Origin of the sequence: Streptomyces sp. 3MP-14, from assembly GCF_006334905.2 — a bacterium.
Taxonomy (GTDB): Bacteria; Actinomycetota; Actinomycetes; order Streptomycetales; family Streptomycetaceae; genus Streptomyces; species Streptomyces triticirhizae.
The window spans coordinates 57672-115342 of record NZ_VDLZ02000008.1 but is presented as its reverse complement, the minus strand read 5'-3'; the positions used below and the strand labels follow the sequence as shown (position 1 = coordinate 115342).

The window sequence follows — 57671 nt, the reverse complement described above, 5'->3', positions numbered from 1 at the left end:
CGCCTTCTGCCGCTCCAACCGGACGTCGAACCTGGTCTGCTCCTCCGGCCCGAGCGGCTTGGGCGAGCCACCGCCGATGATGGCCCGGGCGTACTCCTTGGTCTGGAAGAGGCTGTCGATCACGCCCGGCTGGAAGCCTCGCGAGTAGGAGGTGTCCTCCTCCAGGCCGACGAAGTCGAGGAAGTCCTGGGGCAGCTGGTCCTCCAGGACGCGCCACCAGCGCTGCTTGCGACTCTCGCGGGCCAGGAACAGCCAACCCTCGCGCATCGCAGGGTCCTTGACCTGGTACAGGTCGAGCAGCGCCTTGAGGTCCAGCGGCCGGATCGGGCTTCGGCCCGACTCGATGCGCGAGACCTTCGAGATGTTGCAGCTCAACTGCTCGGCGGCGTGCTCCAGAAGCAGTCCGTGGCGCTCGCGCAGTCGGCGCAGGTTGGTGCCCAGCACACGGCGGCGGACGGTCGGGTTCGGGTTGTCCGGCATCTGACGGTCCTTTCGGTAGCTGGCCGACAGCGTAGCGTGCCGTGCGGAATCTCGCGATCGAACAAATGAATTTCAACAGCCGACTTGCACCACGGAAGCCAGCGGGTCCATGCTGAGTGTGTGAACACCGCGACACGGACCGTGTTGGTGGTCAACTGGCCTGCTCAGACGCGCTCTTGAGGGGTCGACAAGCATCGCTTCGGGGAGGTGCCCCATGCCCGTCACCATCGCCAGGATCGCTGAGGACGACGCAACCTACGCCTGGGATCTGGTCGCTTGCACATCGGAACTCGAACACTGGCGTGCGATTGCGGCAGGGGCCGTTGGCCGGCTGGGCGGTGACCGGGATGCCGTCGCGCTCACGCGTCTCGGCGTCACGGAGCTGATCAGCAATGTGATCAAGCATGTGGCGCACGACCCGCGTTGTCGACTGGTTGTCACCTGTGAGAGTGACAGGGACGTCCGAATCTCGGTCTGCGACCGATCGTTGCGGGTCCCCAAGCTGACCGTTCCCGACTGGAGTTCGGAGAGCGGGCGTGGTCTGTGGCTGCTGTGCGAGATGGCGCCGGCCTGGGGGTGCACCCGCCTCGACGGGGGCAAGTCCGTGTGGTTCCGGTTCCCGCTCGCCTGCGGAGACGGCGAGACGGCCCGGCGGTGAACGCGCGCCCCACCCGCAGGAGAGAGAGGAAGGACCGGAGGCGTGACCGAGGAAGCCTCGATCGTGAAGGGCGCCGACTGGGTGTTGTGCGAGGAGCGCGGGCCGGGGGTGCCCGAGGGGATCTACGGCGTGGCCTGCATGACCTGCGAGGCCCGTTCCCCGCTCTTCGACGACGACCAACTCCCGGTTGCCGTCTGGGCCATCCAGCACGTGCAACAGGAGCCGGCGCACCGGCAGTTCATCGCCACCACCGAGCGGCACTGGCGCGTCCACCCCCGGTCGGGGCCCACCCCGCCGGCGCCGGACTCGTTCCTCCAACGGGCGGCGGGGCCGGCGTTCGTCGGGTTGATGTGCCTGCTCACCGCCCTGGCCGGGCTCCTGCCGGCCGCCCTCAACTGACGTCGACCGCGACAGTCACCCGAGAAGAACCAGCGAAGAACCCGAGAAGAAAGCGAACCCGGAAACTCCATGCACACCACCATCGTTGATTCCCCGATCCCGCTCACCTTCCACATCCTCGCCACCACCCACAGCAACCACGTGCTGATGGTGCGCGGGAACAGGGAGGACGGCGACCAGGGCTGGGTCCTGCCGCACGGGCAGGTGCCCAACGGGCGGTGCGTCATCCTCACCGCCCGCGAACACCTCATCGCCACCACCGGCTACGACCGCACCCTCGCCGAGATCTACGCCTCATCGCCGCGCACCGATGAACAGGGCACGCTCATCGGGCTGGACCTCGTGCTCGACGGCGGGCACCTGCCGGAGCTGCCGTCCAACGACCCGAAGGGCGGCGCCAGTTGGGTGCCCATGCGGGAGCTGCACGAGCCGCCCGGGCTCTACCAGTACGCGATCATCGCCGCCGGGCAGCGCCGCAGGCTGCCGCTTCTGGTCAACGGCGACCGGCCCGAAGCCGCGTTCGCCTGAGCATGGCCGAGGACGGCGGGTGCGCCTGGGAGTTCCTTCCGCCCGCGCCCGGGCGGGAGGGCGACCAGGGGTGGGTCATTGGTCCCTGCTGGTTCTTCTGCGACCACCAGGTCACCCCCGTCACCTGGATCGGCGCCATCAGCGCGGCCGGCGCGCACGCGCCGCTGTTCGCCTGCCGGCCCTGCCTCACCCAGCTCCACGCCATGACCTGGGACTACACGGAGGCAACGCGGTCCGCGCCGATCGACGCCGACGGCCGCCCCGTTCCCCTGTACGGCGATCCGGCGCGCGACTCCCCCACGTTGCCGGTCCGTTGGCTGGCCAGGGCGCGGCATCCGGCGCGCACCGCGTTCGGCCGGCGCCTCCGGCGGCTGCTCGGGAGCGTGGCACAGGGGTGAGCGGGCGGGGGTCGCCCATCGGGTAGGCGCGAGGAAAGTGCGATGAAAGCGGCGTCCCCATGATGGGAAGGGAAAGGCACGCCGGACGCATCGCGTCCGTGGGTACCTATCGGGGGAGACGGGCCGGCAGCGTCAACCGCTGTCGGCCCGTCGAAGTTTCTGAAGCGAGCAGGGGCGACATGCCAACGGGGCAGCGGCGGCGGTCCGCCGGGGCGCGCCACCGGATGACGGGACGCCGGTCCACATCGGCGACGTCGGCTCGCTGAACCCGGGGGGTTCGTGCGCTGTGGCGCGGTCGCAGGTTGGTGAAGGGGAATCACTCATGTCAGGTGGAATGCAGGGCGGCGTGCCCGGGGAGTACCAGCAGCCGGGGCCGCAGGGGTACGGCGGCCCGCCGGCCCCGCCACCACCCGGCCAGCCGTCGCACCAGCAGCAACCACCCCAACCGTTCGGCGCGCCGGGGCAGTTCGGGCCGCCGGCGCAGGGGCAGATGCCGGCGGGCCCGTACGGCTATCCGGGGCAGCCGGGGCAGCAGCCGGGGCAGCCCGCGCAGCATCCCGGACAGCCGCAGGCGTGGGGCGGGCCGCCGCCGGGAGGGATGCCCGGCGGGATGCCGCCCGCTCCGCCGCCGGGGCACCGGCATCGGAAGAAGTCCCCGTGGGTGCCGATCCTCGTCGTGGTGTTGGTGCTGGCGCTGGGCGGCGGCGGGTGGTTCCTGTTCGGGCCAGGATCGGACGACAGCAACACGCGGCCGCCGATGGGCGCGACGCCCGAGACGCCCGGCGGCGTGGTCTGGTCGCTGAACGAGGATGTCGCCGAGAACGCCAGGATCGAAGGCGTCTGGGTGGTCGGCGAGGACACCCTGGTCAAGGCGGTCGACAACGTCTTCACCGCCTATGCGCTGGCCGACGGCTCCGTGCTGTGGACCCAGGAGCTTGAGGGCGACGCGATCTGCGCGCCGCCCACCACCACCGAGGACGGGCTGATCGTCGTCGGTCACGGGTCGGCCAACTGCGGTCAGAACATCACGCAGATGGATCTGACGACGGGCGAGACCGGCTGGAGTCGGCCGTTGGAGCCCGAGGAGGACCCGGGCGGCTTCGCGATCGCGATTGCCGGCTCCTCCTACGCCATCCACAGCTACGGCGGCTGGAACCTGCACCGCATCGCGGACGGCGAGGTCATCTCGGCGAGCGCCGCCGTCTACAGCTCGCTGCACCAGGACGTCAACCGGACCGACTTCGCGGACGCGAACCCGCCGGCCAACGGCCAGGAGATCTGCGCCGTCGACGCGGTGGCGGGCGGCGAGCGGCTGATCCGCCGGCGCACCTGCGCCACGGTGACGGACGCGGCGAACGGCACGACGAGCGCGCCGTTCTTCAAGCTGGAGCAGATCGACCCGGAGACCGGCGACACGATGTGGAGCCTGGACGTGCCGGAGGGCCGCTGGGTGAGCAAGTTCCACAGCACGACGCCGCTGGTGGTCTCGCTGCGCTCGGAGGAGTTCGGGCCGGACACCGAGCTGCTGTTCGTCGACGAGGCCGGCCAGATCACCGGCCAGGTGCCCGTCGCGACCACCGGCGTGGCCGAGAACGACGTGCATCTGCTGCTGGAGGAGTGGTGCCGGGACGACATCGTGGTCTACAACCAGGTGGACGAGTGCGGCGGCACGGCGGTCGCCGGCGACACGTTCTATGCCTCGCCCTCGGGCATGGCCGGCGGCAACCCGGTCACCGCGATGGACGTGACCACGGGCGCGGTCAAGTGGGCGTATGAAACGGACCAGTTCTACAAGCAGACGGTGTTGGCGGCGGACGAGGAGGGCGTCATCATCCACCAGGCCAGCCACCTCGGCTCCTCGGGGCAGGTCGCCCGGATCTCGGCGGACGGGCAGACGGTCGAGCCGCTGTTCCGCACGGACGAGGCGTGGATACAGCCGAGCTTCTACATCGCGTGGGTGAACGGTCAACTCGCCTACAGCGTCACGGACTTCTCGCTGGAGCAGGACCTCTCCGTCTATGGCCCGGAGGGGGAGGCCGTTCCGCTGACGGAGGAGAGCGAGGGGCGCGGGGAGGCCGAGGACGGCACGGAGGGCGCCGGGGCTGACGGTGGCGCCGCCGAGGGCGGGGGCGAGGATGCCGGTGCCGCCGAGGGAGGGGGCGCGGACGCGGAGGCGCCCTGACGGGAACCCTGCGGCCGCCGAATGGCCCGACCCGACCGATGAGTTCCGCGCGGTGTGCCGGTCTCCATGCCGACATACCGACGACTCATGGGAGCTGACGCCATGCGCAGACTGACCTTCGCCATGAACACGAGCCTGGACGGCTATGTCGCCGCGCCCGGCGACGAACTCGGCTGGAGCGTGCCGAGCGACGAGCTGTTCCAGTGGTGGTCCGACCGGGTGGGCGCGACGCATCTGGCGCTGTACGGGCGCAGGTTGTGGGAGAACATGAGTTCCCACTGGCCGACCGCCGACCAGCAGCCGGGGGCCACGCCGGCGGCGATCGAGTTCGCCGACCGCTGGCGGGACATGCCGAAGGTGGTCTTCTCCGCCACGTCCACGGACGTCCCGGTCGACTGGAACGCCCGCCTGTTCACCGGCGACGCGGTCGCCGAGATCACCAGGCTCAGGGCCGAGGACGGTGGCCCCATGGACATCACCGGTGCCACGCTCGCCGGGGCGGCGATGCGGGCCGGGCTGATCGACGAGTATGTGCTGGTCACCCATCCGGTCCTGGTGGGCGGCGGCATCCCGTTCTTCACGGCCCTGGACAGCTGGGTGAACCTGAACCTGGTGGAGACCCGGACGTTCCCCGACGGCGTCGTTCTGAGCAGGTACGAGACCAGGCGCTGACCGCCCGACGGCGGATCAGCGCGCGTCCGTGGTGAGGGTGCGGCGGCCGTCGGGGTGGCGGCGGGTGAGGCGGGCCGCGTCGAGGGCCTCCAGGAGGGGGATCGCGACGCGACGGCTGGTGGCCCAGGCGCGGGCCGCCTCGCTCACCGTGAACGGCTGTTCCAGTACGGCGAGTTGGGCGGCGGCGCGGGTGGTGGCGCCCGGGGCGAGGCGGAGCGGGCCGACGCGTTCCAGCCGGCCGCGCCGGACGAGGAGCGCCAACGCCTCGTCGGACAGGCCGAGTTCGGCGAGGCGGCGGCGGGTCGGGGCCCGGAACGGGGCCGCGTCCAGCTCGGCGAGCAGCGCGGCGAGGGCGGCGGCGACGCGCGGGGGAAGGCGTTCGGCGTCGGCCGTGCGGTAGAACCGGCCCTCGCGCAACGGGAGTTCGGGGCCGGCGAGCGCGGCCAGCGCCTCGTCCGGCAGGTCCTCGGGGAGGGCGCCCGGGAGACGGTGGCGGGCTTCCGCGACGGGAAGGCCGGGGTCGGCGGGGTGGGCGGCGGCGTGGTCGGCGACCGCCTCGGCGAGGGCGGCGCGCAGCCGGGCGGCGTGCTCGGGGTCGAGCAGCCAGCCGGGGCCTTCGGGGTCAACGACATAGCCCTGGGCGGCGAGTTGGGCGCGTTCGGCCAAGCCGGTGGCGGCCAGCCGGGTTCGGGGGTCGGCGGGGTCGTCGACGGCGGCGAGGTGGCGGGCGCGGCTGGCGGCGGCGCCCCGGCGGGTCAGCGGGGGCGGGTCGGGGTCCAGCACCGTGGCGCCGACCAGCAGCCGGGAGCCGGGGTCGCGCAGCAGCAGCCGGTCGCCGACGTGCAGGGGCAGCGGGGTGCGGAGGGCCAGGCGGGCGGCGTCGGGGCCGAGGGGCCGCAGCCGGGCGCTGGTCGCGGCGGTGCCGCAGTGGACCAGGGGTTCGGCGGGCAGCCTGCGTCGATCAACGGTGCGCGCGGGGGCGGGCGTTGGGTGGAGGCGGACATCCACGGCCCGGGTCGGCCACCAGGCGCCGGGGGTGAGGAGGGCGTGGCCCCGGGCGACGCGTTCGGCGGGAACGCGGCGGAGGTTGACGGCGACCCGGGCCGGGCCGGTGGCCGAGGTGACGCGGCGGCCGTGGCTCTGAAGGTCGCGGACCTGGACGGGGGCGCCGGCCGGGGCGAGTTCGAGTTCCTGGCCCACGGCGAGGGTGCCGGCGGCGAGCGTTCCGGTGACGACGGTGCCGGCGCCGGCGACGCTGAACGCCCGGTCCAGCCAGAGGCGAACGGGCGCTTGAGCGTCGGGTGTTGGCTGTTCGGCGGCCAACGCGTCGAGAGCGTCGATGAGTTGGTCGAGGCCGGCGCCGGTGCGGGCGCTGACGGCGAGGGCGGGCGCGTGGGCGAGGCCGGTGCCGGCGGTGCGTTCCGCCGCCTGGGCGAGGGCGGGCGCGGGGTCGGCGAGGTCGGCGCGGGTGACGACGAGGAGGCCGGTGCGGACGCCGAACGCGTCGAGGGCGGCGAGGTGTTCGTCGGTCTGCTGGCGCCAGCCCTCGTCGGCGGCGACGGCCAGCAGCGCGGCGGGCGCGGTGGCGATCCCGGCGAAGGTGGTGGCGAGATAGCGGTGGTGGCCGGGCACGTCCACGAAGGCGAGGGTGCGGCCGCTGGGCGCGGCGGTCCAGACGAAGCCGAGGTCGAGGGTGAGGCCCCGCCGGCGTTCCTCGGCGAGCCGGTCGGGGTCGGTGCCGGTGAGGGCGCGCAGCAGCGTGGACTTGCCGTGGTCGACATGGCCTGCGGTGGCGACCACCCATGAACCGGGCCCGTTCATGCCCGTTCGCCCGGCGCGACGGCGAGGACGGCGCCGAGCAGCGTCGCGTCGTCCTCCTCGGGGACGGTGCGCAGGTCCAGCAGCAGCCGGTCGCCGTGGACGCGGCCGACGACGGCGGGACGGCCGGCGCGCAGCGGCGCGGCCAGGCCGGCGGGCAGGGCGACGGCGGCGCTGGGCAGGGCGACGCCGGGGGCTCCGCCGCCGCCGACGCGGGCCTCGCTGGGCACGGGCTCGGCGGCGACGCCCCGGGCGGTCAGCTCCTTCGCGAGGGCATCGGCGCGGGCGGCCAGCTTGGCGGGCCCGGCCAACAGGCCCTGTTGAACGGGTGGTTGGGGGCCGAGGAGGGTGGCCTCCAGGGCGGCGAGGGTGAGCTTGTCGACGCGCAGCGCGCGGGCCAGCGGGTGGGTGCGGAGCCGTTCCACGAGGTCGCGGCGGCCGAGCAGCAGGCCGGCCTGCGGGCCGCCGAGCAGCTTGTCGGCGCTGGCGGTCACCAGGTCGGCGCCGGCGGTCAGGGAGGTCGCGGCGTCGGGCTCGTCGGGCAGCGCGGGGTGCGGGCGGAGCAGCCCGGAGCCGATGTCGTGCACCAACGGGACGCCGAGCGTGGCGAGTTGGGCGACGGGAACGGAGGAGACAAAGCCGGTGAGGGCGAAGTTCGACGGGTGCACCTTGAGCAGGCAGCCGGTGTCGGGGCCGATGACCCGGGCGTAGTCGTCGAGGTGGGTGCGGTTGGTCGTGCCGACCTCGACCAGCCGCGCGCCGGTGCTGGCCAGCAGCTCGGGCAGCCGGAACCCGTCGCCGATCTCGACGAGTTCGCCCCGGCTGATGACGATCTCCCGGCCCTGGGCGAGCGCGGTGGCGGCCAGCACCAGGGCGGCGGCGTTGTTGTTGACCACATGCACGGCCTCGGCGGCCGGCACGGCCTCGGCCAGGGCGGCGAGCGTGCCCCGGCCCCGCCGGGCGCGGCGCCCGCTGCCGGCCAGGTCGAACTCCACGTCCGTCGGCCCGGAAGCGGCCCGCACCGCCTCGACGGCGGCCGGGGAGAGCGGGGCGCGGCCCAGGTTGGTGTGGACGAGAACGCCGGTGGCGTTGACCACGGGCCGCAGGCTGGTGGCGGCCTCGGGGAGCGCAGCGAGCGCCGCTTCGGCGGCCCGTTCCGGCGCCAACGCGCCTTCGCGCACGCGCTGTTGGGCGTCCGCGACGGCGCGGCGGACCAGGGTGCGGCCCAACCGGCGGGATGCGTCGGCCAGTCGGGCATCGGCCAGCAGCACGTCGGTGCGCGGCACACGGCGTCGGGCGTCGGGCGTCAACGCCGGCCTCCCGGGGCGGAGTTCAGGCGGTGGGCTGGTGGGGCGGTGGGGCGTTACGGCTGGCGGCCGGCGGTGGCCCTCCGGCGCGGGCTCAACCTATGCCAGGGGGCGCCGCGTTGTCAGCCGGCCGCCCGGGGGCGGTGGCCGGCGGCCGCTCGTTCCGGAAGATCGCCTAGGGTCGAGGCATGTCATCACTGCGTACGCGCCTGCGTGAGGCCCTGCCTGCGGCCATGCGGGCCCGGGATCGGGCGGCGGTCAGTGCCCTGCGGGGCACGCTCGCCGCGTTGGACAACGCCGAGGCGGTGCCGGTGGACGCCGCGCCGAGCGCCGGCGCGATCGAGGCGTCGCCCGTCGGCGTGGGAGCCGCCGAGGCGCCGCGCCGCGCGTTGAGCGAGGCGGATGTCGTGGCGGTGGTGCGGGCCGAGATCGAGGAACGGCAGGCCGCCGCAGCGCAGTTGACGTCCCCGACGCACGCGGAGCGGGCCGCGCGGCTCCACGCCGAGGCGGAGGTGCTGCGCCGCCTCCTCGACGAGTCCGAGGCGACGGCGTAAGGGTCCCGGGATCACCCGCAGCGTTCGAGGGCGGCCCGCACCTGCCGGAGCCCCTCCGTTCTCCCCCGATCCCGGTCGGGCATCTGGTCGTCCCGCCGCCACCGCCAGGCCGAGAACAGCGCCCAGTTCAGGGCTCGACACCGATGAACCAGGCCGGAATCGGCGCCCGGGTAGTGCGGGGCCACCTCCTCGGGCGCGTGCGCGAGGTCGAACTCGACCGGCCCACGGCAGCAGGTGGCGAGGTCAACGAAGAGGGGGCCTCTCGCCGTGTCGAGGAGGTTGCCGGGGTGCGGCTCGCCGTGCAGCAGCTGGTCACGGGCCCGGTCGCCGCCGATCGCGGCGCCGAGCCCGCCGAGCGTGTCGGCCAGGAACGCCCGGTCGACGTCGGCCAGTTCGGGCGACCGGTCCCGGTCGTTGACCACGTTCAGCGCGCTGGCGATCCGGTCGGTGAAGTGCGGCGCGGCGTCAAGGTCGATCGCGCGCAGGGCGGCGTGGTGTCGTAGGAACGCGTCCGCGTACTCGGCCGGCGCGATGGCCGAACCGGTGGGTGCGTAGTAGGTCCAGAACGAGACGGCGAAGCCATCCCGCACCGGGACCCGGGGCTCGACCCTCGGGTCCAGCTCGGCCACGGGCGCCCCGGCCTCGGCGAGCCGGCGCGCGACCGCCACCTCGAACTCGGCCTCGGCCAGGCCCTGCGCGGGCGCGACCCGCAGCAGCGCGTCGCACGGGAGCAGGCGCAGCACCACGCGGTCCGAGTTGTGGACGACGTGGACGTCGTCGACGGGCAGGCCCAGCGCCACGGCCGCCTCCCGCCCCGCCGCGACCGCGCGGCGAAGTTCCCGTGGCTCCATGTTCCGCCTTCCGCGCCGTTGGCCACCCATGCCGGGCGCGCCCCGAGGGCGCCCACCGACGGAGATCCTGCTCCGCCGCGAGGCACCGGGCAACTTCTTTGCCCCGGGGCCGGCGCTCCAGGCCCGGTACGGCACACGGCCCGGCGCAGGCCGGAAAAGACACCACCCGCACCGTCGGACCAGCGGCGGAGGAGGAGGCGCGCAGCGCCTCCACGCCGCCTCCCCGAAGAGCCAGCGCAGCGTCAGGCGTCTGGCGGAGGCGTATGGGGATCGAACCCACCCGGCCGGGGTTCCCGACCGCATCGGTGTTGAAGACCGTGGGGGCCACCAGGCACCCGCCCGCCTCCGGCGAGAAGTCTAGGGCCCGTCCGGCGGATCATGTGACGTCTCACCCTTCGGTCCGTTGGCATGGCCATGGGGCGTGGAGATCTCACGGACGAGGAGTGGGCTCGGCTGAAGCCGTATCTGCCCAAGGCCGGGCAGCGCGATGGTCGTTGGGCCAGTCGCCGCAGGATCGTCAACGGGTGCCTGCACCGGAACCGGACCGGGATGCCGTGGCGGGATCTCCCTGCGCGGTTCGGGAAGGGGAAGACCGTGTATGAGCGGGCACAGACGGTGGTCAGCGGACGGCACGTGGGACAGGCTCTTCGCGGCTGTCCTGGCCGACGCGGACGCCCGGGGCAGCATCGACTGGTCGATGGCGTCGGTGGACTCCACCACCTGCCGTGCCCCCCCAGCACGCGGCCGGAGCACGCGGGAGGTCCCGTACCGCCTCAGCGGCGGAGGCCCCCCGGACCTCACTTCGGCGGTGACAAGGCGTACTCCTCCCACCGCAACCGCCGTTACCTGCGCAGACGGCGGATCAAGCACACCATCCCCGAGCCGAAGAACCAGCGGGCCGACCGCAAACGCCGCAGCGGCAAGGGCGGACGGCCCGCCGGCTTGGACAAGACGATCCACCAGCGCGGGAACGGGGACGAACGGACCATCCTGGCACTCGGGAACTCCCGTGCCGTGGCCACCAGGTTCGACCAACGCGCCTTGGTGTGTTCCACGGCGCCGTCACCCTCGCCTCGATCCGGCTCTGGCTCCGTTCGTGACGTGCGCGACAGCTCTCAGGCGCCGGTCCGCCCATCGACGAGTTCACGCACGACGTCGAGGTGGCCGTTGTGGCGGGACGTCTCCTCGATGAGGTGGAGGATCACCCAGCGGAGATCGACGTGGCGGCCGTCGCTGATGGGACGCTTGGCAGTTGAGTTCAGCTCGTGGTCGGACACCAGGCGACGGTAGCGGGCACTCTGCTCCTCGTACTCGGCGAGAAGCTGGGGCAACGGGATGTCAACCGCCGCCCGCATCTCAGGATCGGGATCATCGTCGGTCGCCTCGGTGAGCGGCCCCGCGAGCTCCTCCCCCAGGAACACCACCTGGAACCAGTAGTACTCGACCCACCGCAGATGACTGATCAGCCCGCACAACGTCATCAGTGGTGAACTCGGAAGTGGGGCCTTGCGAGCATCTTCCGCGGACACGCCCTCACACTTGGCTCGCGCGGTATCACGGGCGTAGTCCAGGAAGGTGGCCAGCTGCGTACGCTCGTCCCAGGTGGGAGGCGTGTCGGTTCGTCGCGTCATCGCGGGGAGCTTCCCACGGCTCGGAACGGGTATCCACCCAATTGATCGGAAGGCACGGTCAGGTGCCACGGCACCGGCTGTGCTCAGGGAGAGGCCGGCAGGATCCGCCGGACAGACGCTGGGGTCTCTCCTGGATCTCCGTGGATCGGCGGCGGGGGGATGCCTGCCGTGTACTTCGGGCGGCAGAGGGGGAGTACTTCGAGGACGTCACTGGGGGGAACGTGTCGAGCATCGATTTTCCGGACGACCTGTCGGACCTGGATGGCCCTGAGGAACGCCGGGTCCAGTACATCCAGGGGCTACTCGATGTCATGGGGGAGGATCTCCGTCACGTCATGCTCTTCGTGACGGTCTCCCTCTCCTTCATCGTGATCGTGCTCACCCAGCTTCCCTTCGATCGGCTCGTCGATCTCCCGCTCGCGGTCCGATTGCTTCTGGTCGTCGGACTCGCCCTCACGGGCGCGGGGGCCCTGCTCTTCTTCCGCTATGTGCGCGTCATACACCTCGCCCGCCTGGGTGTGGCCCGTTGCCTCGCGTCGGCCGACGCCCGCCACGCCCGGCAGTTGTGGGCCGGGGCCGAAGGTGTCTGGGAAACCCGGGGAAGCTTCTACAGGTGGGGCGTGCGGCTGACTGGGCTGGGCGGCAGCGTCGTCGCCCTCAGCGTGAGCTGCCTCCTGCTCGGCGGCTGAACTCCGGGCGGGCATCGGGGGCTCGGCCGCGTCCGAGAGGGGCCATGGAGGCCGCGCGTCGTAGCCCGCGCCACACCCTCAAACCCCCCACCGACACCGCCGCGTCACCAACCCTCCCGAAGAACCCGGCTGGGCCCTCTGTCGCCCCGCCCCCGCGCGGCGGTAGCGTCCGGCGGATGACCGTTCGACTGACCCAGTACGCCGGCGGCGGTGGCTGCGCCTGCAAGATCCCGCCGGGTGAACTCGACGCGCTGGTCGCCACGTTGGCCGGCGACGCGAGCCAACCGAAGGACCCGGCGGCCGAGTTGCTGGTGGGCCTCGACGGCGGCGGGGACGACGCGGCCGTGGTGCGGCTGGACGAGGAGCGGGCGGTGGTCACCACCGCCGACTTCTTCACGCCGGTGGTGGACGACCCGTACGACTGGGGCCGGATCGCGGCCGCCAACGCGCTCTCCGACGTCTACGCGATGGGCGGCACCCCGTGGGCCGCCGTCAATCTGCTGGCCTGGCCACGCGAGACGCTGCCGATGGAGCTGGCGGCCGAGGTGCTGCGCGGCGGCCGGGACGTGGCACACGCGGCCGGCTGTCAGGTGTCGGGCGGGCACAGCGTGACCGATCCGGAGCCCAAGTACGGGATGTCGGTGGTGGGCATGGTGCACCCCGGGCGGATGCTGCGGCTGGACGCGGCGGAGCCGGGGCGGGCGTTGACGTTGACCAAGCCGCTGGGCAGCGGGGTGTTGAACGCGCGGCACAAGGCGACGGGCACGGTGTTCCCTGAGGCGGTGGCCGTGATGGCGGAGCTGAACCGGGACGCCTCGCTGGCGGCCGTGGCGGCGGGGGTGCGGGCGGGGACGGATGTCACCGGGTTCGGGCTGCTGGGCCACGCCTACAAGCTGGCGCGCGCCTCGAACGTGACGGTCGCGATCGACGCGGCGGCCGTGCCGTTCCTGGCGGACGCGCGGGCAGCGGCCGAGGAGGGCTTTGTCAGCGGCGGCACCCGGCGGAACCTGGCCTGGGTGGAACCACAGGTCGCGTTCGGTGAACTACCGGAGCTGGAACGGCTGTTGCTGGCCGACGCGCAGACCTCGGGCGGGCTGCTGCTGGCGGGCGAGGTGCCGGGGCACCCGGTGGTCGGCGAGGTGCTGCCGCGCGGGGCGGCGCCGGTGGTGGTGCGGGGCTGAGCGGGGCGACCGCGCCCGAGAGCTTGTCTGTACACCGTCATTCAACACGGGTAGACTCCCTTCCCGTTCCGCGCACCTGCTTCGGGGACGTGCAGCGCCCCCTTCGGAGCGACCAACGGGAGGAACCACGTGGCGCCATCCGCAGCCGTCGAACACCGCGCGTTGGACGGCATCGCCTACCGCCTCGCCGCCGACCTCGACCTGAGCCGGCCGGCGACCTCCGTGGTCGAGGTGGTCGCCGACGGCCGGCTGTACGAACTCACGGCGGGGCCCGCCGCGTTGGCCGAGGCCGTGGCCGCCTCGCTGGGCGTGACCGCCTTCGACAGCGAACTCGCCTTCCAGGGCGGGACGTTGCGCACCGCGACCACCAGCGAGTACGACGCGCAGGCCCAGCAGGTCGAGAACCCGACGCTCGTCGTCTGGCAGGGCCGGCGGTTCAGCCTGGTCACCCGGCTCTACCGGGCCGCGCTCACCGACGTGTTGCTGCTGCTGCGCACCCTCGGCATCGCCGAGCACGACGACGGGATCACCCTCACCCCCGACGCCTCCGCCGGCACCCGGCTGGCGCGGCCGGCCACGGTGGTGAAGGAGGTGCCGACCCTCGGCCTGGTCGAGATGGGGCGGCCAACGCGCGAGCACACCGTCCAACTCCCGCCCTGGCAGGGCGCTTCGGTGCCCTCGGGCGAGCTGTTCCGCGACACGCTCTCCGACGGGCGCCCGTTCTTCGTGCTCTCCGGCTCGGCGGTGTGGGCGACCATCGTGCCGCTGGCCGACACCACGGCCGACCGCGTTCCGGCGCTGGTCGACGGGCTCGACCTGCGGGCCGTGGGGTGAGCCGCGAGTGACCTCGCTGCTTACCGCCGTCGCCACCGGGGTGACGCTGCTGGCCCTGCTCGCCGGCTGCGCCGGGCACGTGACCCGCCCCCGCCTGCTCCCCGAGGCGCTCGCCGCCCACCGGCTGCTGCCGCCGCGCGCCGTGGCGCCGGCCGCGCACGCCGTCACGGCGGCCGAGGGCCTGCTCGCGCTCGCCCTCGGCGGCGCGCTGCTGGCCGGCCAACGCGCCGCGCTGGCCGGGGCGTTGGGCGTCGCCGCGCTGCTGTTCGCCGGCTACGCCGGCTACACCCGGCGCGCCCTGGCCACGGGGCGCGGCGGCCCCTGCGGCTGCTCGCGCGCCGAGGTGCCGCTGAGCGGCTGGGTCGTCGGGCGGGCGGCCGCGTTCGCCGGCCTCGCGGCCCTGGGCGCCGGGCTGGCCGCCGGGCCCGCAGCGCCGCCCGAGGGCGCGGCCGAGTGGGCGACGGCGGCGCTGGCCGCCGCCTCGCTGGCCCCGCTGCTGTGGTCGCTGCCCGCCGCGCTGGCCCAACCAGCCGCTCCGCAGCGCCCGTTGCCGTCCTTCGCCGTCGTGTCCGTCCCGAACGGAGGCCGCTGACCGTGGACTTCACCACCAGCGCCCTGATCCTCTCCTGGGTCGCCATCGCCCTGCTCGCCCTCGTGGTGTCCGGCCTGGTGCGGCAGGTCCACCAGCTCTCCCGGGGCCAGGTGGTGCGCGAGCAGGGCCGGTTGGGCGTGACGCCCGGCAGCGCGGCGCCCGGCGCTGACGCGCTGCGGGAGGAGAACCTGCTGGCCGACGGCGCCGAGACGCTGCTGCTCTTCCTCAGCGCCGAGTGCCGCACCTGCGCGGAGGTGCTGGCCGAGGCGGCCCGCCTTGAGGCGCCGCCCGCCGTCCGCGCGATCTACGCCGGCGCGGCCCCGCCCGCGACGGCCGACGCCGGGGTGCGCTTCGCCGAGCACCGGCCCGACCTGTTCACCGCCTATGACGCGATCGCCACCCCGTTCGCCGTGCTCGTCGGCCCGACCGGCCGGGTGGTGCGCAGCGAACCGCTCGGCAGCGCGGCCGCGTTGGGCGCCCTGCTCGCCGCCGCACCCCGAGACGAACCCTCCGAACAGCCCTCCGAACAGCCGAGGAGCGCGCGATGACCACCCTGGACGAGGTTCCGCAGCTGCGCCGCGCCGGCGCGGCCGACCGGCCGACCCGCCGCCGCAGCACCGCCTCGCTGCCCCGGCTCGCGCCCCGGCGGCGCACCGTTCTCCAGTCGGCGACGGTCGTCGGCTTCACCGCGCTCGGCGTCTTCGGCCCGGCCCGCGCGGCCTACGCCGACGGCTACGACATCTGGACCGGCGAGTGCCCCTCCTACGCCTCCACCCACGACTGCTCCCCCGGCTGCGGCCCGAGCACCGTGCACGCCGCCGCCTGTGAGACGAGCGGCGAGTACGAGGGCTTCCACCGCAACGACGGCGTGACCTGGACGCTGCGGCCCAACCAGTGCTACTCGGGCTCCTACGACGGCTGGCTGTGGGCGTTCAGCGGCGCGTGCGGGGCGTGCGGCTGCGGCATCGAACGGCGGTGCCACGACGGGTACTTCAACTCGGGATCGGGCTGGGTGCGTTCGATCTGCCGCTGGACGACGGACTGCGGCTGCGAGGGCGCCATCGCCTGGCCGACGGTCCGCGACGGCTCGCGCGGCCCGGACGTGTACGCGGCCCAACACCTGGTGACGTTCCACGGGTTCGCCACCGAGCCGGACGGGATCTACGGGCCCAACACGGCCGCCGCCGTACGGGGCTTTCAGGAGTCGATGGACCTCGCGCCAACCGGCGAGGTCGCCGCGACAACCTGGCCGCACCTCGTGGTGACGGTGCGTCAGGGCGACAGCGGCGAGGCGGTCAGCGCGGCCCAGCGGCAACTCGCCAAACACGGCTACCCGTTGACGGTGGACGGCGCGTTCGGCGCGCTGACCGCCGACGCGGCACGGGCGTTCCAGCGGGCCAACGGGTTGACCGTGGACGGGATCGTCGGGCAGCAGACCTGGCGCACCCTGGTCGGGGCCGCGTGACGGACCGTCACCTCGGCGCACGGCCGGCGTGGCGGCGCTGGTCGACCGACCCGGCGGTGCCGGTGCTGGCGCTCGTCTGCGGTGCGGTGGCGGCCAGTTGGTACGCCCCGCTGCTGACCTGGGCGATCCTCGGCGGCCTGGGCGGCTATGCGCTCTCCGGCTCCGTCTGAACGCGGAACAGCGCGCACGCGCTTGCCTCGCCAGGTTGGCGGGCCGTTCATCGACAGACCACCGTGCTGACGGTCTTCTCCACCGGGCTGCTGCTCGGCGCCCTGCTGTCCGCCTCGGTGCTGTGGCTGGCCTCGGGGCTGGCCGCGCCGCTCCCGGCCGGCTGGCGCGCGGCGGCGACCGTCGCGCTCGCGGCGCTCGCCGTGGCACGTGACGCCGGGCTGGTGCGCCTGCGGCTGCCGCAGAACGCGCGGCAGGTGCCGCAGGACGTGCTGCAACGCGATCTGGTGCGCGGCGCCCTCCAGTTCGGCTTCGAGATGGGCACCGGGGTGCGCACCTATGTGTCGGCGAGCCTGCCCTACGCGCTGGCGGCCGGGGTGCTGCTGGCCAACGACGGGGGCGTGGCGCTGGCGGCGGGGCTCGGCTTCGCGCTGGGCCGGGCGGCGACCCCGACGCTGCGGTTCGCCTCCGGCGCGGGCGAGGAGTGGGACGACCGGCTGATCGCCCGGCTGCCGCTGCTCACCACGGGCGCGGCGGCGGCCGCGACGGCGGCGTTGGCGGTGCTGGCGCTGCGCGGCTGAGCCCCACCGGGCCGGGCCTCCCGGCGCGGCGGCCTCTGGTGCCTGGCCGGGCCTCCCGGGGCGGCGGCCTCTGGTGCCGGGCCGGGCCTCCCGGGGCGGGCTCGCCGCACGCGGCTTGCCGGCGGCCACTCCCGGCGTCGTTCCGGCTCTGGTTCGATGGAGGGAACGGCCGGACGGGTCAACGGCACACGGGCCAACGGTCGGGCGGGCCAACGGTCGGGCGGTCCAACGGCGGAGGGCCGGCGGGCGGACACGAGGGGGCGGGGATGGCCGCGACACGACATCTCGCGTGGGAGGGCGCGTTCAACGCCCGCGACCTGGGCGGACTGCCCACGACGGACGGTTCGACGACCCGCTGGGGCGCGGTGGTGCGCTCCGACGCGCCCGACGACCTGACGGCGGCCGGCTGGGCCGGGCTGTGGGCGCACGGGGTGCGCACGGTGCTCGACCTGCGCGAGCCGGAGGAGATCCCGGCCGAACGCGCGGCGCCGGACTGGGTCACGGTGGTGCGGGTGCCGCTGGACGACCGGGGCGACACCGCGTTCTGGCAGTACTGCGCCGACCACCGGCTCTCCTCGGGCACGCCGCTCTACTACGGCCCGTTTCTGCGGCGCAAGGCGGACCGTTGCGTGGCCGCGATCGAGGCGATCGCCGACGCCGGGCCCGGCGGGGTCCTGGTCCACTGCGCCTCCGGGCGCGACCGGACCGGCCTGATCTCGCTGCTGCTGCTCGCGCTGGCCGGGGTCGAGACGGCGGCCATCGTCGCCGACTACGAGCTGAGCGAGGAGCGGCTGCGGCCGGCGTTCGCGGCGCTCGGCTGGCGCGACCAGGGCCCACTGATCAGGGAACTCCTCGCGCGCCGCGCCACCTCGGCCGAGGCCGAGATCCTCTCGTTGCTGAACACCCTCGACATCGAGGCGGTGTTGCGCGCCGCCGGCCTCGGCGAGACCCGCCTCGCGGCGGTCCGCGCCCGGCTGCTGGCCGAACGGGCGGGCTGACCGCGCCGTTCAACTGAGATGGCTGTACAGGTCGTTGACGACCTTCTGCGCCAACGCGGCGTCCTCCGCCGGGGTTTCGGCGCGCGCCCACAGCAGATAGACGTACCGGTCCAGGTGGGAGAACTGGTGCTGGAGGGTCATCCGGTAGGGCGTCTCGGCGTCGCCCGCCACCGTCGACCAGCGCGTCCACCGGTCCTCGCGCTGCCAGGGGGCAGCGTCGGCGTCGTTCACGCGCTCCTCGAACGCTGCGATCTGCCGCTCGTCGCAGGCGCCCTCGCAGCGGTAGAGCCGGAAGTCCAGGCGGAGTTCGGGCGCGGCGCCCGGCCGGTGCGCGGTGGAGCAGCTGAACACGTCCTCGTTGTCGACCACTCGCACGCCGTCGTCCTCCTCGTCCGGTACGGCGCAGCCGAGGTTGCCGGGGCCTCGGAAGAACAGCGGATAGGCCGGGGCGCCGTGCGCCCAGAGGAACGACGGCTCCCCGTCCTCCCAGGTCGCGCCGTACAGCGTGCGCGGCTCCGAGCGCCGGTGCACCGAGGCCCAGGTCTCCTCCGGCGTCCCGGCCTCCGGCACATCCGCCAGCGCGCGCCGGCTCGCGGGCGGCGCGCCCCCGCCCGCCGCGTCGTTCCCCCCGGCGTCGAGGCCGGCCCGGCGCAGCGCCGTGCGCGTGAGGATCTGCCCGACCTCGTCGACCCGCTCCTGGTCGGCGTGCACCTCCCGGAACCACAGGTGCACCAGCACGTTGTCGACCCGGACGACGAGGTGCGTGCCGCTGCCCGCCTCGCCGACCAGCGGGTTCGACGAGGTGCCGAACCACGGCGGGTCCTGGGCGAGCGCCTCGCCCAGCGGCGTGTTCGGGAAGTCGCCCTCGCTCGTCTGGGCTGCCTCGTCGCCGAGCCCGCCGACGCGGCGGTAGTCGTCGCCGTCCGTCAGGGCGGCGAACCGATCCGCCGCCGTCGCGGTCGCGCTGTCCCCGCTTCCGTAGCGCGAGTAGGCGGCGGTCCCCACGCGCACGCTGACGGCCGGCTCATACGGGTGCTGCTCGCTGACGGTGCAGCCGGCCAGCTCGCCGTAGAGGCGGTCCTCGGGCGCGGGCACCGGCTGCCAGGGCAGGCCGGCGGGATCGGCCATCAGGCGCGCCGCGTCGGCCGGGTCCACCAGGTCGCAGGGGGCGGCGAGGTGGCGGTGCGGGGCCGGCACCGGTGGGCTAAACCCCGCCGAGAGGTAGACGAAGCCCACGGCGATGCCCGTCGCGATGCCGACCGCCGTGCCCACCGCGCCCACCAGCGTCGCCGCCGCTCCCCGCCGCACCGCGCCGGGCCCCCGCCGACGAACCGGCGGCGAAGGGGCCCGGGGCCCGTCCGCCCCGCGCGCCAGTTCGCGTTGCAGTTCCAGGTGGCGGAAGCGGTAGACGCCGCCAGTCTGCCGCAACACCCCGATGCGGTGGGCCTCCTGGAGGAACGGCATCAGCCGCAGCGGGAGCCTGCCGGTGGCGGCCAGCCAGAGCAGGGCGGCCGAGTAGCGGCCCCAGGACGACATGGCCAGCCCGTACCCGTACCCGGCCAGCAGCGGCAGGCCGAACGTGAGGAGCGCCAGCGTGGGCGAGAAGGCGTCCCGCCCTCCGTTCGACCACCAGAACCCCAGCATCAGGAACGGGCCGAGCAGCACTAACCGCAGCCGGTCGTCGGGCTGTTCGTGGAACATGTCGAGCCAGCCGAGAAACAGCGCCGAGCGCCGGTCGTCGCGCAGCAGCTCGGCCGGCTCGGCGCCGGTGGCGAGGTCGGCCGGCCGGCGCATCCAGTCCAGCCCGCGCACCGCCAGGAACCCGCCGACGCCGACCACCGTCAGCCCCGTGATCCACGCCCCGGCCGTGCCGTCCCCGAGGGCGGTCAACGCCCCGACGAGGAGACCGAGCAGGGCCACCGCCAGCGTGCCCCGGCCCGGCCGGGAACGCAGCCAGCCCCGCGCCGCGCGGCCACTCGGCGGCCAGATCCGCCGGGGCGTGCGCAGCCGTTCCTCCTTCAGCGCCGCCGGGTGGGTCACGAGAACGACCGCGCCGACCAGCGCCACGCCGGCCCACACCGGCAGGTCGAGCGTGTCGTGCCACCTCGGCAGCCCGAACCCGGCCAGCCAGCCGCTCAGCGTCACCAGGCCCAGCAGCGGAACGAGCGTCCAGAGCAACGCCGTTCGCGGCACCGCCCGGTCCAGGTGCCACCACTCGATGTCCTGGGCGTCCCGGTCCTGGAGCCAGCGCGCGAGGTGGCCGAGCCAGCGGCGGGCGTCGCGTTCGCGCCCGCCGCCGGGACCGTCGTAGACCGCCGCGACAAAGGCCCGGAACAGGTGGCGTTCGACGGCCTCCCGTGAGGTGAACCGGCCCGGGTCCAGCAACTCCCCGGGGTCGGCGCTGGTGTCGCTGTAGGCGCGGCGGGCCAGCGCCACCATCAGCGGGGTGCTCAACGCCTCGCGCAGCGGCGCCGCCGCGCGCCGGTCCTGCGGCGAGGGGGCGCGCAGCCGTTCCAGCACCGGGTCCCACTTGGTGGCGGCCCGGCCCGTTCCCGCGCCGTCGCGGCCGTCCCCGCCGCCGGGGCCGCTCGGGCCGCCGGGGCCGCTCGGGCCCAGGGCGCGGCTGGTGCGCGGCAGATAGCCGGCGATCTCGTCGAGGGCGAGGGGCCGTAACTCGACGACCACGGCGGCGGGCAACACCACGTCGGCGCGTTCGACGGCGTCGGCGTACTGGCCGCTGCGGCTGGTCAGCACGAACCGGGCCGGGCCGACGATGCTGCGGCGCAGCTCGCGCAGCGCGCCGACCCGGCTGGCGGCCGGCAGCTCGTCGAAGCCGTCGAGCAGCGGCAACACCCGTCCGGTGGCGATGAGTTCGGCGGCCACGTCCCGGGCGGCCGCGCTTTGGCCCAACGCGCCGAGGTGGTCGGCGGCCAGCCGCCGGGCGGCCCACTGCCACAGCCCCTCGACGCCGGGCCGCCAGGAGGCCAACGGCAGGATCACGGGCACAGGTTCGCCGTTCCGCGCGCCGCGTGTCGCGAGGAGTTCGCGGGCCAGCCGCAGCGCCAGCGCCGACTTGCCCGCGCCCGGGCCGCCGAGCACCACGAGCCGCTGGGCGGGCAGCGTCCGGAAGAGGCGGGCGATGTCGGCGAAGCTGCCGGCGACGTCGGCTGGCCCGGCCGGGGCGCCGGGGTGGTGTGGGGGTGCGTCGGGGTGGTGTGGGGGCGCGGAACGGATGTTGTCCCAGTGGTCGACGACGAGTCGGTCCGTCGCGGTCCATCGCACGGGCAGCGGCGCCGGGTCGTGGAGGCGCGCGATCCGGTCCTCGCGGTCGTACTCCCGCCGCAGCGCGCCGGCCAGCCGGTCACCGGCCCGGTCGAGCACCGCGTCGGGCACGTGCGGCGTCCGCGCCGCGCGCCGCCTCCGCCGCCGGTCGAGGACCAGGCCGCCGGCCCCGACCGTCAGCAGCACCCCGCCGAGCAGCGTCGGCCAGGCGGAACGGCCCCATCGCTCGGGCGCCGCGCCGCTGAACTCCAGGGCCAGCAGCGCGCCGCCGACGAGGGCCGCCAGCACCGGCCAGGGCACGCGCAGCGTGAGGCGGTAGTTGAGGGTGTCGACCGACCCGACCTGGATCACCTGGCCGACGTGGCTGTCGACGACCGTGTTGTACACCACCTGGCGGTCGGCGCTCCGGTGGTGCGCGTCCGGCCGGCGCCGCTCCCTTTCCCCGGGGTCCACGGCAGGACCATTCCCCCATCGGTCGCCTGTCGAACAACCGCTCGTGCGGGGGCGGTTGGGGGCGTCCGGCGGTCGGGTGCCCGGCGACTGTCAGTGGTGGGTGGCAGACTCCGGTGGCATGACCGAGGAACCGGCAGTGAGCAGGGAAGACATCCGACTGCGGGACGTCGTGGACGAGGATCTTGAGGAGTTCCTGGCGCAGGAGCACGATCCCGAGGCGGTGCGGCGCTCGCGGTTCCCGCCCCGGGAACGGGAGGCGTTCCTGCGGCACTGGCGGACCCGGGTGCTGGGCGTTCCGGGGGTGTTCGTGCAGGCGGTGACCGTGGACGGCGAGCTGGCGGGGAACGTGGTGGCGTGGTGGGAGGGCGAACGCCGCTTCCTCGGGTACTGGTTGGGCCGGGAGTTCTGGGGGCGCGGGGTCGGGTCGCGGGCGGTGGCGCTCTTCCTGGAGCGGGAGCGGCACCGGCCGCTGTACGCGGACCCGTTCGTGGGCAACGTCGGCTCGGTGCGGCTGCTGGCTCGGCTCGGTTTCCGGGAGGCGGGGAGGGAGCGGGACGGGGAGGACGAGTATGTGCTGATGGTGCTGGAGGAGGCTGCCTAGCGCTGGGGCTCGGGCTGGAAGTCGGGCTGGGGCTCGGCCAGCGCGCGGGTGGCCGCCGTCGCGCGGAGGCGTTCCAGCACGCCGGTCTGGCGTTCGGCGCGGGTGAGCAGCATCCGCAGCTCGGCGGCCGTGCCGTTCTCGGCGATCGCGGGCAGCGCGGCGAGGGCTCGCCAGAGGGCGGCCTTGCCCTGGACGCCGAGGAGCATCGCCTCCAGCTCGATCACGTCGCGTGCCTCGGAGGTGCGGACGAGTCGCCCGTTGGGCTTGAGGCGGCCCAGCCGCTCGCCGACCTTGGCGCCGAACACCATGGAACGGTGCACCGGCACGCCCAACTCCCCCATCAGTCGGCGCAGTCGGGCGCGGTCGTCGCGCACCTCGGCGGCGAGGGAGGTCAGTGCGGCGGCGGTGTCGGGGGCCGCCCCGTGGTGGCCGGCGAGACGCTCGGCGAGGCGGACGCCGGCGGTGGCGCCGGCGAGGTGATCGTTGAGGTAGACGGTCAATGCCTGGGGGGCGTGCTGGGACGCGCCGGCCGGGGGCCGGCGCGTCTCGTTCACCGTGCGCACGATGGCTTCTCCTCTCCGGCCCGCTGGCGCGGCGGCCCGGGGGCCGCCGTGGCGCCCCCCGAGTGCCCCGCCGGGGCCACCCTCAACCAACGGCCTGCGGCGCCGGGCCGCAGACGACAACGGTGCTGGTGGGCTCGGGTGCGTGGTCGACCGCAGACCGTCACCAGTTGCCCGCGCAGTTCCCCGCGCCCCTTCGGGTCCGTGGGCGCTCAGGGACGAGCCGCACACGACAACGGCGCAGGTGGGCCCGAGTGCGTGGTCGACCGCAGACCGTCACCAGTTGCCCGCGCAGTTCCCCGCGCCCCTTGAAGCGCGTGGGCGCTCAGGGACGGGCCGCACACGACAACGGCGCAGATAGACCCAGGTGCATGGTCGACCGCAGACCGTAACCAGTTGCTCGCGCAGTTCCTCGCGCCCCTTCAGGTGCGCGGGCGCTCAGGGGCGCGGGGAACTGCGCGAAGCATGAGGGACGGGCCGCACACGACAACGGCGCGGATAGACCCAGGTGCATAGTCGACCGCAGACCGCGACCGTTCCCCGCGCCCCTTCAGGTCCGTGGGCGCACAGGGGCGCGGGGAACTGCGCGAAGCATGAGGGACGGGCCGCACACGACAACGGCGCAGGTGAGCCCAGGCGAGTGGTCGACCACAGACCGTGACCGGACTAGCCGACCGAACCCACCGGCGGCCCCGCCGCAGGCGCCCCCGGCGCCTGCGGCACCGGCGCCTGCGGCACCGGCGATGCCAGCGCAGCGCGCAGCTCCTCGGCCTCCGGGAGGCCGAGCGCCTCGAAGAGGCCCAGCGCCCGCAGCCGATGCGAACGCGCCTCCGCATCCCGCCCCCGCGCCTCCTGCACGGCGGCGATCGCCGCGTGCGAGACGGCGACCTCCCGGCGGTTGCCACCCTCGGTGGCAACCGCCAACGCCTCCTCGTGCAGCCGCAGCGCCTCCCCCGGCTCGCCGGCAGCCACACGGCTGTCGGCGAGTTCGTTGAGCCGCCGGGCCAGAGACTGCGAGTCGCCCAGCTCCCGGCACAGCGCCAGCCCCGCCTCCTGGTGGCTGATGGCGGCCGCGAGGTCGCCGGCCGCCCGGCAGAGCGTGCCGAGCAGGCCCAGCACGTCGGACTCGACACCCCGGAAGCCGGTCTCCCTGGCCTGCGCGAGGGCGCGCAGCGCAAGGTCGCGCGCTGCGTCAACGCGCCCGAGCGCCTGAAGGTTCTCGGCCATCCCGAGCAGGATGTTGGCGCCGTGCGGCCGGTCGTCGTGCGCTTCGCAGACCGCCAGGGCCTCCTCAAGGCAGCCCAGCGCCTCCTCCCAACGCCCCAGCGCGCTCAGGCAGTTGCTCAGGTTCACCAGCGCCGAGCGGCGCAACGGCCAGGGCCCCTCAGGGCCGTTCAGCTCCAGCACCCGGCGGAACTGTTCGCTGGCACCGGCGAGTTCGCCGGACTTCGCGTAGAGGATGCCAAGCGAGTTGACCAGCCGGCCCTGGGCTCCACGGTCGCCGAGGCGTTCGTAGGCGGCGATGCCCCGGCGGGCGTGCTCGACGGCCGCCGCGTTGTCCCTGCCGTGCCGGCCCATGGCGAGGGCGAGGTGCCCGCGCGCGTCGGCCTCGGCGCGCAGGTCGTCCAGCTCGCGGGCGGCGGCCAGTTCCGCCGAGCACCAGGCGACCAACTCGTGGGTGTAGCCGCCGATGTCGAGGTAGCGCCACAGGGTGGTGGACAGGGCGACGACATAGCGGGCGTCGCCGTGGCGGGCGGCCTCCAGGAGGTTGGCGCGCTCGGCGGCGAGCCAACGTTGCGCGTGGTCGCGGTCGTTGAGCGGCGGCGCGTCGCCGGGCCAGGCGGGGGGCGTGGGCCGCCGGTAGGACTCGAAGGGAACGATGGCGTCCAGCGCGGCGCCCGCCGTGAACAGGTAGTAGTCGAGGAGCCGGTCCAGGGCCTCGCGGCGGGCGGCCGGCGGGTCGACGGCCTCGGCGAGTTCCGCCGCGTAGGCGCGCAGCAGGTCGTGCGGCTGGTAGCGGCGGCCGCCGGCGACCGGGTCGACCAGGTGGGCGCGGACCAGCACGTCGAGGGCGCGGCGGGTCGTCCGCACCGGGGCGCCGGCCAGGGCGGCGATGGCGTGGGCGTCCGCGTCCTGCCCGGGGAGCAGGCCCAACAGGCGGAACACGGCGGCGACTTCGGGTGCCAGCCGCTGGTAGGACCAGGAGAAGACGGCGCGCAGCGCGGTGGAGGGGTCGTCGTCGAGGTCGAGCACGTCGAGCGCCTCCCGCCGGTCGGCCAGCTCGCCGACCAACTCGGCGAGGGAGCGGGCCGGTTGGGAACGGGCCAGCTCGGCGGTGATGCGCAGCGCGAGCGGCAGGCGGGCGCAGCGTTCGACGAGGGCGTCGGCGGAGGCCGGCTCGGCGGCGAGCCGGGCGGGGGCGTCGAGCAGCTCGGCGAGCAGCCGGTGGGCGTCGGCGCGGGGCAGCCGGTCGAGCGGCAGGCGCCCGGCGCCCTCCCGGGCGACGAGGCCGCCCAGCGCGTCGCGGCTGGTCACCAGCGCCAGGCTGCCCGGCCCGCCGGGCAGCAGCGGGCGGACCTGCTCGGTGCCGCGCGCGTTGTCGAGCACCACCAGCACCCGGCGGCCGTCGAGCAGGCTGCGGAACAGGGCGGCGCGCTCGGCGAGTTCGTCGGGAACGGCGGCGTCCTCCTGCCCGAGCGCGCGCAGGAAGCCGGCCAACGCGTCCCCGGGCGTCACCGGCTGGTCGGGGCCATAGCCGCGCAGGTCCACATAGAGCTGCCCGTCCGGGAAGTGCCCCCGTGCGCGGTGCGCCCAGTGGACGACGAGCGCGGTCTTGCCGACGCCGGCGGTGCCGGCCACGACCGAGACCGGCACGGGTTGTGCGGCGTCCCGGGCGGCGGCGGCCAGCCGTTCGTCGAGCCAGGCCAGTTCGGTCTCACGGCCGACGAACCCGCCGATGTCGCTGGGGAGTTGGACCGGCGGGCGCGGACCCTGCGGTTCGGGTCGGGCGGTCTCCACGGGTTCGCCGGCCAGGATGCGGCGTTCCAACTCCCGCAGTCCGGCGCCGGGTTCGAGACCCAGCTCGGTCACCAGGTGGCGGCGGGCCGTCCGGTAGGCGGCCAGCGCCTCGCCGGTGCGGCCCTCGCGGTGCAGCGCGATCATCAGCAGCTCGTGCAGCCGTTCCCGCAGCGGGTGTTGGCGCACCAGCGCGGCCAGCTCGGCGACGGCCGACGCCCCCGCGCCGATCCCCGCGCCGGCCCCGGCCCTGCCTCCGACCCCGGCGGTCAACTGGGCCTCGCAGCACGCCTCCTGGGCGGCCAGCCGGCGTTCGGCGAGCCGCTGGGCCCAGCCGCTCAGCGGCGGAACGTCCAGGTCGGCGAACGGGACGGCGGACGTGTCGCCGTCCCAGCGCGCGAGCGCGCCGCGCAGCAGCGCCAGCGCGCGCCGCGGGTCCTCGGCGACCAGCGCGAGCCCCTCGGTGACCTCGGCGTCGAACCGTTCGGCGTCCAACTCGCCCGGCAGCACCCGGAGTCGGTAGCCCTCGGGGCCGTGGGTGAGGCGCTCGGGATCGCCGAGCAGCGTGCGCAGTCGATGGACCTGGAGGTGCAGCCGCGCGCCCACGCGCTCGTCGGCCGGGTCCTCCCACAGCACCTCGGCCAACGCCTCGGGGGACACCGCCTGGTTGGCGCGCTCCAGCAGCATTCCGAGGAGCGCCCGCCGCAGCCGGCCGGTGACGGGCAGCGCCCGACCGTCCCGCCGGATGGCCATCGGCCCCAACACCACGAACTCCATGCCCGTTCCCTCGCTCGGCCGCCGCGCGGCGGTGCGCACCATTGTGGCGGCGTTCGGGGCGGTCGGGGCCCATCCGCCGCATGGTGGACTTCGCCGCCTGGTGGACAGGCCGGTGGACGGGCCGGTGGACGGGGCAGTGGACGCGGCGGGGCGGGCGGCCGGGCCCGGGCGTTCGTCGGAAGCCGTTTGGTGCACACCCGTTGACGGCCCGACCGCGCAGCGCTTAGCGTCCGTGCTCTCAACTTCCGGGAACCTTCCGGAAATTATCGGGACCACGACCACTTGAGGGACCTCCCATGAGATCCGTCCGACCCGCACTCCTCGCCCTCGCCGCCGCCGCGCTCGCCCTTCCGCTGCTCGCCGCCCCCGCCACCGCCACCGGCCCCGCCGAGCGGGGCACCTCCGCCTCGCCCTCGTTCTCCCCCATCACCGACGCCAACCTCGACCGGCTCCGCTGGGTCGCCCCCGAGGGCTTCCACGTCGGCAGCGCCGTCGCCGGCGGCGGGCACCACCTGGAGCAGGACTACCCGGACCCGTTCACCTACGACTGCGAGTACCGGAAAATTCTCGGGAAGCAGTTCAGCTCCCTGTCCCCCGAGAACCAGATGAAGTGGGAGTTCATCCACCCCGAGCCCGACCGCTACGCGTTCGAGGCGGCCGACGCCATCGTCGACTTCGCCGAGGAGAACGACCAGGTGGTGCGGGGCCACACCCTGCTGTGGCACAGCCAGAACCCGGCCTGGCTGGAGGAGGGCGACTTCACCGACGAGGAGCTGCGCGCGATCCTCCGCGACCACATCACCACCGTCGTCGGCCGCTACGCCGGCCGCATCCAGCAGTGGGACGTGGCCAACGAGATCCTCAACGACGACGGCACGCTCCGCACGTCGGACAACATCTGGATTCGCGAACTCGGCCCCGGCATCGTCGCCGACGCCTTCCGCTGGGCCCACGAGGCGGACCCCGAGGCCGAGTTGTACTTCAACGACTACGGGGTGGAGAGCGTCAACGCCAAGAGTGACGCCTATCTCGCGCTCGTCGAGGAGCTGTTGGCCGACGGCGTGCCGGTGCACGGCTTCTCCGTGCAGGGCCACCTCAGCACCCGGTACGGATTCCCGGACGACCTGGAACGGAACCTGAACCGCTTCGCCGCGCTGGGCCTGGGCACCGCCGTCACCGAGCTGGACGTGCGGATGGACCTGCCGGAGAACGGCGAGCCCACGCGGCAGCAGCTGCGCCAGCAGGCCGACTACTACGGCCGCGCGCTGTCCGCGTGCCTGGCCGTCGAGGGCTGCGACTCGTTCACCATCTGGGGCTTCACCGACAAGTACTCCTGGGTCCCCGTCTTCTTCGAGGGCGAGGGCGCGGCCACGGTGATGACCGCCGACTACGCCCGCAAGCCGGCCTTCCACACCCTCTGGACCCGCCTCCTCCTGGCCCGCCTCCACTGACGGGCAACGGCCGCCCGGCCGCGCCGCCGACCGACGCCACGGTGCGGGGCCCGCGATTCCACCGCACCGGAATCCGGGCCGCGCACCGCTTTTCGTTTTCCGTTCCGCCGTTTCCTCCGCGTCGTATCCGGAACGTGAAAAGTTCCCGAGCGTTGCCATATTCCTCTGCCAGGTCGGCGGCAAATGCCGGGCCGGGTAAGGGAATTCCGGAACTCCGCGCATCGTCTTCCGCAGCCGCATCTTCGTCGTTACTCTTCTGGCTTGGGAGCGCGGGGCTGTTGATGTGTCGCCGTGGGTCGTCCGTCACCGACGATCCGTCGGCGGGCCACTGGGAAACTGGAGTTGTGTGATGGCTGACGTCCCCGAATCGGCGCTGCCCGCCGTCCGTAAGGGAAGAGAACGCCGGGACCGTTTCGACTGGGCCGGCCTGCGCGCGGATCTGCGCGGCGCCGTGCCGGACGCCTCGCTCGCCCTCGTGTTGACCCTGCTGATCTTCTGGCTGCTCTACGCCCGGGTGGAGAACGGCAGTTCGGCGACGATCAAGATCATGCCGATGCTGGCGGACGCGCCGAAGTTCTGGATGTACTGGATGTGCCAGGCGTTCGGCTGGACGGCGATGCTGTGGGCGTATGTCACCGTGGTGTTCGGCCTGATGCGGTCCGGGCCGCGCCCGAGCTGGGGCTGGCTGCCGCCCGCGCGGCTGGAGAAGTGGCACCGCACCACCAGCCTGACGACGGTCGGGCTGATGTTCATGCACGCGTTCTTCTTCTTCACCGACCAGATCAGGGACAACACCAGCCGGTGGTCGTTCGGGCGCAGCACGTGGACGGCGTTCGTCGACTCGTTCGTGCCCGGCGGCTACTCCTCGGGGACCGGCCGGGTCGCCATCTTCGTCGGGCTGTTGGCGCTCTATCTGGCGGTGCCGCTGGGCCTCGCGTTCTATCTGCGGAACCGGACCGGCTCGCGGATCTGGCTGGCGGTGCACCGCTTTGTGATCGTCGTCTATGTGATGAGCATCTGGCACACCCTGCTCTACAGCAGCCAGGCGTGGTACGACGGCAGCTTCCGGACGATGCTGTGGGTGCTCCAGATCCCGCTGGCCGGGCTGCTGTTGTGGCGGCTGATGGCGCCGGCCCGGCCGGGTGAACGGCTGCGGTCGCGGCGTGACCACGCGGTGCCGTTCGGCGCGCGGCTGTTCGCGCGGCTGGCGGTGGCGGCCACGATCGTCGGCCTGGTACTGGTCGTCGTCACCGGCGTGGACGGCGGGCGCACGCCGGACGGGGCCTCGCCCCCGCCCTGGCCGGAGAAGTGGGTGATCTGGGTCGGCCTGCTGGTCTTCACCCTGGCCGTGGTCGCCGCCGTCCTGCGGCTGCGGTCCCGCGCCCACCGTTCAGGCGCCGGCACGGGCACCGCCGGCGGAACGGGCGCGGGAGCGGCGGCCGGCGACGGCGCCGCGCCCGGCGCCACCCCGGACGCCGACACCGCCCCCGACGCGACGGCCGGCGCGACCGCCGACCCGCGCTGAACCTCCGGTCCGCGCTGAACCGCCGCGCCGCACCCGCCGAGGGCGCCCCGGGCCCAGGTCCCCGGGGCGCCCTCTCCGGCGCCCAACGCGCCCTGCTCGTCGGCGGGTTCCTCGTCAACACCGGCACCTTCGCCGTCTACCCCTACCTCGCGGTGCTGCTGCGCGAGCGCCTCGGCGTCGGGATGGCGACGGTCGGCGTGGTGCTGGGCCTGGCGACGCTGACGCAGTTCGCCAGCGCGCCGTTCACCGCCGCGTTCGCCGAACGGGTCGGGCTGCGGCGGGCGTTGGTGCTGGCCACCTGCCTCTACGCGCTGGGCGCGGCGAGCTATCTCGCGGGGGTGCGGGTGGCCGCGCTGACCGTGCTGGCGCTGTTCCTCAGCTGCGGCGCCGGCGCGCTCTACTCCCCCGCCTACCGCTCCTACCTGGTGCGGACGGCCGGGCCCGAGGAGCGCCCGCGCCTGGTGTCCTACGGGAACGCGGCCGGCAACCTGGGCATCGCGGCCGGGCCTGTGGTCGGGGCGCTGTTCCTGAACGCGCCGAACACGCTGTTCACCGCGACCACCGTCCTCTACGCCGTGCTGGCCGGCGGCCATCTGCTGCTGCGGAACGAGGGCCAGGGCGGCGGGGCGGACGTCGAGCCGTTCCGCCGGGTGCTGCACGGGCTGGCGTGGGTGCCGTTCGTCGTCACGGTGGTGACCCACTACCTGTATATGCAGTTCTACCAGTACCTCTCGGTCTTTGTGACCGGGCGGCTGCCGACCGCCGGCTATGGCGTGATCATGATGGGTTACTCGCTGGGGCTGGCCGTGCTCCAGCCGCTGTTGGCCCGTTGGGTCGGCGCGGTCCGGCACGGGGTGGCGATGGCGGTCGGCTTCGGCTGCATGGCGGCCGGTCTCGCGGCGATCGCGACGGGCCGCCCGGCCGGGGTCGCGGCCGGCGCCGCCGCGATGAGCGTGGGCACCGCCGTGCTGTTCCTGAAGAACGACCTGGAGGCGATCGCGCTCTCGGCGCGCTCGGTCACGGTGACCTTCGGGCAGCAGCGGCTGGCCGTCGGCCTGGGCGCGCTGCTCAGCGGGGTGGTGGGCGGCGCGGCGTACGGGTTCTTCGAACGGGCGGGCGCGCTGCCGGCGTTCTGGCTGGCCGGCGCGGCGCAGTGCCTGGTGCTGCCGCCGTTGGCGCTGCTGCTGGGGCGCCGGCTGGCGGCGCGGGCTGCGGCGGCCCGCGCCGGGGACGCCGGGCGTCAGTCGGCCGGCTTCTCGTAGACGGTGACATAGCTGCCCTCGGCGCGGAACGGCTCGCGGCGCCAGCCGCCCCAGCGGTGCACGCGCCGCAGCCCGGCGAGGCGCGCCATCAGGTCCAGCTCGCTGGGCCAGGCGTAGCGGAGGAACGCGGGGGCCAACCGGATGCCGCCCTCGGCGATCAACACGTGCTGGCCCTCGAAGCGTTGGGCCACCGGGTCGTGGCGCACTGCGGTCAGCCGGACGTGCCCGAGGCCCACCTGGTGCGCCTCGACCCGCTGGTCACGGTCGTAGCGGCCGACGTCCGGCATCGGGCACTCCAGGACGAACCGCCCGCCGGGCAGCAGCCGTCGCGCGACGTTGGCGAAGCAGCGGACCTGCTCGTCCTGGTCGGCCAGGAAGAAGAACGTCGAGAAGACGACGAAGACCATGGCGAACGAGGCGTCCGTGTCCGGGGCGACGTCCGCCATGTCGCCGATGGTGACCGGAATCCGGTCGCCGCCCGGCTTGGCGCGCAGCCGCTCGACCATCGCCTCGGAGGCGTCGATGCCGCACAGGTCCACGCCGGTCGCGGCGAGCGGCAGCGTCACCCGGCCGGTGCCGACGGCGAGTTCGAGGACCGGTCCCGCCGGGCCCTCCTCGATGAGTTCGGCCAGCGCCCGCACCGCCTCGGTGGGGTCGAGGGCGGCGTGCCAGTCGTCGTAGATGTCGGCGTTCAACGCGCCGTAGGTCTCCGGGCCGAAGGCGTCCATGCGGCTCGCTTCCTCTCCTGGGCGGTGGCGTTGCTCGGGCGGTGGCGTCCCTCCTCCACAGGTCGGGCGGGCGGCACCGGGAGTTCCCGGCACCTCGCGCGCGCCGGCGCGAACTCCGGCGCGTACTCGGGGCGTGCGCGCCTGGTTGAGGCCGGGGCGGGCGATCCGCGAGGATGCCGTGACGCGTCCAGGGCGCCGGTCCGGCCACGGGACGTGGCACCCCAGGCGGGGAAAGGGGCGGCGATGGTCGACGGAGACCAACGGGCGGCGCGGCGCGACGCGTTGACGGAGCGGCTGGCGCTGCGGCTGGAGCGGTTTCGTGCCGCGGGCGGCCCGTCGATGCTGCTGGATGGCAGCGATGTCCTCGCCGAGGCACGGGAGTTGACGGCGCTGCTCGGCGACGGGCCAGAGGATGTGCCGGCACGGTTGGCCCTGGGGTGGTTCCACTGGCACCGCGCCGAGCTGCTGCCCGAGCACCGGATGCGGGCCGAACTCGACGCGGCCGAGGCGGCGTTGACCAGCTGCTTCGCCTTCGGCGCGCCGGACGAGGCGCTGCCGGCGCCGCTGCTGCCGCGCCTGGCGCGCGGGGCGGCGAGCATGGCGCTGGGCGCGGTGGTCGAGGCGGGCAGGACCGGCGACGCGCGGCTGGCCGCGCACGCCGTGGAACTCTTCGAGCGGATCGTGGCCCGGTTGCCGGACCAGCCGGTGCAGTGGGGCTGGCTGGGCATCGCGCGCGGGGTCCGGTTCCGGCTGACGGGCGAGCCGGGCGAGCTGGTGGCGGCGGTCCATGCCGCGCACCGGGCGGCGACGATGGCCCCGCCCGGCCACGCCGAGCACGACGAACTGGCCGGTGGCCTGCGGGAGTTGCTGCGGCTGGCGTTCGCCACCGGCGCGGCCGACCCGGCGGGGCTGGTGGACGCCGCCCGGCACGCCGTGGCGATCACGCCGGCCGAAGACCCGGCGCTGCCCGAGCTGTTGGGCGGGCTGAGCGAGGCGCTGGGTGTCCGCGCCAGGCAGTCGGCCGGCGCACCGGGCGCCGCCGACCTCGACGCGGCGGTGGACGCGGCGCGCCGGGCCGTCGCGCTGGCGCCCGCCGAGCATCCCGAACGACCGGCGCTGCTGCGGGCGTTGGTCGGCACGTTGGCGCAACGCCACGACCGGTGGGGGCGGGACGCCGACCTGGACGCGCTGATCGAGGCCGTCCGCGCCTCCCTCGCCCTGGAGCCGGCCGGGGGCCCGGTGCGCCCCGCGATCCTGCGGACGCTGAGCGGCTGGCTGCGGCAGCGCTTCGAACGGGCCGGGGACGCCGCCGACCTGGACGAGGCCGTGGCCGCGCTGTCCGAGGCGGCCCAGGCCACCCCCGCCGACGACCCCGGCCTGGTCGCCGTCCTGCACGCGCTGTCGATGGCGCGCTGGGAACGGTTCGAGCACGCCGGCGCGCCGGCCGACCGGGACGCCGCGATCGACGCGGGCCGCCGGGCCCTGTCCCGCGCGCCCGACGGCGAACCGGCCGTCCCAGCCCTGTCGTTCAATCTGAGCATGGCGCTGCGCAGCCGGTTCGAGGCGGCCGGCGACCCCGCCGACCTGGACGAGGCGGTGGCCGCCGGGCACCGCGCCGTCGCCGAGGCGCCGCCCGGCTCGGCCGACCTGCCGCTGATGTTGCACAACGTCTCGCTGGCCCGGCTCACCCGGTTCGAGCTGCGCGGCGACCCGCCCGACCTGGACGCCGCCGTGGCGGCCGGCCGCCGCGCGATCGCCGCGACGCCCGCCGAGGCGCCGCCGCCCGCGTCCCTGCTGACCAGCCTGAGCATCGCGCTGCGCAGCCGCGCCACCTGGGGCGGCGACCCGGCCGACCTGGACGCGGCGCTCGCCGCCGCCCGCGAGGCGGTCGCCGCCTCCGAGCCGGACGACCCGGACCGCGCCCGTCAACTCGCCGCCCTCGCCCAGGCGTTACTCGGCCGCTACCAGCGGCACGAGGAGCCCGCCGACCTGGCCGAGACCGTCGAGGCGGCCCGCGCCGCCGTGGCCGCGACACCCGCCGGCGACGGCCGCGCCGCCTCGCGCCTGCACACCCTGAGCACCGCCCTCGGCGAGCGCTACGACCTGCGGGGCGAGCGCGCCGACCTCGACGAGGGCATCGACCGCCTCCGCGCCGCCGTGAGCCTCCTGCGCGAGGGCGACGACACCCTGCCGCGCTGCCTGACCGCCCTCGCCGTCGGGCTGCGGAAACGGTTCCAGCACGCCGGCGACCCGGCCGACCTCGACGCGGCGATCGCGACCGGGCAGCGCGCGGTGCGGGCCGCGCGGCCGAACGACCCGCTGCTGCCCAGGGCCCTGCACGCGCTGGGCAACGCCCTCTCCACCCGCGCCCAGCACGCCGGGGACCGCACCGACCTCGACGCGGCCGTGGACGCCGTCCGCCGCGCGCTGGCCGCGCTGCCGGCCGACCACCCGGAACGGGCCGGCCTGGGCCGGGACCTGGGCCTGTTGCTCCAGGCCCGCTTCACGCACGCCGGCGAGCCGGCCGACCTCGACGAGGCCATCGCCCTCGGCCGCGACGTTCCCTCGGCACCGACCGCCGGGACCGAACGCGCCAGCCGGCTCGACGCCTTGAACACCGCGCTGACCAGGCGCTTCACGCTCGCCGGACGGGCGGCCGACCTCGACGAGGCGATCGAGGCCGGCCGCCGCGCCGTGGCCGCCGCGCCGGCCGGCGGCACCCTGCGCCCCGTCTGCCTCAACAACCTCTCCCTCGCGCTGCTCGCCCGGCTGGAGCACGGCGGGACGCCGGCCGACGCGGACGCGGCCGTCGAGGCTGCCCGCGAGGCGGCGGCCGACGAGCGGACCGGGGGCCACATCTCCCGGCACAACCTGGGCATGGCCCTGGTCGCCCGGTTCGTGGCACGCCAGGACCCGGGTGACCTGGCCGAGGCGACCAGCCTCCTGGTGGCGGCGGCCGGCGCCACCACCTCGGCGCCCTCGGCGCGCGTGCTCTCCGCGCGCGCGGCGGCGCTGCTCACGGCCGACGAGCAACCCGCCCTCGCCGCACGGCTGTTGGCGGACGCGGTCGGGCTGCTGCCGGAGGTGGCGCCCCGGGCGCTGCGCCGCGACGACCAGCAACGGGCGCTCGGCGACGTCGCCGGGCTGGCCACCGACGCGGCCGCACTCGCCCTCGCCGACCCCTCGACTCCCCCCGGGGATCGGCCCGTTCGGGCGCTGCGGCTGCTGGAGGCGGGGCGCGGGGTGCTGCTCAGCCAGGCGTTGGAGACCCGCGACGACCTGAGCGACCTCAGGGCCCAACACCCCCGGCTGGTCGCCAGGTTCGAGGCGCTGCGCGCGCTGCTGGACCGTCAGGAGGCGGCCCCGGGCGAGCGGGACACCGCGCCGGCGGTGGGTCAACGCCGAGGGCTCGCCGAGGAGTTCGCCGCCGTGATCGCCGAGATCCGGGCCCTGCCCGGGCAGGAGGGCTTCGCCCGCCCGCCGACTCTGGACCAGCTGCGGGCCGAGGCCGCCTCGGGTCCGGTCGTCACGGTCAACGTCAGCCGGCACCGCAGCGACGCGCTGCTGCTCACCGGCGCGGGCGTGACGGCCGTTCCGCTGCCCGGTCTCGACCCCGAGACGCTGGAGGGGGCCGCGACCACGTTCCACCGTGCGCTCAACCCGCCCGGCGGCCGGGCCGACGAGGCCGCGCTGACCGAGGTGCTCGGCTGGCTGTGGGACACGGTCGCCGAGCCGGTGCTGACGGCGCTCGGCCTCCACGGGCCGCCGCCCGAGGGCGCGGACTGGCCCCGCCTGTGGTGGGTGCCGACCGGGCGGTTGGCCACCCTGCCGCTGCACGCCGCCGGCCATCACCGGGCGGGCGATGGGCGGACCGTGCTGGATCGCGTCATCTCCTCCAGCACGCCGACCGTGGGCGCGCTGCGCCACGCGCGCCGGCGCGCGACGGGGCGCGGGCCCGCGCTCGGGGACCGTTCGCTGCTGGTGGCGATGGAGGCCACGCCGGGCGCCGCGCCGCTGGCCGGCGTCGCCGCCGAGGCGGCACTGGTCGCCGCGCGGCTGCCCCGTCCCGAGGTGCTGCAACGTCCGGCCGGCGACGGCGGGTTGGCCGCCACGTTGGCCCCGACGCTGGCCCCGGCGGGGCCGGCGACCAGGGCGGCGGTGGAGGAACGCCTGCCGGGCCGCGCCTTCGCGCACTTCGCCTGCCACGCATGGAGCGACCCGCGCGACCCGGCGCGCAGCCTGCTCCTCCTGGAGGACCACCGGGAGCGGCCGTTCAGCGTCGCCCGGGTCGCCGCGCTCAACCTCGACCGCGCCCGGCTGGCCTATCTCTCCGCCTGCCAGACCGCGCTGACCAGCGCATCGGCGCTGCTGGACGAGGCGATCCAGCTGGTGTCGGCCTTCCAACTCGCCGGCTTTCCGCAGGTGGTGGGCACGCTGTGGCCGATCGACGACCGGATCGCCGTCGAGATCGCCGATGCCTTCTACCGGGGTCTGGCCGCGCCGGGCGGCGGCCCGGAGCCGACGCTGGACGCCGGCCGGGCCGCCGAGGCGCTGCACCACGCGGTGCGCGCCGGGCGCGCGAGCCGGCCCCGCTTTCCGTCCGTCTGGGCCGCGCATCTGCACGCCGGCGCGTGACGCCGGCCGGCGCTGGGCGCCTGCCGGCGGGGCACGGCGCGGGGTGCGGGAGGGGGCGTGCTGGCGCTGCGCGGCGCGAACGGCGCGCCGGGGCGGGAGGGGGCACGGGGGCGGCGCGCCCGCCCGGCGCGTTGATGCGCCGAAGGCGCGCGCGCCGTACCCGCCCGGCGCGTTCTACCGTTGCGGGATGCGCATCGTCTCCCTGCTGCCCGCCGCCACCGACCTCGTCGCCGAACTCGGCCTCGCCGGGCGGCTGGTGGGCCGCACCCACGAGTGCGACTGGCCGCCCGACGAGGTGGCCGGCATCCCCGTGGTGACCGGCGCCGACCTCGACGCGTCCGCGTTGACCAGCCGCGAGATCTCCGACGCGGTCGGCGGCTCCGCGCACTCCGGCTCCTCCCTCTACACCCTGGACACCGAGGCGTTGGCCGCGCTGCGCCCCGATGTGCTGCTCACCCAGGACCTGTGCCGGGTGTGCGCGGTCTCCTACGCGAGCGTCAGCCGCACGGTGCGGCTGCTCGACGCGAACGCCCGGGTGGTGAGCCTGGAGCCGCGCACCCTCGACGACGTGCTGGACACCCTGGTCACCGTCGGCGAACTGCTGGGCGTGCGGGAGCAGGGCGAGCGCCGCCGGCGCGCGCTGGGCGCGCGGCTGGATGCGGTGCGCTCGGCCGTGGCCGGGCGCGCGCGCCCGCGCGTGGCGGCGCTGGAGTGGCTCGACCCGCTGTGGCCGGCGGGCCACTGGGTCCCCGAACAGATCGCCGCCGCCGGTGGCGCCCCGCTGCTGGCCGAGCCCGGCGAGCACACCGGGCCCACGACCTGGGAGGCGGTCCGCGCCGCGGCGCCCGAGGCGCTGCTGGTGCTGCCGTGCGGCTTTCCGCCCGAACGCACCTTGCGCGAAACGGAGTTGCTGACCTCGCTGCCCGGCTGGCACGAGCTGCCGGCGGTGCGCGCCGGCCGGGTCTGGGTCCTCGACGGGCCGGCCTACTTCAACCGCCCCGGCCCCCGCGTGGTGCGCGGCGCCGAGGTGCTGGCCCGGCTCCTGCACGGGGTGCCGGCCGGCGCCCCCGTCACCGACGCGGAGGCCCGCCCGTTCCCCAACGTGCCGTGAGGCGGGGGCCGCACAGCCGAGGGCCGCTGACCCGGCGGCCATTCCCCGAGGGCCGTTGGCCCGGGAGCCGCCGGACGGACTGCCGTTCACCCGGGGGCGCGCCGCCCGGACCCCCGCGCCGCCCGGACCCCCGCGCGTCGCCCGTGCCCCCGCACCCGCCCGGGCTCTCGCGCCGCAGGCACCCGCGCCGGCCGCCGCCCGCGCTGGCCTGCGAGGATGGGCGGATGGACGAGGACGACCGGCTGGAGAGGGTCGCGACGATGCGCGATGTCGCCGTCCGCGCCGGCGTGTCCGTGACCACCGTCTCCCGGGTGGTGAACGCGACCGGCTATGTGGGCGCCGCCACCCGGCGTGCCGTCGAGGAGGCCATCGCCGAACTGGGCTTCGTGCCCTCGGCGTCCGCCCGTGGCCTGGTCGCCCGGCGGACCTGGATGCTCGGCCTGTGTCTGCCCGACGTCGGGCAGACACAGGCCGACCTTGCCGAGCCGGTGCGGCTCGGGCCGCGCGTCGAGGTGGTCACGGACGACGAGGCCGCGCCGGGCGTCCTGTCCTGGGGCAGCCTCTACTTCGGGGAGGTCGTGCGCGGCGCAGAGTACGCGGCCTGGCAGACCGGTTACACGGTGACCGTTCTGGTCGCCAGGCCGCCGGAGGCCGAGGCGAGGGTCCGTGACCTGGCGGGCCGGGTGGACGGCCTCGTCGTGGTCGCCGGCACGCTCCCCGACGAGTTGCTGGAGCATGTGGCGCACCGCGTTCCCGTCGTGCTGCTCGCCGGGCCGCGCCCCGCCGGCGGCTACGACCACGTGGGCGTGGACAACGCGCGAGGGATGCGGGTCCTGGTCGAACACCTGGTGCGGGAGCACGGGGTGCGGGACGCCTGGTACGTCGGCGGGCGCGCCGGCACCCCGGACGACGTGGACCGCTTCCACGGATTCCGCGCCGCGCTGGGCTCGCTGGGGCTGACCGTTCCGGTGGAGCCCGCGCTGCGCGGCGACTTCTCCCGGGCGACCGCGCGCCGGCTCGCGCGCCGGCTGGTGTCCGACCACCGCGCCGGGCGCACGCCCCTGCCCGGGGCGCTGGTGTGCGCCAACGACGAGACGGCGCTGGGATTTCTGGACGTGTTCGCGGCCGAGGGGGTGCCGGTGCCGGGGACGGTGGCCGTCACCGGCTTCGACGGGATCGACGGCGGGCGCACCTCCTCGCCCCGGCTGACCACCGTCGAGCAGCCCGTCACCGATCTCGGGCGGCTCGCCGTCGAGACGCTGGACGCCTGCCTCGCCAACCCGCGCCTGCCCCGCCAGGACCTGGTCGCGCCGGTGCGGGTACTGCTGCGGGAGAGCTGCGGCGCGCACTGAGGCGGGCGCGCACTGAGCGCACCCCGGGCGCGCCGGCGCGGCCAGGCGCCCGCGCGCCCCGCGCGCCCCCGTTTGTGGAAACGCTTCCACTCCTGCGCGACGCCCGACGCTGCCTACGCTGAACGGCGTTCGCCGGCCCGTCCGCCTGCGGCGCGCACGCCGGAGCGAAGGGCACGGCGCGCGCCCCACCCGCCGTTCGCACCCCGTTGAGGAGAGCAGCCCGTGCCAGCCGTCACCGAGAGCATCACCAAGAACCGGCAGCCCGCCGCCGTGCTGCGCGCCATGGTCGAGCGCGCCTACGGCCCGGCCCAGGTCCCCGAGGGCGAGGGCTGGGCCGAGGAAATGGGCCACGGCTGGTTCAACGTCGCCTACCGCATCCGGCTGCGCGACGGCCGGTCCGTGGTCCTCAAGATCGCCCCGCCAGCGGGCGTCGAGGTGATGACCTACGAACGGAACATGATGCGCACCGAGGTCGCCGCGCTCCGCCTGATCGAGGAACGGACCGACGTTCCCGTTCCCGCCGTCCACGCCCACGACGACAGCCACGAACTGTGCGACGCGGACTACTTCTTCATGGAGTACGTGGACGCGGAGAACCTCGGCATCATCAGGGACCGGCTGACCCCCGAGGCCTACGAGGCGTACGACGCGCAGGTGGGCGCCGCCAACCGCGCCATCAACGAGGTGCGCGGCCCCCACTTCGGCCCGCTGCTCGGGCCCATACCCGGCCGGACCAGCTGGCGCGAGGTGCTCCTCGGCCACATCGAGGACGCGCTGCGCGACGGGGAACGCCGCCACGTGGACCTCGGCCAGCCCTACCCGCTGATCCGCGAACTGCTCGCCGCGCACGCCGACAGCCTCGACGAGGTCACCGAGCCGGCGCTCATCGAGTGGGACCTGTGGTCGAGCAACGTGATGGTCGCCGACGGCCGGCTCGTCAGCGTCATCGACCACGAACGCGCCTTCTACGGCGACCCGTTGATGGAGGCCGGCTTCGTCGCCACCCAGTCCGAGGCGTTCGGCGACGGCACCGGCTTCCTGCGCGGCTACGGCCGGGGCCCGCTCACCCCGACCGAGGTGACCCGGCGGCGGCTCTACAACCTGCACCTGATGCTGGTGATGGTCGTCGAGACCGTCTACCGGGGCCACACCGACCCGTCCCAGTACGACTGGGCCAAGGAGCACCTGGCCGACGCCGTCGCCGCGTTCGACCGGCCGTGACCACGCCGGAGCCCGCCCCCGCAGCGCCGCCGACTCCCCCGCCCCCGCCGCGCGTCGACCACGCGGCGGCGCTCGGCACCGACCCGGTGGGCCGGCTGCTGCTGCGCACCAGCGCCCACACCACCATGTCGGTCGCCACGTTCGGCCTCTACGCCCTGACCAACGCGCTGTTCGTGGCGCGCGGCGTGGGCGCCGAGGCGCTGGTGGCGGTCAACGTGGTCGCCCCGCTGCTGCTGGTCCTCGGCGCGGTCTCCACCACGGTCGGCGTCGGCGGCGCGTCCATGGTCTCCCGCGCGCTGGGCGCCGGCGACCCACGGCGGGCGGCGCGCGCCGCCGGCAACGCGTTCCTCGTCTACTGGACGGCGGCGCTGCTCATCACCGTCCTCGGGCTGACGCTCCTCGACCCGCTGCTGACCCTGCTCGGCGCCAGGGGCGAAGTCCGGGGCCACGCACGGGAGTACGCGACGATCCTGCTCGCCGGGGCGATCACCGCGACCGGCTTCTCCAGCCTGGTGCGGGCGGAGGGCCGGCTGCGGTACTCGACCCTGCTGTGGACGCTGCCGCTGGCCTGCCAGATCCTGCTCGACCCGCTGCTGATCCTCGGCCTCGACCTGGGCGTGCGCGGCGCGGCCCTCGGCACCATCGGCGGGCAGGCCGTCTCGATGGGGATGAGCCTGTGGTTCTTCTTCCTCCAGCGCGACCGCCCCTACCGCATCACCCTCGCCGACCTGCGGCCGCACGGCCCGACCCTGCGCGAACTGGTGGCCGTCGGCGCGCCCTCCTTCCTCAACGGCCTTGGCAACACACTGGTGATGCTGCTGGTCAACGGCCGCCTGGCCGCCCTCGGCAACCCGGCGGACCTCGCCGCCTACGCGACGTCCGTGCGCGTCACGACGTTTGTGCTGATGCCGCAGACCGGCATCGCGCAGGGCATCCAGCCGCTCGTCGGCTACAACGTCGGGCGCGGGCTGCTCGAACGGGCCCGCCGCGTGCGGGTGTTGGCGCTGCGCGCCACCGTGCTCTACGGAACGGCCGTGGGCCTCGCGCTGCTCGCCCTCGCCGGCCCGCTGGCCGCAGCGTTCACGGACGACGCGGCGGCGCGTCCTGCGACGGTCGAGGCGCTGCGCATCATCGCACTCAGCTATCCGCTGGCCGGGGTCGCGGCGCTGGCCGCGACATACTTCCAGGCGCGGGAGCGCGCGGTGCCGTCCCTGGTGATCTCGGTCGGCTCGGTCCTGGCGATCCAGGTGCCGGTGCTGTTCGCGCTGAGCCTGGCGGGAACGCCGTGGCTGTGGGCGGGCTATCCGGTGGCGGCGCTGCTGTCGGCGGCGGGCGCGCTGGCGGTGCTGCGCGCCGGCCGCTACGCGTGATCGGCCCCGGCGGCCATCGCCTCGCCGGCGGCGAGCGCGGCCGTGGCCTGCGCCCGGACCTCCGCGTCCGGGTCCTCGGCTGCCAACGCGCGGATGGCACCGAGGACTTCGGCGTCCTGGTACCACCCGAACGCGAGCGACCACGCGACCCCGGCGCGAACGACCCCGTCGGGGTCGCGGCGCAGCCGCTCCAGCAGCAACGGGCCGATGGCGGGGTCCGCCACGGCCCACATGCGGAGGGCATACAGCCGAACGTCGGGGTGCGGATCGTTGCGGGCACGGTCGCGAACCAGGGGGCGGGCGATGTCGGGGGCGCGCTGGGCGAGGAGTCGCAGCGCGAGGAGGCGGGGGTCGTGGTGGGGGTCGTTGACGGCGCGGTCCTGGAGCAGTTCGAGGGGCGGGTTCGAGCGGTTCTCCACCAGGGAGCGCAGGGCGGTGGCGCGCGGCTCGGGCTCGAAATCGTGGACCGCGCGGTCCGTCAGCAGGCGACGGGCCTCCTGGGGCCAATGGTGTGCGAGCCGTTTGAGTGCCGTCGCGCGGGGACCGGGATCGGGGTCAACGATGGCGCGCGTCTCCCACCACGCACGGGGAAGACGGCGCCATGGCAGGGCTTCCAGGGCCGAGGCGCGGACTTCGGGATCGGGATCACTGACCGCGCGCTGTTCCGTCACGAGGATCTGGGCATCGGCGCTGTTGACGAGGGGTTCCTCGGAGCCGTCGGGGAACTCCTCCGGCCAGCGCATTCGCAGGAAGCCGATCGCGGCACCGCGGACCGTGGGATCGGGGTCGTTCTGTGCCCGGTCCTCGGCCACAGCGCGGGTTTGGTTCCACTCCCTTCTCAGCCCGTGCAGGGCGGCGAGGCGTGGCGCGGGATCGGGGTCGTTAACCGCCCGTTCCAGCAGCAACTGCCCGGTCTCCCCCGGTTGTTGCCCTGCCAACACCGTCAGGGCACCGGCGCGCGTCTCCGGGGAGGGATCGTTGAGGGCGCGGTCCCGGACCAGTTCCAGGTGCCGATGTTGGTCCCCCTCCGGGTACAGCCGCGTCAGCGCGTCAAGTGCCGCCACCCGGACCCGGGGAACGGGAGCATGAGCGGCGAGAACCGCCGGCGTGCCCGGGGCGCGATAGAGAAACGGTTCGAGGATGTTGAACAAGGACATCCTCGCGCTCAGATACCAGGCGGGGAGGACGAACTGCCCCAGCAGAAGAAACCATCGCACAAGACGCGCACGCCCCGCCCAGTGGTCGCCAAAGGTCGCCATGATGTACCAGGCCGGAAGCCAATGGAACGGGCTCATCTCCGTATGGTTCGTCAGCGCGTCGACCACGGCCTCGCTGCGCGTCACCATGGCGGGGACGCCGATTCTGCGAACCTCCGCAAGTGCTCGGACGGCCAGAACCAGGAGCCCCGCGTCCCCCGACGCCCGGTACCTTTCGATCAGTTGGTCAACAAGGAGACCCACGTCGGCCGGGTTCAGCTGGCCCGTGACCAGGAGGAGGATCTCCGCCCACGCCTCGTCGTCCGCCCGGGGCAGCAGCACATCACCGACCAACTCCTCCGGCGTCCACTCCCGTTCCTCCTGGTACCGGTGGACGATGTCGCTGGCCGCCAGGTACTCCAGGAACGCGCGGTGGACGAAGCCGTAGATGTCGCCGCCGTAGTGGGCGAGGATGAAGTTCCGTTCGCGGAGCTGGTGGACCAGGGCGCGGGCGGTCTTCCTGGCGAGCACCGGGGGGAGTTCGAAGGTGGCCAGGTAGTCGCGGATGATCGACTCCAGGTCGTCCGCGTGGAGGAAGTTGCCGGCGATGCCGCCCTCGCCGTTCTGCATGTGGCGGGCGATCAGGCGGAGCAGTTCCAGCAGGTCGCGGGCGTCGAGGGCCTCCAGCACCTCGCGGACCTCGGGGCTGCCGGCCGGGTCCAGATGTTTGACGTCCTGGTCGAGGTGGGCGACGAGGACGGTGACCGCGTGTTCGTAGACGCCCTGGCGGTCGCGGGGCAGGGTCCTGCGCCGGCCGATGATGGCCAGGATGGTCAACAGCAGTGGGTTGCCGGCCAGTTCGCGCACCGCGCGGGAGTGGGCCACGGCGTCGGTGACGCGTTTCACCAGGATCTCGGCCAGGGCCGGGTCCTCCGGGCAGGCGACCGCGTACCAGCGGCGCGCGAACTCGGCGATCTGCTCGTCCGTGAGGTCCTGGACCGTGTAGTGGCTGAACCCGGCCGCCGCCAAGGTGCCCTGCCGGTAGCCGACGATCCGCGAGGTCACCACCACCCGCACCTGCGGGTAGCGGGAGGCGAACGCCGCGATGCGCTGCGCGACGCGCCCGCGCGCGGCCGGGTCGAAGATCTCGTCCAGGCCGTCGAAGACCACCACGGCCCGGCCGCCGGCCAGCAACTGCCGCAGCACGGGCGTCGGAACGGACAGGCCGTCGGTGCGGTGCAGATGGTCCAGGAAGTCCTCGAATGTCGCATCCCGCCAGCGCTCCTCCGCGCAGCGGCGCAGCTCGATCAGCAGCGGAAGCCGGCCGCGCAGCGGCTCGAGGACGTCGGCGGGGCCGTCCTGGGTCAGCGTCAGCGTGAGGTGGCGGCCGAGCGTTGACTTGCCGGCGCCGGGGTTGCCGAGCAGCACGAGGCGCGGGTGGCGTTCGGAGCCCAGGACGTCCAGCAGCGGCTCCACGAGCCGGTGGGCGCGTTGGGTCTCTCGATCCGTGGGCGCCGGGTCGTCATCCTCCGCGAGCCGACGGGCCAGTTCGGGCGGCAGCGTGGACGGCGGGGCGCCCTCGCGGACGCCGGGTGGGACGAACACCTCGCGCAGCTCGATCACCTGGTGCTCACCCTGGTCGGACAGGGGCGTCAGCACCTCCATGTCGAGCCGGCCATACGCCTCCCGCACCCGACGGGTGTAGGCGTTGAGGGCCTGTTCGACGTCGACCATCGACTCCCCCTCGACAGAACGGAGTTGCAACACCAGCTGCTGGATCTGGAGCACGCCGGAGTTGGCGAGCCCGCCCGCCGTGGCGCTGGCGTTCCCGGTCCGCGCGGCGCGCACCCCGCCCGTTCCGCCGGTCAACGGTCGCTCCAACCGGTGTTGGCGTCGCTGCCGGGGCCTTCGGCCCGGGCGTCGCCGGTGTTCCGCGCGCGGCCGGGGCGCGGGCGGCCGCGCCGGGCGCGGACGCCGGTGTTCGCCGAACCGCCGTTCCGCGCCGTGGCGTTGCCGGTGTCCGACGCCTCGGTGCCGGAGGCCCCGGCGAGCAGCGTGTACGCCAACCCGACGACGCCGACCGCGCCGCCGACGACACTCGCCACCCAGCCGGCCCGTTCCAGGTCCACCAGCAACCAGGTCCCCGCCATCGCCACCAGCAACAGCCCCGACCCGACGGCGACCACGCCCCTGCCCCATCCCGTCATGCGCCCCATTGTTCCGGCAACCGCCGGCCCATGCGGCGGACCGCCGAAGAAAGGCCGCTAGAAGAACGGCCGCTAGTCGAGGAGTTCGGTGACGAGGCGCAGGACGACCAGCGCGGTGTCGTCCTCGGTGCCCTCGGGCGGGAGCAGGTCGCTGAGCAGGGCGTCGGCGAGCGGTTCGGCGGGCTTGGCGCGGTGGCGGGCCACCGACTCGGCGAGTCGGGACAGGCCCCGGTCGATGTCCTCGTCGCGCCGTTCGACCAGCCCGTCGGTGTAGACGACGAGCACGTCGCCCGAGGCGAACGACGTGTGCGCCTCGTTGGCGCGGGCCCGTTCGGGGAGCGAGCCCAGGGGCGGGTTGGTGGCCCGGTCCAGGAACTCGACGTGCCCGTCGCGGTGCGCCAGCACGGGCGGCAGGTGGCCGGCGCTGCTGTAGATGAGTCGCTGGGCCGACCAGTCGACATGGATCTTGACGGCGGTGGTGACCTCGGCGCCCGGCACGGAGCGGGAGTAGAGGTCGAGGATGCTGAGCGCGGCTGCGGGCGGGGTGGAGGCCCTGGCCAGGGCGCTCAGCGCGCTGCGCAGTTGGCCCATGACGCCGGCGGCCTCCAGGCCGTGGCCGACGACGTCGCCGACGACGACGGAGGAGTGTTCCTCGTCGATGTCGGTCAGGTCGTACCAGTCGCCGCAGATGTTCATGGTGGCGCTGGCGGGGCGGTAGCGGACGGCCGCGTCGCGTGGGGCGACCAGGTCGGGCGGCGGCAGCATCGCCTTCTGGAGGGCCATCGCGACCTGGCGTTCCCGGTGGTGCGCCTCGCGCAGCCGTTCGTTGGCGTACTGCAACTCGTCGGCGCGGGCCAGCAGGTCGGACTCCAGGCGGCGGGCGCGGTCCACGTGTTCCGGGTCGCCGCCCTGGCGGCGGGCCATGACGATCTCGGTGACCTCCTCGACGCGGTTGAGGACCATCCGCACGTCGCCCTCGGGGCCGAGCACGGGCGTGTTGACGATGCTGAAGTACCGCTCCTCCCACGCTCCGGAGTGCTCGGGGGTCTCGACGTCGTACCGCTGGGCGGCCATGACGTCCCGTTCCCTGGTGGCGAGGACCCACTCCATGGACTGCCGCACGTTGCGGGCGCCGGTGGCCTGCTCCTGGTCGGGGTTGCCGGGGAACGCCTCGTCGACATAGCGGCCGACGACCTGGTCACGGGCGCGGCCGGCCAGCTGCAGGTACGCCTCGTTGACGTCGAGGTACCGCAGGTCGGGGGTGAGCAGGGCGACGGGGGCGGGCGAGGCGCGGAACGCCGCGCGGTAGTCGATCTCCGGCTCCGTCATCCCTGCCCACCCGATTAGCTCGCTGCCTGGAAGCGCCACAGTAGGGCTCCGGGCCGCGCCGCCTCCCCGCGTGCGCCCCGGTGGCACGGCAGGTCACACGGACGGCCCCGCGCCCCCGGGGACGAGCGGGGTCGGCCGGCCCCCGGGGTCAGCCCCGGAAGACGCGGCGCCCCTCGCCGCCGAAGCACCAGGCGAGCAGCGGCCGCAGGCTGGGGTGGGTCTCCGCCTCGCCGAGGGCGATCGACGCGGTGAAGAAGATGCGGGTGTCGCGGAACTCGTGCCGCATGGAGCGGACCAGGTTGCCCAGGCCCAGCTCCCGGGTGAGCCACTCGCCGGCCGCTTCGCTGTCGTCGGTGCGCACCCCGTCGAGCAGCCCGCTGTCCTCGATCAGGTCGAGCTTGCTGATCGCGACCGCCAGCCGGGACCTGCCCAGCGGGGCGCCCATGTGCCGCACGGCCTGGACCGCCTGTTGGAACACCAGGTCCGGCGGCACCCGGGAGGCCAGCGAGCGGTCGATGCCGGCGCGCCGGGCGGGGCTCAGCCCGTCCCAGAACGCCGGCACGCTCAGCGGGTCCAGCACGAAGACGAAGGTCCTGGCCGCCGCCGCGTAGCGGAGGGCGTCGGTGTCCTCCCGGTTGGTGAACCGTTCCCCCGCCGTGTCGAAGAGGTGCACCAGCCGCCGGACGCGGCCGGCGCCCAGCAGCACCGAGTAGGCGCGGGGCAGGGCGCGCGGGGTCGCCCTGGGGTGGTTGGCGCTGGTCAGCGCGTAGCGCAGCGCCGCGTACTCCTCCTCGGTGGTGCCGTCGGCCGGGGTGACGCGGGTGCCGCCGGTCTCCAGCGTCATCAGCAGGGCGGCCATCAGCTGGGTCTTGCCGGCGGCGGTGCCGCCGATCAGCGGCACCACCAACTCGGGGTAGTGCCCGGTCTCCTGGCTCATCCGGCTGTCGCAGTGGACGCAGACCGCCTGGAGCCGGTAGCCGCCGGTCATGATCAACGTGGGCAGGCGCCGCCCGCACAGGCAGCGCCGCCGCAGGATGCCGTAGCGGCCGGGGCGGATGTCGTTGTGCCGGCGGCCGCAGCCCGCCTCGGGGCAGTAGTAGGAGGGGTAGGGGACGCGCTCGTAGCAGTGCGGGCAGAGCATCCCGTTGTGCAGTTCGCGGACGCGCAGCACGCCCCGGTCGGTGGCGCGCAGCACCTGGGCCGCGACCCGGCTCAGGCCCTGGAGCAGCACCGTGCCCAGCGCGTAGAGCAGGACGAGGAGCGCCACCACGGCGGTGGCGAGCACGGCGCCGACGAGGACGCCGGTGATCAGCAGCACCCCGAAGGGGACGGCGACCAGTCGCGAAACGGCGGGGTGGGTGAGCCAGTTGGTGCCGGTCGCGCGCAGCGTGTCGCGCACGACGGCGGGCAGTTCGCGGGTGGCGCGCGAGCAGCTGACGGTGAGGTCCCGCATCGCCGGGCCGTGGAAGTACTGGCGGAACGCTTCCTCGTCCGGGCCCTGCTTCTGTGCGCGGTCCCGGCGCACCTCGTCCGACAGCAGCGCGAGGTAGCGGCCGACCAGCTCGGCGTCCAGCAGCAGCGCGCGGCCGGCGACGACCAGGGGGCCGACCAGGATCACGCCGGTGACCAGGAGGAAGGCATAGAGCGCGACGCCGACGACATAGATCACCGGGTCAGTCCCCGCCCCTGCGCCACGGCATCCGGCGCGCCAGCCGGCCCATCCGGCCGCGCCGCTTCTTCCCGGCGAGTTCCAGGAGGCGGGCGGCGTAGCCGGGCGAGTGCGGCCGGACGCGCGCGGCCAGGCGCTCCACGTCCTCGGCCCGCCAGCCGGCGGCGAGCGCGTCCAGCGCCTCGCGGGCGAGCAGCCAGCGGCGCTCCTCCAGGATCTCGGCGGCGGCGGCCAGGCCCTCGGCGTGCGCCATCGCCAGGCGCTGCGGCACCCTGGGCAACTCCGCGCGCAGCGCCCGCAGATAGGCCACCCCGGTCTCGTGGCCCATCCGGCTCAGCAGCAGGGACACGTCGGACGGCGTCGCGCGGCAGCGCGCGGCGGCCCGGGGCAGGCGGAGGCGCAGCAGGCCGTGCACGGAGAACCAGCGGGTGGGCCAGGGGCGCATGACGACGTCCACCAGGGTGCCGCTGTCGATCGGGTGCGGGCTGGCCAACAGGGCGTTCAGCTCCAGCAGTTGGGCCCGGCAGTCCTGCCCGTCCTCGGTGAGCCAGGCCACCCGGTGTCGTTCCCCGAGCAGTTGACAGAGCGTCAGGCAGGCGCGCAGCTGCGTCTCGTCCTCGGGCCGCAGCCGCACGGCGGCGCTGAACCACTCCCGGGCGGCCTCGTCCAGCCGAAGCCCGGCGGGCAGGCGGTGCGCCACGTCGAGCGCCTGCCGGTGGGTGAACTGGCCGTTGGGCCACAGGGTGCGCAGCAGGGAGCCGGGCAGTTCGCCGTCGCCCCGCACCTCCAGCACCCGGGGCAACAGGCCGGCGCGGTCGGCCGGTTGGCGTTCGGCGGTGGCGATCAGCTGCCCCTCCCACAGCTCGGGGTGGTCCACCAGGTCGGCCTCGGTCAGCAGCCCCTCGGGCAGCGCGGCGAGCAGCTGCGCGGAGTGGCCGGGCGGGCGGGGCGGGCCTTCGGCCAGGGCGAGCACCAGTTGGCGGCGGAACTCCGAGCGGGCGTCGGCGAGTTGGCGCAGCTCGGCGTCGAGCCTCGGGTCGGCGGGGCGGGTGGTCAGGCCGCCCAGCAGCCCGTCGGCGATCCGCCGGCAGGTCGCGGCCACCTCGCGGCGGGGCAGCCGCAGGTCCGCCGCGTCGGCCCACAGCAGCAGCCGGGTGGCGGCCGCGTGCTCGGCGTCGGCCTCGGCCAGCAGGGACCGCACCCGCCCCAGGGCGTGCTCGGCGCGTTCGTCGTCGGTGAAGGCGACGGGCGGCGACAGCCCGGGCTCGCCGGCCATGTGGCGGCGCAGCTCGCTGTCGAGGAGGTCGGTCTGGAGGTGCTCGACGAGTTCCCGGTCGCCGCCGGCCGTGGCGGCGCGGACCAGGGACCGCGACTGCTCGTCGGAGAACGGGCCCAACGGGTAGACGTGCCGGGCCACTTCGGCCAGCGCCGGGGCGTCGAGGTGTTCGGCGGCGGCGAGCCAGGGGATGACGGCGGCCAGGTCGTCGCCGGTGAGCGGGATGCTGCCGGTGGCGGCGGCCGCGACCGCCGGGAGGTACCAGTCCTCGGCGGCCGTCTCGGTGCCTTCGGCGTACTCGGCGGCCCAGGACCAGAACGCGCCCGAGGCGGCGGGCCCGACCCGGTCCAGCAGCCGGGCCAGCGGGCTGGCCGGGCCCTCGGGCAGGGCGCCCCCGGCGAGGTCGAAGACGTCGAGGCCGTCCCGCGCGTCGGGGCCGGTCGGCGCGCCGATCTCGGGAACGGTGCCGACCAGCCGCAGCCGGCTGCGCTCCGGCCTGGCGACATAGGTGGCGAACGACAGGCCGCGCGCCACGGGCGGCGGCAGCAGATAGCTGACGGCGGCGAACCAGTGCGCGACGTCCTCGCTGGTGCCGTCGACGACCAGCACCGTGCGGTCGGTGGCGAGCGCCCGCGTCACGGCCGTCAACAGCCCCGGCAGCGCGCCGCCGTGCGGATGCGCGCGCACGAAGCGTTCCACGCCGGCCGGGCTCAGCGGCCCGGCGGGCGGCGGCCCGGGCAGGCGCGGCAGCCGGGTGCCGTCCGCCGGCGTGCTGGTCCACACCGGCGCCTCCCACAGCTCGATGGGCAGCGCGTACCCGCCGTCGACGGCGAAGTCCGTGCTGGCCAGGGCGTGCGCGAAGTAGTTCCCGAACCGCTGGGACGCGTCGCGGCCCAGATAGCGCACGCAGGCCGTCAGGGTGATCGGGCCCGGCAGGTGGCACAGGTTGACCGGGCAGCGCGCCAGGTCCTCGGGCGCGTCGGCATAGAGCATCGACGGCGGCGGCTCGTAGCCGGTGAGCGCCTCCACCTGGCGCATGGTCTCGGTGGAGACGTCCTCGCTGACGGCGTTGAACTGGTAGCCGGAGAAGCCGCTCAGGCCGTGCTCGCAGGAGGTGTAGTACAGCTGGGAGAACGCCATGCTCACCCCCGGCGCCGGGTGCGGGGCACCGCGCGGAACTCGCTCAGCAGCCACAGCAGCGGGTCGGTCACCCGGTAGGGCTGGATGCCGGTGGCCGCGACCCGGCCGTCGGAGGTCGGCGTCCGGCCGAGCGCGGAGACCCCGAAGTACCGGTAGCGGGCGTGGTTGTTCTCCAGCATCTGGTCGAGCGTCACCCCGTCCCACTGCCGCAGCAGCCCGCGCACCTCGTGGTGCACGTCGAGGCTGTCGGCGATGTCGAACCGGTCGCCCCGGGGCGGGTGGGCGCGCAGCGGGCTGCCCGGGTCGAGGTGGTGCAACAGCGCGTCCATCTTGGCGAAGACCACCGCGATCGGGGTGGTGGCCTTGCCGCGCCGGCCGCCGCCGTCGCGGGCCAGCAGCAGGTTGCTGACCCGGGCCAGCACGTTGGCCGGCGTGTCCACGTCGTCGGTGCGGGGCATCAGCGTGCCGGGCGCGGCGAGTTCGGCGGCGCCCGGCAGCTGGAGCGGGTCGAGGATCAGGATGATGCCGTCGGCGTTGGCGAGGTAGCGGGTGTTCAGCTCGACGCTCTCCCGCGAGTTGAAGTCCTCGCCTGCGGTGTCGAAGAACGACAGCACGGTGTGCTGCGCGGTGTCGCCGAACCACCGCCGCCGGGTCACCCCGAAGCGGAACACCAGCGGGTCGACCTGGTTGTTGACCTGCGCGCCGGCCGACCGGGTGCCGATCAGCATCTGGCCCTGGTCGTACAGCTTGTCCTGGTACTCCTTGCCGAACCTGACCATGGTGGCGTCGTCCGCGCCCATCAGCGAGACGCGGAACCGCTCGCCGACCCGGTTCATCAGCTCGTGCAGCAGCACCGTCATGAACACGGTCTTGCCCGACTCGCGGGCGCCGACCATGGCGATCAGCCGGTTGTCGACCATGCCGAACTGGACGGGCAGCGTGCTGTGGCAGACCGGGCAGATCCGGTAATTGGTCACGCCGTCGCAGCCGGCGCAGGTCGCCGAGAGCCGGCGCCCGTCGGCGGCGAACACCGGCCCGCCGTCGCGGCGTTGCCCCAGGCGCTCCAGCAGCACCTCGTCCCGGATGGCCTCGCACCGCTTCCTGGTGGGGCTGGGGCGGGTGGTGCAACGGAAGAGGATCTTGCGGGCGGTGAACGTCTCGTAGCAGTAGGGGCAGGTCAGTCGCTTGGCCATGGCAGCCGCTCACAGTCTGTGCCGCGCGGAGGAGCGCAGCACGATCGCGTCGGACTCCGGGAGGTCGGGGGTGTTGCCGGTGGTGGGTCGAGTGGGGCGGGCCGGGAAGCAGACCAGCCAGTTGTCGCCCCGGGCGGGCGTGAACGGGAACTCGACGACCGTCGGCGCCCCCGGGTCGATCCGCTGGGGCGGGATCTCGTGCAGCAGCCGGCCCTCGCCCGGGTTGCCGGGTCGGTAGCGGCCGGTGCCGTGCACCACGATCAGCGCCGGCAGGTGGCAGGAGGCGTCGGCCCGGAACGCCAGCCGCGCCACCCGGCCCTTGAGGGTGCGGCGCAGCGAGGGCTCGTAGGAGACGACCGGCGGGCGGGCGGCGACCCGCAGCCGGGCCGGCGGGTCGAACGTCGTGCCGGCCCGGCCGGGGACCAGCGCCTCGACGGTCAGCGAGACGGCGCCGTAGCCGGTGTCCAACTCGAAGCCGCCGTCGTGCTCGTAGGCGCGGCGGGAGCAGGTGGCCTCCCCGGAGCCGGGGCGGCCGTGGGTGCCGCCGTCCTCCAGCCGCCACCGGACCAGCGCCGTCCGACTGCCGGCGGGCCAGACCCACACGACGAGCAGATGGTCGTCGCGGCGGATGGCGTCCAGCTCGGTGACGGGGGTCGGAACGAGGTCTTCGCCGGTGGGTGGGTCCTGGCCGGCGGGCGGCGCCTGGCCGGCGGGACCTGGCTCTTCGGCGGGTCCCGGTCCTGGCTCTTCCGGCGGGGGCGTGAACGGGGGGCGGGGGGCGGTCGGTTCGCGCCGCGCGCCGTCGCCGGGCGGGGGCTCCGGTTCCGGCGGTCGGGTGGGCTCCTCCGGCGGCGGAACGGGGCCCGGCGGCGCGGCGGTCGAACGTTCCTCGGGGGCCGGGACGACCGTGGGTCGGGCGGCCGGACGCGGGTCCGGGTCCTCGACCGGCGGGGGCGCCGCGCGGCGCCCCAGGGGCTCCGGGTCCTCGACCGCCTGCCGCGTGGGCGGGCCCGACTGGACGCGCAGCGGCCCGAGTTGCCGCCACAGCGCGAGGCCGCGCACCACCGCGAACTCCGGTGACTCCGACCGGACACTCATCCCCAGCCGGTCCTCCAAGAGCGCCGCCGTGCCGGGCGCGGCCGCCACGCCGCCGGCCAGCAGCAGCGTGGACGGCGGCACCTCCAACAGCGCGTCCGCCCGCGCCCGCGCCTCCTCCACCGCCTCGTACGCCAGCGCGCGCAGCGGCGCCAGCGCCGCCTCCTCCTCCGCGCGGCTCAGCCGCACCCGGTGCTCGGTGCCCGGCAGCGTCGCCTCCGCGACGTCCTCCTCGCCCCGCGCCAACGCCAACCGCAGCTCCTCGGCGGCGCGCGCCAGCGCCAGCGGCGACACCCGGACGTCCGGCGGGAGTTGGGCCAGCTGCGGCCGGATCGCGGCGGCGACCGCCTCGTCCCAGGCGTCGCCGCCGAGCGGGTGACTGGCGGTGTGCACGATCCGCACCGTCCGGTCGCCCTCGGTGGTGAGCACGGTCAGGTCGAGGCTGGTGCCGCCCTGGTCGTAGACCAGCGCCGAACTCCGCGCCCCGTCCCGGACCGCGCCATAGTGCAGCGCCACCGCCACCGGCTCGGCGAGCACCGCCGCCACCCGCAGCCCGGCGCCCTCGGCGGCGCCCCGCAGCGCCCGTTCGCCACCCGAGGGCGGCAACGACAGGGTCAGCGGCGCCCGTTCACCGTCCGCCGGGCGCACGCCCCCATCGGCCAGTTCGACCAGGGCGGCGAGCAACTGCCCCACCAGCGCGGCCGGCGGCTGCCCCAACACGTCGAGCCCGCCGCCCGCGCCGTCGTTGCCCTGTTCCAGCAGCAGCGAACGGGCCGACAGGGCGACCTCGTTGGGGTGGGTCAACGCCCGTTCCCTGGCCGCCCGGCCCACCTCGAACCCGCCGCCGGGCCGCACCCGAACGGCCGCCGGCACCGCGCCATCCGCCCCACCGACGTCGGCCGGGGCGCCCGCCACGACGGGCTCGCCCCGTTCGTCCAGCCACGCCACCCGGGCGACGCTGCCGCCCAGATCGATCGCGTACACCGTTCCCGACCCCCGTCCGGTTCGCGCCATCCACACCCATGCGACATCACTCTGCGTAAGATGACGTGCTGCGTACGCTAGTTCATGCCCCGTCATCGCCAACAGATCACCGAGGCGGACGATTTGGGGTGTGGGGCGGTTCGGACGGGTGACAGGGAGCGCGATGGTGGTCTCCGAGACGGCGGCGCTGCGGCTGGGGGCCGCCGTGGCCCGGGCGGCGGCCGGGTGGTGGCTCGGGTCCAGGCGGCGGGAGCAGGAGCGGCACCTGTCGATGGAGGAGCTGATCCGCGTCCGGGTGCCGGGAGTTCGGCTCCAGCGGGAGGTCAGGCAGCAGTTCGAGCAGATCACCAACGCGGTGTTCGACCGCCTGGAGCCGCGCCTCGGGCAGGCGTTCGCCCGGCTGGAGGAGAACGGCCGGCAGGCCGTGATCGACGCCGTGGCCGACACGCTCGCCCGCGCCGACCTCTCCGACGACGCGCTGTTCGACGCGAACGCCCGCCCGGCCGAGCTGGTCCGGGCCCTCACCGACGCGTCCAAGGGCCCGGTCGGGCTGAACGAGGCGGAAACCCGGCTCTACGAGGCGCTGTTCGCGGAGTGCGTCGAGTACTACGTGCGCATCGTGCGCAGCCTGCCGGTCTTCGAGGAACGGGCGGCCGCCGAGTTGCTGAGCCGGACGGCGGCCCTGGGCAACAAGGTGGCGTACATCCTCCAACGCCTCCCCGATCGTTCGCTGTTGGCGCCCGAGGGCAGCGACCTGGACACCGACTTCCGGCGCCGCTATCTGGAGCTGGTCAGCCGGAGGCTCGACGAGGTGGAGCTGTTCCGCCGCCCGTCCGACCACACGACCGCGTCCAGGGTCCCGCTGTCCGTCGCCTATGTGAGCCTGCGGACCACCGGGGACGGCGACGCCCGCCCACGCCGCGACGCCGAACGCCTGCGGCCCCACCTGCGGGACTGGGAGCGCGGCGGCGGCGAGCACGCGGGCCGCCGCGTCGAGGCGGCGCTGTCCGACGCGCCCCGGGTGCTGCTGCGCGGCGAGGCCGGCTCGGGCAAGACGACGCTGCTGCGCTGGCTGGCGATCACGGCGGCGCGCGGCGCGTTCCGGGACGAGCTGGCCGACTGGAACGGGCTGATCCCGATCCTGGTCAAGCTCCGCGAGTACAGCGGACGCCGGCTCCCGGCGCCGGCCGCCCTGCTCGACGGCGTGGCCGCCCCGATCAGCGGGCTCGCCCCGAGGGCCTGGGTGGAACGCCAACTCGCGGCAGGGCGAGTCCTGTTGCTCGTTGACGGGGTGGACGAACTCGTCGAGCGCGAGCGCCGCGCCGCCCGCGACTGGCTGCGCGGGCTGCGCGGGCTGCTGGACGCATACCCCGACACCCGGGTGGTCGTCACCTCACGACCAGCCGCCGCCGAAGCGCCCTGGCTGCGCCAGGAGAAGTTCACCGCGCTGCACCTGGACCGGATGACGCCGGCCGACCTGGCGGCCTTCGTCCGCCAGTGGCACCAGGCCGTTGGTGAACTGGGTGACGATCTCCCGTGCCCCGCCGAGGAGTTGCCGCAGTACGAACGGTCGCTGCTCGCCAGCCTCAGGGACCGCGCGCACCTCCAGGCGCTGGCCGGCACGCCGCTGCTCGCCGCGATGCTCTGCTCGATGCACCTCTACCGGGGCCGCCATCTGCCCCGGGACCGCATGGAGTTGTACCGGAATGCGCTGCACACCCTGGTCCACGACCGGGACGCCGTGCGCGACGTGCCCAGCGCGGTGGACAGCCGGCTGAGTCTCGACGACAAGCTGGTCCTGCTGCGAGACCTGGCCTGGCGGCTGTCGGAGAGCAATCGCAGCGAGACCGACCTGGAGCGCGCCGCCACGCACGTCGGCGCGAAGCTGCGCGCGATGCGCCACCTGGACGAGCCGGACGGCGTATCCGTGCTGCGCCAACTCCTGGACCGTAGCGGGGTGTTGCGCTCCCCCGCCGAGGGCCGGCTCGACTTTGTGCACCGCACGTTCCAGGAGTATCTGGCCGCCGAGGAGGCGGCCGAGGAGGACCGCATCGGCAGCCTCGTGGGCCACGCGCACCTTGACCAGTGGCGCGAGACCATCATCCTGGCCGCCGGCCACGCGAACGCCCGCCAGCGGGCGGAACTCCTCCACGGCATCCTCGACCGCGCCGACGCCGAGCCCCGCCACGCCCGGGCACTCCGCCTGCTGGCGGCCTCCTGCCAGGAGACGGTGCGGCTCGTCGACCCGGACCTCGGGGACCGCCTCGACCGGGCGATCGCCCGACTCCTGCCACCCCGACGCGAAACCGACCCACCGGCCCTGGCGGCCGTCGGCCCGACCCTGCTGCGCTCCCTGCCGAGAACGCTGGCCCGACTCACGGAGAAGGCCGCGATCGAGACGGTCCATACCCTGGCCCTGATCGGCGGCGAGGAGTCCCTGGACCGCCTCGCGGGCTACGTGGACGAGAAGCGGACGCGTGTCGTCCGGGAACTCATCGCCGCCTGGGACTACTTCGACGCGGACGCCTATGCCGACCGCGTGCTTGCCCACCTGCCCCTGGCCGGACACGTGGTCAATCTCCATCACCCCGACCAGATTCGCGCGGCCGCCCGACTGCGTTCCGTGACCGGAGTACGGATCCGCCATTCGGTGCGCGGCCTCGAAGGCGTCGCCGACCTGCCGCCGCTGACGCGACTATGGGTGGGGCGCATCACCGGAGCGGCGGACCTCTCCGTGCTCCGCGCCCATCCCCAGCTGGATTCCCTCCTCCTCCTGGGCAGCTACGAGGCACGGGGAACCTCGGTACTCGAAGCACTGACCGGTCTGGAATGGCTTGGTGTCTCGGCCACCGGCGACCTGACGCCCGAGTCGCTGCGGCCGTTGTCCCATCTGGAGCACCTGGAACTGCTGGACGTGCCAGAGTCGTTCGACCTCGGTGGCCTGACCGCCCTTCCCCGGCTGAGGCACCTGGCGTTGACAGGCAACGGGGAGAGCGTTCCTCGGAGTTTCGGGGAGCTGGCCCGCCTGACGGCGCTCGACTCGCTGGAGCTGAACGCCTATGACCTGCGCGACTGGCTTGCCGGTCCCATCAGTGCACCTCCCGCACTCTCCGTGCTGAGGCTGTTCGGTTGTCTCCTGCCCACCGACCCGTCCGTCTTCGCGCGGTTCGAGCACCTGCGTGCACTGCACCTCATCAAGTGCCGGACCCCGGACGGCCCCGTCCGGACCTATCCCGGCATCCTCGGCGTGGACATCAGGATCTACTAACCCAAGCCCCCGAACGGCCAGATCACTTCGGGGGCTTGGCGGCGCCCAGCGCGGGTCAGCGCTTGGTCAGTTCGAGGAACGCGGACCAACTCGCGGTGGGGAAGGCCAGCGCGGGGCCCTGCGCGTCCTTGCTGTCGCGAACGGGGACCACCCCCGCCACACCGTCTGCCACCTCCAGGCATTCGCCGCCGTTGGGGCCGCTGTAGCTGCTGCGGCGCCACACGGGCACAGGGCGTTCACTCGTGGTCATGAAGCGTGGTCCTTGAGTACAGAGCCCAGCAGGCTCACCGAGTCGTCGGGCGAGAGCGCGACCGCCTTGAGCAGATCGTATGCCCGATGGCTCGCCTTCACATCGTCCTGGTCAGCCAACAGATGGCCGCGCGGGAAGGCGTCCACATGCACGACATCGTCGCTGTCCTGGAACCCGAGGATGTTGAACGGTCCACTGGAGCCGGCGTGGAGGGGCACTTCCTGCGGGATGACCTGGAGCACATGCAAGGGGTTCTCGGCGAACGCCAGGAACTTTCTCAGTTGTCCCGCCATGAGGTCACGGTCGCCGACAGCCCGACGGAGGACGTTCTCCTCCACAATGGCCCACACATCCGGCGGGTTCTCCCGGTCCAGGATGCGCTGGCGTTCCATCCGTGCCTCGACCAGATCGTCCAGTATCCGGGGGCGGCCGGCCCGCAGCACGGCCCGTGCGTAGTCCTCGGTCTGGAGAAGCCCGGGGACCAGGTACGGGTGGGACAGGCGAACGGAGGTGGCGCGCATCTCCAGTTCGACATAAGGCCGGAACCACGACCGGACTGGATACGGACTTCCTCGCGGCCCTCGGCCGCGTCGCCGCGAAGGTCGGGTAGGCCGCCGCGGCGCCGGTGGCCGTAAGGGGCGGGCCTCCTACCGTTGCTCTCTCGGGTAGGGGGCCCGCGCGCCGGCCGGCCGCGACCGTGTTCCCTCAGGCCGGGCGGGGCCCCGGCGCCGGCTT

General features: G+C 74.7%; 44 protein-coding genes, 1 tRNA gene and 2 pseudogenes (2 of these 47 cut by a window edge). 27 read left to right on the top strand and 20 right to left on the bottom strand.

The window, feature by feature from the left end; translation table 11 throughout:
- A protein-coding gene (locus tag FH609_RS15190; protein WP_139667762.1) for a helix-turn-helix domain-containing protein crosses the window boundary here: on the bottom strand, positions 1 to 480 show its 5' portion. Its footprint begins 387 nt before the window's first position; the window shows 480 of its 867 coding nt (coding positions 1-480); it begins with the start codon at positions 478 to 480; the stop codon falls past the left edge of the window.
- 214 nt (positions 481 to 694) lie between these two features.
- On the opposite strand from FH609_RS15190, the gene FH609_RS15180 reads away from it, so the two are divergent.
- From FH609_RS15180 to FH609_RS15155, 6 genes are all read left to right on the top strand, one after another.
- A complete protein-coding gene (locus FH609_RS15180) occupies positions 695 to 1138 on the top strand; it encodes an ATP-binding protein (protein WP_139667761.1) in 444 nt (147 codons plus the stop codon).
- Positions 1139 to 1180: 42 nt separating this feature from the next.
- Positions 1181 to 1537, top strand: coding sequence for a hypothetical protein (locus FH609_RS15175; RefSeq protein WP_139667760.1), 357 nt, complete (start codon positions 1181 to 1183; stop codon positions 1535 to 1537).
- Positions 1538 to 1606: 69 nt separating this feature from the next.
- Positions 1607 to 2065 (top strand): hypothetical protein, encoded by a 459-nt coding sequence (locus FH609_RS15170; RefSeq protein ID WP_139667759.1) that lies wholly within the window; start codon positions 1607 to 1609, stop codon positions 2063 to 2065.
- A gap of 2 nt (positions 2066 to 2067) precedes the next feature.
- Positions 2068 to 2463, top strand: coding sequence for a hypothetical protein (locus tag FH609_RS15165; RefSeq protein ID WP_139667758.1), 396 nt, complete (start codon positions 2068 to 2070; stop codon positions 2461 to 2463).
- A 322-nt stretch (positions 2464 to 2785) separates the two neighbouring features.
- Positions 2786 to 4645, top strand: coding sequence for a PQQ-binding-like beta-propeller repeat protein (locus tag FH609_RS15160; protein WP_139667757.1), 1860 nt, complete (start codon positions 2786 to 2788; stop codon positions 4643 to 4645).
- Positions 4646 to 4747: 102 nt separating this feature from the next.
- A complete protein-coding gene (locus tag FH609_RS15155; protein WP_139667756.1) occupies positions 4748 to 5317 on the top strand; it encodes a dihydrofolate reductase family protein in 570 nt (189 codons plus the stop codon).
- A gap of 15 nt (positions 5318 to 5332) precedes the next feature.
- Here the strand turns inward: FH609_RS15155 and selB are convergent, their stop codons facing one another.
- Entirely contained in the window at positions 5333 to 7138 is a 1806-nt protein-coding gene (selB, locus tag FH609_RS15150; RefSeq protein WP_139667755.1) for a selenocysteine-specific translation elongation factor, read from the bottom strand.
- Complete coding sequence (gene selA, locus FH609_RS15145; RefSeq protein WP_226961680.1) at positions 7135 to 8445, bottom strand: L-seryl-tRNA(Sec) selenium transferase; 1311 nt, start codon at positions 8443 to 8445, stop codon at positions 7135 to 7137. The genes selB and selA overlap by 4 nt, the downstream gene beginning before the upstream one ends.
- 230 nt (positions 8446 to 8675) lie before the next feature.
- On the opposite strand from selA, the gene FH609_RS15140 reads away from it, so the two are divergent.
- Entirely contained in the window at positions 8676 to 8996 is a 321-nt protein-coding gene (locus tag FH609_RS15140; RefSeq protein ID WP_139668048.1) for a hypothetical protein, read from the top strand.
- 11 nt (positions 8997 to 9007) lie between these two features.
- On the opposite strand, the gene FH609_RS15135 is transcribed toward FH609_RS15140, so the two are convergent.
- Both FH609_RS15135 and FH609_RS15130 read right to left on the bottom strand, forming a co-directional pair.
- On the bottom strand, positions 9008 to 9847 hold the full coding sequence (locus FH609_RS15135; protein WP_139667754.1) for a phosphotransferase: 840 nt from the start codon (positions 9845 to 9847) through the stop codon (positions 9008 to 9010).
- 251 nt (positions 9848 to 10098) lie between these two features.
- Positions 10099 to 10194, bottom strand: a tRNA-Sec gene (locus tag FH609_RS15130).
- Positions 10195 to 10261: 67 nt separating this feature from the next.
- Here FH609_RS15130 and FH609_RS15125 point away from each other — a divergent pair.
- Positions 10262 to 10947 (top strand): annotated as a pseudogene (locus FH609_RS15125) (IS5 family transposase).
- A 15-nt stretch (positions 10948 to 10962) separates the two neighbouring features.
- Here FH609_RS15125 and FH609_RS15120 read toward each other — a convergent pair.
- The gene (locus FH609_RS15120; RefSeq protein WP_139667753.1) at positions 10963 to 11478 is read right to left on the bottom strand and encodes a DinB family protein; all 516 of its coding nucleotides are present in this window, start codon (positions 11476 to 11478) and stop codon (positions 10963 to 10965) included.
- 221 nt (positions 11479 to 11699) lie between these two features.
- Between FH609_RS15120 and FH609_RS15115 the strand changes: the two genes are divergently transcribed.
- The 9 genes from FH609_RS15115 to FH609_RS15080 all read left to right on the top strand — a co-directional run bounded on the left by FH609_RS15115 (position 11700) and on the right by FH609_RS15080 (position 17986).
- Positions 11700 to 12167: a hypothetical protein gene (locus FH609_RS15115; RefSeq protein ID WP_139667752.1), complete on the top strand. Its 468-nt coding sequence runs from the start codon at positions 11700 to 11702 to the stop codon at positions 12165 to 12167.
- Between the two features lie 176 nt (positions 12168 to 12343).
- On the top strand, positions 12344 to 13348 hold the full coding sequence (selD, locus tag FH609_RS15110; RefSeq protein WP_139667751.1) for a selenide, water dikinase SelD: 1005 nt from the start codon (positions 12344 to 12346) through the stop codon (positions 13346 to 13348).
- 129 nt (positions 13349 to 13477) lie between these two features.
- Complete coding sequence (locus FH609_RS15105; protein WP_139667750.1) at positions 13478 to 14182, top strand: hypothetical protein; 705 nt, start codon at positions 13478 to 13480, stop codon at positions 14180 to 14182.
- Between the two features lie 7 nt (positions 14183 to 14189).
- Positions 14190 to 14774 carry a MauE/DoxX family redox-associated membrane protein gene (locus tag FH609_RS15100; RefSeq protein WP_139667749.1) on the top strand — a complete coding sequence of 195 codons (585 nt, stop codon included), beginning with the start codon at positions 14190 to 14192 and terminating at the stop codon, positions 14772 to 14774.
- 2 nt (positions 14775 to 14776) lie between these two features.
- Entirely contained in the window at positions 14777 to 15322 is a 546-nt protein-coding gene (locus FH609_RS15095) for a hypothetical protein (protein ID WP_139667748.1), read from the top strand.
- Entirely contained in the window at positions 15319 to 16239 is a 921-nt protein-coding gene (locus FH609_RS15090; protein WP_139667747.1) for a peptidoglycan-binding domain-containing protein, read from the top strand. Before FH609_RS15095 ends, FH609_RS15090 begins: the two co-directional genes overlap by 4 nt.
- A complete protein-coding gene (locus tag FH609_RS31110; RefSeq protein ID WP_193317905.1) occupies positions 16236 to 16409 on the top strand; it encodes a hypothetical protein in 174 nt (57 codons plus the stop codon). The genes FH609_RS15090 and FH609_RS31110 overlap by 4 nt, the downstream gene beginning before the upstream one ends.
- 63 nt (positions 16410 to 16472) lie before the next feature.
- Entirely contained in the window at positions 16473 to 16988 is a 516-nt protein-coding gene (locus FH609_RS15085; protein WP_139667746.1) for a hypothetical protein, read from the top strand.
- Positions 16989 to 17254: 266 nt separating this feature from the next.
- Positions 17255 to 17986 carry a tyrosine-protein phosphatase gene (locus tag FH609_RS15080; protein WP_139667745.1) on the top strand — a complete coding sequence of 244 codons (732 nt, stop codon included), beginning with the start codon at positions 17255 to 17257 and terminating at the stop codon, positions 17984 to 17986.
- Positions 17987 to 17995: 9 nt separating this feature from the next.
- On the opposite strand, the gene FH609_RS15075 is transcribed toward FH609_RS15080, so the two are convergent.
- Positions 17996 to 21721 (bottom strand): hypothetical protein, encoded by a 3726-nt coding sequence (locus FH609_RS15075; protein WP_139667744.1) that lies wholly within the window; start codon positions 21719 to 21721, stop codon positions 17996 to 17998.
- Between the two features lie 118 nt (positions 21722 to 21839).
- Between FH609_RS15075 and FH609_RS15070 the strand changes: the two genes are divergently transcribed.
- Positions 21840 to 22322: a GNAT family N-acetyltransferase gene (locus FH609_RS15070; protein WP_139667743.1), complete on the top strand. Its 483-nt coding sequence runs from the start codon at positions 21840 to 21842 to the stop codon at positions 22320 to 22322.
- Here FH609_RS15070 and FH609_RS15065 read toward each other — a convergent pair.
- Positions 22319 to 22885 (bottom strand): hypothetical protein, encoded by a 567-nt coding sequence (locus FH609_RS15065; RefSeq protein WP_139667742.1) that lies wholly within the window; start codon positions 22883 to 22885, stop codon positions 22319 to 22321. The genes FH609_RS15070 and FH609_RS15065 overlap by 4 nt on opposite strands.
- Before the next feature lie 663 nt (positions 22886 to 23548).
- Positions 23549 to 26716: an AfsR/SARP family transcriptional regulator gene (locus FH609_RS15060; protein ID WP_139667741.1), complete on the bottom strand. Its 3168-nt coding sequence runs from the start codon at positions 26714 to 26716 to the stop codon at positions 23549 to 23551.
- Between the two features lie 254 nt (positions 26717 to 26970).
- Here FH609_RS15060 and FH609_RS15055 point away from each other — a divergent pair, with 254 nt between their 5' ends.
- From FH609_RS15055 to FH609_RS15045, 3 genes are all read left to right on the top strand, one after another.
- Positions 26971 to 28125: an endo-1,4-beta-xylanase gene (locus FH609_RS15055; RefSeq protein ID WP_139667740.1), complete on the top strand. Its 1155-nt coding sequence runs from the start codon at positions 26971 to 26973 to the stop codon at positions 28123 to 28125.
- A gap of 349 nt (positions 28126 to 28474) precedes the next feature.
- Positions 28475 to 29650 carry a ferric reductase-like transmembrane domain-containing protein gene (locus tag FH609_RS15050; RefSeq protein ID WP_139667739.1) on the top strand — a complete coding sequence of 392 codons (1176 nt, stop codon included), beginning with the start codon at positions 28475 to 28477 and terminating at the stop codon, positions 29648 to 29650.
- A complete protein-coding gene (locus FH609_RS15045) occupies positions 29647 to 30912 on the top strand; it encodes an MFS transporter (protein ID WP_319789596.1) in 1266 nt (421 codons plus the stop codon). Before FH609_RS15050 ends, FH609_RS15045 begins: the two co-directional genes overlap by 4 nt.
- On the opposite strand, the gene FH609_RS15040 is transcribed toward FH609_RS15045, so the two are convergent.
- Positions 30891 to 31640 carry a class I SAM-dependent DNA methyltransferase gene (locus FH609_RS15040; RefSeq protein ID WP_139667738.1) on the bottom strand — a complete coding sequence of 250 codons (750 nt, stop codon included), beginning with the start codon at positions 31638 to 31640 and terminating at the stop codon, positions 30891 to 30893. The two genes, FH609_RS15045 and FH609_RS15040, sit on opposite strands and share 22 nt — an antisense overlap.
- A gap of 243 nt (positions 31641 to 31883) precedes the next feature.
- On the opposite strand from FH609_RS15040, the gene FH609_RS15035 reads away from it, so the two are divergent.
- The 5 genes from FH609_RS15035 to FH609_RS15015 all read left to right on the top strand — a co-directional run bounded on the left by FH609_RS15035 (position 31884) and on the right by FH609_RS15015 (position 41329).
- Entirely contained in the window at positions 31884 to 36275 is a 4392-nt protein-coding gene (locus FH609_RS15035) for a CHAT domain-containing protein (protein ID WP_139667737.1), read from the top strand.
- 187 nt (positions 36276 to 36462) lie between these two features.
- Positions 36463 to 37386, top strand: coding sequence for an ABC transporter substrate-binding protein (locus FH609_RS15030; protein ID WP_139667736.1), 924 nt, complete (start codon positions 36463 to 36465; stop codon positions 37384 to 37386).
- Between the two features lie 224 nt (positions 37387 to 37610).
- Positions 37611 to 38738, top strand: a complete 1128-nt coding sequence (locus FH609_RS15025; protein ID WP_226961679.1) for a LacI family DNA-binding transcriptional regulator — start codon at positions 37611 to 37613, stop codon at positions 38736 to 38738.
- A gap of 222 nt (positions 38739 to 38960) precedes the next feature.
- Complete coding sequence (locus tag FH609_RS15020; RefSeq protein ID WP_226961678.1) at positions 38961 to 39959, top strand: phosphotransferase family protein; 999 nt, start codon at positions 38961 to 38963, stop codon at positions 39957 to 39959.
- Positions 39956 to 41329, top strand: coding sequence for an MATE family efflux transporter (locus tag FH609_RS15015; protein ID WP_226961677.1), 1374 nt, complete (start codon positions 39956 to 39958; stop codon positions 41327 to 41329). Before FH609_RS15020 ends, FH609_RS15015 begins: the two co-directional genes overlap by 4 nt.
- Here the strand turns inward: FH609_RS15015 and FH609_RS15010 are convergent.
- The 7 genes from FH609_RS15010 to FH609_RS14980 all read right to left on the bottom strand — a co-directional run bounded on the left by FH609_RS15010 (position 41320) and on the right by FH609_RS14980 (position 53448).
- Positions 41320 to 44394 carry a HEAT repeat domain-containing protein gene (locus tag FH609_RS15010; protein ID WP_139667735.1) on the bottom strand — a complete coding sequence of 1025 codons (3075 nt, stop codon included), beginning with the start codon at positions 44392 to 44394 and terminating at the stop codon, positions 41320 to 41322. The two genes, FH609_RS15015 and FH609_RS15010, sit on opposite strands and share 10 nt — an antisense overlap.
- Entirely contained in the window at positions 44391 to 44732 is a 342-nt protein-coding gene (locus tag FH609_RS15005) for a hypothetical protein (protein WP_139667734.1), read from the bottom strand. Before FH609_RS15005 ends, FH609_RS15010 begins: the two co-directional genes overlap by 4 nt.
- Positions 44733 to 44804: 72 nt before the next feature.
- Positions 44805 to 46061, bottom strand: coding sequence for a PP2C family protein-serine/threonine phosphatase (locus tag FH609_RS15000; protein WP_139667733.1), 1257 nt, complete (start codon positions 46059 to 46061; stop codon positions 44805 to 44807).
- 148 nt (positions 46062 to 46209) lie between these two features.
- On the bottom strand, positions 46210 to 47730 hold the full coding sequence (locus FH609_RS14995; RefSeq protein WP_139667732.1) for a TRAFAC clade GTPase domain-containing protein: 1521 nt from the start codon (positions 47728 to 47730) through the stop codon (positions 46210 to 46212).
- A gap of 4 nt (positions 47731 to 47734) precedes the next feature.
- Positions 47735 to 50146 (bottom strand): GTPase-associated protein 1-related protein, encoded by a 2412-nt coding sequence (locus FH609_RS14990; RefSeq protein WP_139667731.1) that lies wholly within the window; start codon positions 50144 to 50146, stop codon positions 47735 to 47737.
- A gap of 2 nt (positions 50147 to 50148) precedes the next feature.
- Positions 50149 to 51339 carry a GTPase domain-containing protein gene (locus FH609_RS14985; RefSeq protein ID WP_139667730.1) on the bottom strand — a complete coding sequence of 397 codons (1191 nt, stop codon included), beginning with the start codon at positions 51337 to 51339 and terminating at the stop codon, positions 50149 to 50151.
- A 9-nt stretch (positions 51340 to 51348) separates the two neighbouring features.
- Complete coding sequence (locus FH609_RS14980) at positions 51349 to 53448, bottom strand: Hsp70 family protein (protein ID WP_193317904.1); 2100 nt, start codon at positions 53446 to 53448, stop codon at positions 51349 to 51351.
- Positions 53449 to 53581: 133 nt separating this feature from the next.
- Here FH609_RS14980 and FH609_RS14975 point away from each other — a divergent pair, with 133 nt between their 5' ends.
- Positions 53582 to 56686: an NACHT domain-containing protein gene (locus FH609_RS14975; RefSeq protein WP_226961676.1), complete on the top strand. Its 3105-nt coding sequence runs from the start codon at positions 53582 to 53584 to the stop codon at positions 56684 to 56686.
- 55 nt (positions 56687 to 56741) lie between these two features.
- On the opposite strand, the gene FH609_RS14970 is transcribed toward FH609_RS14975, so the two are convergent.
- From FH609_RS14970 to FH609_RS14960, 3 genes and pseudogenes are all read right to left on the bottom strand, one after another.
- Positions 56742 to 56936: a DUF397 domain-containing protein gene (locus FH609_RS14970; RefSeq protein ID WP_139667728.1), complete on the bottom strand. Its 195-nt coding sequence runs from the start codon at positions 56934 to 56936 to the stop codon at positions 56742 to 56744.
- Positions 56933 to 57469 (bottom strand): annotated as a pseudogene (locus FH609_RS14965) (DUF5753 domain-containing protein); the annotation flags it as partial. The gene FH609_RS14970 and the pseudogene FH609_RS14965, both read right to left, overlap by 4 nt.
- 172 nt (positions 57470 to 57641) lie before the next feature.
- Positions 57642 to 57671 carry the 3' end of an AAA family ATPase gene (locus FH609_RS14960; protein WP_139667726.1) on the bottom strand. The gene runs 2064 nt beyond the window's last position, so the window shows 30 of its 2094 coding nt (coding positions 2065-2094); the start codon falls outside the window, past its right edge; it ends in the stop codon at positions 57642 to 57644.

What these genes read in the sequence shown, in the direction of transcription:
- FH609_RS15180 (WP_139667761.1), top strand. Translation starts at nt 695, where the DNA reads ATGCCCGTCACCATCGCCAGGATCGCTGAGGACGACGCAACCTACGCC.
- FH609_RS15170 (WP_139667759.1), top strand. Translation starts at nt 1,607, where the DNA reads ATGCACACCACCATCGTTGATTCCCCGATCCCGCTCACCTTCCACATC.
- FH609_RS15165 (WP_139667758.1), top strand. Translation starts at nt 2,068, where the DNA reads ATGGCCGAGGACGGCGGGTGCGCCTGGGAGTTCCTTCCGCCCGCGCCC.
- FH609_RS15160 (WP_139667757.1), top strand. Translation starts at nt 2,786, where the DNA reads ATGTCAGGTGGAATGCAGGGCGGCGTGCCCGGGGAGTACCAGCAGCCG.
- FH609_RS15155 (WP_139667756.1), top strand. Translation starts at nt 4,748, where the DNA reads ATGCGCAGACTGACCTTCGCCATGAACACGAGCCTGGACGGCTATGTC.
- selB (WP_139667755.1), bottom strand. Translation starts at nt 7,138, where the DNA reads ATGAACGGGCCCGGTTCATGGGTGGTCGCCACCGCAGGCCATGTCGAC.
- FH609_RS15140 (WP_139668048.1), top strand. Translation starts at nt 8,676, where the DNA reads ATGCGGGCCCGGGATCGGGCGGCGGTCAGTGCCCTGCGGGGCACGCTC.
- FH609_RS15135 (WP_139667754.1), bottom strand. Translation starts at nt 9,847, where the DNA reads ATGGAGCCACGGGAACTTCGCCGCGCGGTCGCGGCGGGGCGGGAGGCG.
- FH609_RS15120 (WP_139667753.1), bottom strand. Translation starts at nt 11,478, where the DNA reads ATGACGCGACGAACCGACACGCCTCCCACCTGGGACGAGCGTACGCAG.
- selD (WP_139667751.1), top strand. Translation starts at nt 12,344, where the DNA reads ATGACCGTTCGACTGACCCAGTACGCCGGCGGCGGTGGCTGCGCCTGC.
- FH609_RS15090 (WP_139667747.1), top strand. Translation starts at nt 15,319, where the DNA reads ATGACCACCCTGGACGAGGTTCCGCAGCTGCGCCGCGCCGGCGCGGCC.
- FH609_RS15080 (WP_139667745.1), top strand. Translation starts at nt 17,255, where the DNA reads ATGGCCGCGACACGACATCTCGCGTGGGAGGGCGCGTTCAACGCCCGC.
- FH609_RS15070 (WP_139667743.1), top strand. Translation starts at nt 21,840, where the DNA reads ATGACCGAGGAACCGGCAGTGAGCAGGGAAGACATCCGACTGCGGGAC.
- FH609_RS15060 (WP_139667741.1), bottom strand. Translation starts at nt 26,716, where the DNA reads ATGGTGCGCACCGCCGCGCGGCGGCCGAGCGAGGGAACGGGCATGGAG.
- FH609_RS15055 (WP_139667740.1), top strand. Translation starts at nt 26,971, where the DNA reads ATGAGATCCGTCCGACCCGCACTCCTCGCCCTCGCCGCCGCCGCGCTC.
- FH609_RS15050 (WP_139667739.1), top strand. Translation starts at nt 28,475, where the DNA reads ATGGCTGACGTCCCCGAATCGGCGCTGCCCGCCGTCCGTAAGGGAAGA.
- FH609_RS15040 (WP_139667738.1), bottom strand. Translation starts at nt 31,640, where the DNA reads ATGGACGCCTTCGGCCCGGAGACCTACGGCGCGTTGAACGCCGACATC.
- FH609_RS15035 (WP_139667737.1), top strand. Translation starts at nt 31,884, where the DNA reads ATGGTCGACGGAGACCAACGGGCGGCGCGGCGCGACGCGTTGACGGAG.
- FH609_RS15030 (WP_139667736.1), top strand. Translation starts at nt 36,463, where the DNA reads ATGCGCATCGTCTCCCTGCTGCCCGCCGCCACCGACCTCGTCGCCGAA.
- FH609_RS15025 (WP_226961679.1), top strand. Translation starts at nt 37,611, where the DNA reads ATGGACGAGGACGACCGGCTGGAGAGGGTCGCGACGATGCGCGATGTC.
- FH609_RS15005 (WP_139667734.1), bottom strand. Translation starts at nt 44,732, where the DNA reads ATGACGGGATGGGGCAGGGGCGTGGTCGCCGTCGGGTCGGGGCTGTTG.
- FH609_RS15000 (WP_139667733.1), bottom strand. Translation starts at nt 46,061, where the DNA reads ATGACGGAGCCGGAGATCGACTACCGCGCGGCGTTCCGCGCCTCGCCC.
- FH609_RS14990 (WP_139667731.1), bottom strand. Translation starts at nt 50,146, where the DNA reads ATGGCGTTCTCCCAGCTGTACTACACCTCCTGCGAGCACGGCCTGAGC.
- FH609_RS14985 (WP_139667730.1), bottom strand. Translation starts at nt 51,339, where the DNA reads ATGGCCAAGCGACTGACCTGCCCCTACTGCTACGAGACGTTCACCGCC.
- FH609_RS14980 (WP_193317904.1), bottom strand. Translation starts at nt 53,448, where the DNA reads ATGGCGCGAACCGGACGGGGGTCGGGAACGGTGTACGCGATCGATCTG.
- FH609_RS14975 (WP_226961676.1), top strand. Translation starts at nt 53,582, where the DNA reads ATGGTGGTCTCCGAGACGGCGGCGCTGCGGCTGGGGGCCGCCGTGGCC.
- FH609_RS14970 (WP_139667728.1), bottom strand. Translation starts at nt 56,936, where the DNA reads ATGACCACGAGTGAACGCCCTGTGCCCGTGTGGCGCCGCAGCAGCTAC.